44 protein-coding genes, 5 tRNA genes and 1 other RNA gene (1 of these 50 cut by a window edge) are annotated in these 52377 nt (G+C 39.5%); 16 read left to right on the plus strand and 34 right to left on the minus strand.

Translation table 11 applies throughout. From position 1 onward, the window contains the following. Window positions 1–187: the 5' end (the start) of an SRPBCC family protein gene (locus AAEZ22_RS03190; protein ID WP_089368931.1), read on the minus strand. Its footprint begins 257 nt before the window's first position; the window shows 187 of its 444 coding nt (coding positions 1–187); the start codon lies at window positions 185–187; its stop codon lies beyond the left edge, outside the window. 96 nt (window positions 188–283) lie between these two features. Here AAEZ22_RS03190 and AAEZ22_RS03195 point away from each other — a divergent pair, with 96 nt between their 5' ends. Then, window positions 284–1282 (plus strand): AraC family transcriptional regulator, encoded by a 999-nt coding sequence (locus AAEZ22_RS03195; protein ID WP_352296137.1) that lies wholly within the window; start codon window positions 284–286, stop codon window positions 1280–1282. A 106-nt stretch (window positions 1283–1388) separates the two neighbouring features. Here AAEZ22_RS03195 and AAEZ22_RS03200 read toward each other — a convergent pair whose 3' ends face one another. The 4 genes from AAEZ22_RS03200 to AAEZ22_RS03215 are packed head-to-tail and all read right to left on the minus strand — an operon-like array spanning window position 1389 to window position 5672. Then, the gene (locus AAEZ22_RS03200; RefSeq protein ID WP_058372620.1) at window positions 1389–2555 is read right to left on the minus strand and encodes an FAD-dependent oxidoreductase; all 1167 of its coding nucleotides are present in this window, start codon (window positions 2553–2555) and stop codon (window positions 1389–1391) included. Then, entirely contained in the window at window positions 2552–3742 is a 1191-nt protein-coding gene (gene ubiH / locus AAEZ22_RS03205) for a 2-octaprenyl-6-methoxyphenyl hydroxylase (RefSeq protein ID WP_352296140.1), read from the minus strand. Before ubiH ends, AAEZ22_RS03200 begins: the two co-directional genes overlap by 4 nt. 15 nt (window positions 3743–3757) lie before the next feature. Beyond that, a complete protein-coding gene (gene pepP / locus AAEZ22_RS03210) occupies window positions 3758–5080 on the minus strand; it encodes a Xaa-Pro aminopeptidase (protein ID WP_352296143.1) in 1323 nt (440 codons plus the stop codon). Between the two features lie 28 nt (window positions 5081–5108). Continuing rightward, window positions 5109–5672: a UPF0149 family protein gene (locus AAEZ22_RS03215; RefSeq protein WP_182683824.1), complete on the minus strand. Its 564-nt coding sequence runs from the start codon at window positions 5670–5672 to the stop codon at window positions 5109–5111. A gap of 289 nt (window positions 5673–5961) precedes the next feature. On the opposite strand from AAEZ22_RS03215, the gene ssrS reads away from it, so the two are divergent. Beyond that, window positions 5962–6143: non-coding RNA, 6S RNA (gene ssrS / locus AAEZ22_RS03220), on the plus strand. 138 nt (window positions 6144–6281) lie between these two features. On the opposite strand, the gene AAEZ22_RS03225 is transcribed toward ssrS, so the two are convergent. The 8 genes from AAEZ22_RS03225 to AAEZ22_RS03260 all read right to left on the minus strand — a co-directional run bounded on the left by AAEZ22_RS03225 (window position 6282) and on the right by AAEZ22_RS03260 (window position 13423). After that, window positions 6282–9365, minus strand: coding sequence for an efflux RND transporter permease subunit (locus AAEZ22_RS03225; protein WP_011327260.1), 3084 nt, complete (start codon window positions 9363–9365; stop codon window positions 6282–6284). Continuing rightward, window positions 9362–10663: an efflux RND transporter periplasmic adaptor subunit gene (locus tag AAEZ22_RS03230; RefSeq protein ID WP_352296146.1), complete on the minus strand. Its 1302-nt coding sequence runs from the start codon at window positions 10661–10663 to the stop codon at window positions 9362–9364. Before AAEZ22_RS03230 ends, AAEZ22_RS03225 begins: the two co-directional genes overlap by 4 nt. Then, window positions 10653–12071, minus strand: a complete 1419-nt coding sequence (locus AAEZ22_RS03235; protein ID WP_179807624.1) for an efflux transporter outer membrane subunit — start codon at window positions 12069–12071, stop codon at window positions 10653–10655. The genes AAEZ22_RS03230 and AAEZ22_RS03235 overlap by 11 nt, the downstream gene beginning before the upstream one ends. 320 nt (window positions 12072–12391) lie before the next feature. Beyond that, window positions 12392–12467: transfer RNA gene (locus AAEZ22_RS03240), tRNA-Phe, on the minus strand. A 297-nt stretch (window positions 12468–12764) separates the two neighbouring features. After that, a tRNA-Thr gene (locus AAEZ22_RS03245) sits at window positions 12765–12840 on the minus strand. 59 nt (window positions 12841–12899) lie between these two features. Then, a tRNA-Phe gene (locus tag AAEZ22_RS03250) sits at window positions 12900–12975 on the minus strand. 224 nt (window positions 12976–13199) lie between these two features. After that, window positions 13200–13275, minus strand: a tRNA-Thr gene (locus tag AAEZ22_RS03255). A gap of 72 nt (window positions 13276–13347) precedes the next feature. Then, window positions 13348–13423, minus strand: a tRNA-Phe gene (locus tag AAEZ22_RS03260). A 251-nt stretch (window positions 13424–13674) separates the two neighbouring features. Here AAEZ22_RS03260 and AAEZ22_RS03265 point away from each other — a divergent pair. Beyond that, a complete protein-coding gene (locus AAEZ22_RS03265) occupies window positions 13675–16449 on the plus strand; it encodes a hybrid sensor histidine kinase/response regulator (RefSeq protein ID WP_182677163.1) in 2775 nt (924 codons plus the stop codon). Between the two features lie 55 nt (window positions 16450–16504). Here AAEZ22_RS03265 and AAEZ22_RS03270 read toward each other — a convergent pair whose 3' ends face one another. Together AAEZ22_RS03270 and mutY are read right to left on the minus strand one after the other, a co-directional pair. Further along, the gene (locus tag AAEZ22_RS03270; RefSeq protein WP_011327256.1) at window positions 16505–16777 is read right to left on the minus strand and encodes an oxidative damage protection protein; all 273 of its coding nucleotides are present in this window, start codon (window positions 16775–16777) and stop codon (window positions 16505–16507) included. Window positions 16778–16811: 34 nt separating this feature from the next. After that, window positions 16812–17873 (minus strand): A/G-specific adenine glycosylase, encoded by a 1062-nt coding sequence (mutY, locus tag AAEZ22_RS03275; protein WP_182677203.1) that lies wholly within the window; start codon window positions 17871–17873, stop codon window positions 16812–16814. Between the two features lie 174 nt (window positions 17874–18047). Between mutY and trmB the strand changes: the two genes are divergently transcribed. The 3 genes from trmB (at window position 18048) to arcA (ending at window position 21365) form a co-directional block, all read left to right on the plus strand. Beyond that, window positions 18048–18773: a tRNA (guanosine(46)-N7)-methyltransferase TrmB gene (trmB, locus tag AAEZ22_RS03280; RefSeq protein ID WP_089367781.1), complete on the plus strand. Its 726-nt coding sequence runs from the start codon at window positions 18048–18050 to the stop codon at window positions 18771–18773. A gap of 89 nt (window positions 18774–18862) precedes the next feature. Beyond that, window positions 18863–19888 carry a methyltransferase gene (locus AAEZ22_RS03285; protein WP_179807626.1) on the plus strand — a complete coding sequence of 342 codons (1026 nt, stop codon included), beginning with the start codon at window positions 18863–18865 and terminating at the stop codon, window positions 19886–19888. Window positions 19889–20648: 760 nt separating this feature from the next. Continuing rightward, entirely contained in the window at window positions 20649–21365 is a 717-nt protein-coding gene (gene arcA / locus AAEZ22_RS03290; RefSeq protein WP_011327252.1) for a two-component system response regulator ArcA, read from the plus strand. 4 nt (window positions 21366–21369) lie between these two features. Here the strand turns inward: arcA and arcB are convergent, their stop codons facing one another. Next, the gene (gene arcB / locus AAEZ22_RS03295) at window positions 21370–23688 is read right to left on the minus strand and encodes an aerobic respiration two-component sensor histidine kinase ArcB (RefSeq protein ID WP_352296151.1); all 2319 of its coding nucleotides are present in this window, start codon (window positions 23686–23688) and stop codon (window positions 21370–21372) included. Between the two features lie 213 nt (window positions 23689–23901). Here arcB and folE2 point away from each other — a divergent pair, with 213 nt between their 5' ends. The 4 genes from folE2 (at window position 23902) to AAEZ22_RS03315 (ending at window position 27294) form a co-directional block, all read left to right on the plus strand. After that, window positions 23902–24822 carry a GTP cyclohydrolase FolE2 gene (folE2, locus tag AAEZ22_RS03300; RefSeq protein ID WP_182677157.1) on the plus strand — a complete coding sequence of 307 codons (921 nt, stop codon included), beginning with the start codon at window positions 23902–23904 and terminating at the stop codon, window positions 24820–24822. Between the two features lie 115 nt (window positions 24823–24937). After that, window positions 24938–25534, plus strand: coding sequence for a DUF2726 domain-containing protein (locus AAEZ22_RS03305; protein WP_011327249.1), 597 nt, complete (start codon window positions 24938–24940; stop codon window positions 25532–25534). Window positions 25535–25641: 107 nt separating this feature from the next. Then, window positions 25642–26349 carry a 5'-methylthioadenosine/S-adenosylhomocysteine nucleosidase gene (mtnN, locus tag AAEZ22_RS03310; RefSeq protein WP_011327248.1) on the plus strand — a complete coding sequence of 236 codons (708 nt, stop codon included), beginning with the start codon at window positions 25642–25644 and terminating at the stop codon, window positions 26347–26349. Continuing rightward, window positions 26350–27294 carry a cobalamin biosynthesis protein CobD/CbiB gene (locus tag AAEZ22_RS03315; RefSeq protein WP_352296154.1) on the plus strand — a complete coding sequence of 315 codons (945 nt, stop codon included), beginning with the start codon at window positions 26350–26352 and terminating at the stop codon, window positions 27292–27294. A gap of 94 nt (window positions 27295–27388) precedes the next feature. Here the strand turns inward: AAEZ22_RS03315 and tyrS are convergent, their stop codons facing one another. After that, on the minus strand, window positions 27389–28588 hold the full coding sequence (tyrS, locus tag AAEZ22_RS03320; RefSeq protein ID WP_011327246.1) for a tyrosine--tRNA ligase: 1200 nt from the start codon (window positions 28586–28588) through the stop codon (window positions 27389–27391). A 502-nt stretch (window positions 28589–29090) separates the two neighbouring features. Between tyrS and AAEZ22_RS03325 the strand changes: the two genes are divergently transcribed. Continuing rightward, the gene (locus tag AAEZ22_RS03325) at window positions 29091–30404 is read left to right on the plus strand and encodes a peptidoglycan DD-metalloendopeptidase family protein (protein WP_011327245.1); all 1314 of its coding nucleotides are present in this window, start codon (window positions 29091–29093) and stop codon (window positions 30402–30404) included. 94 nt (window positions 30405–30498) lie between these two features. On the opposite strand, the gene AAEZ22_RS03330 is transcribed toward AAEZ22_RS03325, so the two are convergent. The 5 genes from AAEZ22_RS03330 to AAEZ22_RS03350 all read right to left on the minus strand — a co-directional run bounded on the left by AAEZ22_RS03330 (window position 30499) and on the right by AAEZ22_RS03350 (window position 34986). Beyond that, window positions 30499–30675: a hypothetical protein gene (locus AAEZ22_RS03330; protein ID WP_011327244.1), complete on the minus strand. Its 177-nt coding sequence runs from the start codon at window positions 30673–30675 to the stop codon at window positions 30499–30501. Between the two features lie 26 nt (window positions 30676–30701). Beyond that, on the minus strand, window positions 30702–31673 hold the full coding sequence (locus AAEZ22_RS03335; RefSeq protein ID WP_352296157.1) for an aldo/keto reductase: 972 nt from the start codon (window positions 31671–31673) through the stop codon (window positions 30702–30704). Between the two features lie 129 nt (window positions 31674–31802). Then, window positions 31803–32933 carry a sodium ion-translocating decarboxylase subunit beta gene (locus AAEZ22_RS03340; protein WP_011327242.1) on the minus strand — a complete coding sequence of 377 codons (1131 nt, stop codon included), beginning with the start codon at window positions 32931–32933 and terminating at the stop codon, window positions 31803–31805. Between the two features lie 13 nt (window positions 32934–32946). Continuing rightward, window positions 32947–34728, minus strand: coding sequence for a sodium-extruding oxaloacetate decarboxylase subunit alpha (gene oadA, locus AAEZ22_RS03345; RefSeq protein WP_011327241.1), 1782 nt, complete (start codon window positions 34726–34728; stop codon window positions 32947–32949). A 12-nt stretch (window positions 34729–34740) separates the two neighbouring features. Beyond that, window positions 34741–34986: an OadG family protein gene (locus tag AAEZ22_RS03350; protein ID WP_339685857.1), complete on the minus strand. Its 246-nt coding sequence runs from the start codon at window positions 34984–34986 to the stop codon at window positions 34741–34743. A gap of 643 nt (window positions 34987–35629) precedes the next feature. On the opposite strand from AAEZ22_RS03350, the gene AAEZ22_RS03355 reads away from it, so the two are divergent. The 3 genes from AAEZ22_RS03355 (at window position 35630) to AAEZ22_RS03365 (ending at window position 36726) form a co-directional block, all read left to right on the plus strand. Then, a complete protein-coding gene (locus AAEZ22_RS03355) occupies window positions 35630–35800 on the plus strand; it encodes a DUF1328 family protein (protein WP_011327239.1) in 171 nt (56 codons plus the stop codon). A gap of 65 nt (window positions 35801–35865) precedes the next feature. Beyond that, window positions 35866–36057 carry a hypothetical protein gene (locus AAEZ22_RS03360; RefSeq protein WP_011327238.1) on the plus strand — a complete coding sequence of 64 codons (192 nt, stop codon included), beginning with the start codon at window positions 35866–35868 and terminating at the stop codon, window positions 36055–36057. Between the two features lie 201 nt (window positions 36058–36258). Beyond that, entirely contained in the window at window positions 36259–36726 is a 468-nt protein-coding gene (locus tag AAEZ22_RS03365) for a YcxB family protein (protein ID WP_011327237.1), read from the plus strand. 50 nt (window positions 36727–36776) lie between these two features. Here the strand turns inward: AAEZ22_RS03365 and csrA are convergent, their stop codons facing one another. The 6 genes from csrA to AAEZ22_RS03395 form a co-directional block, all read right to left on the minus strand. Then, a complete protein-coding gene (gene csrA / locus AAEZ22_RS03370; RefSeq protein WP_011327236.1) occupies window positions 36777–36968 on the minus strand; it encodes a carbon storage regulator CsrA in 192 nt (63 codons plus the stop codon). Window positions 36969–37058: 90 nt separating this feature from the next. Further along, window positions 37059–38276, minus strand: coding sequence for an aspartate kinase (locus AAEZ22_RS03375; RefSeq protein WP_089367776.1), 1218 nt, complete (start codon window positions 38274–38276; stop codon window positions 37059–37061). Next, on the minus strand, window positions 38277–40883 hold the full coding sequence (gene alaS / locus AAEZ22_RS03380) for an alanine--tRNA ligase (protein WP_011327234.1): 2607 nt from the start codon (window positions 40881–40883) through the stop codon (window positions 38277–38279). It lies immediately after the preceding gene. Between the two features lie 19 nt (window positions 40884–40902). Further along, window positions 40903–41355 (minus strand): regulatory protein RecX, encoded by a 453-nt coding sequence (locus tag AAEZ22_RS03385; protein ID WP_011327233.1) that lies wholly within the window; start codon window positions 41353–41355, stop codon window positions 40903–40905. Next, window positions 41355–42143 (minus strand): BPSS1780 family membrane protein, encoded by a 789-nt coding sequence (locus AAEZ22_RS03390; protein ID WP_197182840.1) that lies wholly within the window; start codon window positions 42141–42143, stop codon window positions 41355–41357. Before AAEZ22_RS03390 ends, AAEZ22_RS03385 begins: the two co-directional genes overlap by 1 nt. A gap of 13 nt (window positions 42144–42156) precedes the next feature. Continuing rightward, window positions 42157–42780 (minus strand): GTP cyclohydrolase II, encoded by a 624-nt coding sequence (locus AAEZ22_RS03395; RefSeq protein ID WP_011327231.1) that lies wholly within the window; start codon window positions 42778–42780, stop codon window positions 42157–42159. Window positions 42781–43034: 254 nt separating this feature from the next. Here AAEZ22_RS03395 and AAEZ22_RS03400 point away from each other — a divergent pair, with 254 nt between their 5' ends. Continuing rightward, complete coding sequence (locus AAEZ22_RS03400; RefSeq protein WP_011327230.1) at window positions 43035–44132, plus strand: energy transducer TonB; 1098 nt, start codon at window positions 43035–43037, stop codon at window positions 44130–44132. A gap of 122 nt (window positions 44133–44254) precedes the next feature. Here AAEZ22_RS03400 and AAEZ22_RS03405 read toward each other — a convergent pair whose 3' ends face one another. The 3 genes from AAEZ22_RS03405 to AAEZ22_RS03415 all read right to left on the minus strand — a co-directional run bounded on the left by AAEZ22_RS03405 (window position 44255) and on the right by AAEZ22_RS03415 (window position 46016). Then, the gene (locus tag AAEZ22_RS03405; protein WP_089367774.1) at window positions 44255–44716 is read right to left on the minus strand and encodes a low molecular weight protein-tyrosine-phosphatase; all 462 of its coding nucleotides are present in this window, start codon (window positions 44714–44716) and stop codon (window positions 44255–44257) included. A 55-nt stretch (window positions 44717–44771) separates the two neighbouring features. Continuing rightward, a complete protein-coding gene (locus AAEZ22_RS03410) occupies window positions 44772–45425 on the minus strand; it encodes a glutathione S-transferase family protein (protein ID WP_089367773.1) in 654 nt (217 codons plus the stop codon). An 84-nt stretch (window positions 45426–45509) separates the two neighbouring features. Next, window positions 45510–46016, minus strand: a complete 507-nt coding sequence (locus AAEZ22_RS03415) for a DUF3087 domain-containing protein (RefSeq protein ID WP_086993283.1) — start codon at window positions 46014–46016, stop codon at window positions 45510–45512. A 229-nt stretch (window positions 46017–46245) separates the two neighbouring features. Here AAEZ22_RS03415 and AAEZ22_RS03420 point away from each other — a divergent pair, with 229 nt between their 5' ends. After that, complete coding sequence (locus AAEZ22_RS03420; RefSeq protein WP_182677147.1) at window positions 46246–47394, plus strand: PA0049 C-terminal domain-containing protein; 1149 nt, start codon at window positions 46246–46248, stop codon at window positions 47392–47394. Window positions 47395–47507: 113 nt separating this feature from the next. Here the strand turns inward: AAEZ22_RS03420 and AAEZ22_RS03425 are convergent, their stop codons facing one another. The 3 genes from AAEZ22_RS03425 to AAEZ22_RS03435 form a co-directional block, all read right to left on the minus strand. Further along, complete coding sequence (locus AAEZ22_RS03425) at window positions 47508–48884, minus strand: Na+/H+ antiporter NhaC family protein (protein WP_352296164.1); 1377 nt, start codon at window positions 48882–48884, stop codon at window positions 47508–47510. Window positions 48885–49019: 135 nt separating this feature from the next. After that, the gene (gene pbp4b / locus AAEZ22_RS03430) at window positions 49020–50681 is read right to left on the minus strand and encodes a penicillin binding protein PBP4B (protein ID WP_011327224.1); all 1662 of its coding nucleotides are present in this window, start codon (window positions 50679–50681) and stop codon (window positions 49020–49022) included. 10 nt (window positions 50682–50691) lie between these two features. Beyond that, complete coding sequence (locus tag AAEZ22_RS03435) at window positions 50692–51867, minus strand: exo-beta-N-acetylmuramidase NamZ family protein (protein WP_182677143.1); 1176 nt, start codon at window positions 51865–51867, stop codon at window positions 50692–50694. Window positions 51868–52377: the final 510 nt, after the last annotated feature.

A 52377-nucleotide genomic window follows, 5' to 3' on the forward strand; every position in this document is an offset into this window, starting at 1 on the left:
AGCGAACTCCTGCCATTATAACTTGCCTAATAGCACCTTTACCGCCAATAATTTCGCCTTCATTTTGCTTTTTTAACAGGACAAATTTAGCATTAAAAAAACGTTCTAATTGCGCATGATCAAGCAAAGCGTCTCTGACTTGTAGAGGCGTTGCTGCAATCTTTTGTTTTAAGGTTATTTGTATCATTTTTATATAATAAGTATTTTCATAATGCCCTACCATATAAAATTTTTTCGTGGCAAACTTGCTGTTACACGACCATTTTTTAGCTTTAGGCGACAAATGAGCACACTTGCCGATCATTATTTTTCAAGCTGTATTGATTACCTTGAAACACTTGGACTTAATAGCCAAGCTGTTTTGTCGGCTATTAACTTTAATGAATACAGTAATAAGCAAGCTCAGCAACTCGCGCCACGCATTAGCTTAAACAGTTACAACGCACTGCTAAATTATGCTCAGCAAACTCTAAACGAGCCTTTGTTTGGCTTTAAGCTTGGTCAGCAAATTCGAACTGCCGACTTTGGCATATTGGGTTACTTAATTGAATCGAGTAATAACTTAGCCAGCGCTATTACCGCACTGCTTAACTACGACAGTTTAGTTGCAGATATTGGAAGAGCAGAGTTTGAACAGCAAGGTGAGTTGGCAATTATTCGTTGGCTACCTAATGCTAACTGTAGCCCACAGGTTATTTTACGTAATATGACCGCTTGGGTAAGTGTTATTCGACAACTATTAAACCCACAGCTATCGCCCAGTACTATTTATTTTACCCAAGCTTTTACCAGCAATGAAAAAACAGTACTCACACACTGGTTTAACTGCCCCGTTAAAACTAACGCACAGTATAACCAAGTGGTATTTCCGAGCAGTTATTTAGCACTGCCATTTAAAACCGACAATACGCAAATTAATTTAGTGCTTAAACAGGTTTCTGAGCAGCAACTTTCACGCTTTAAAAGCCAGCAGCTACTAACCGAAAAAATTAGCCAGTTATTTATAGCTAAAAATGACTTAATCGACTGCAGTTTAATACGCACAGCAGGCGCACTAAACATGACCCCGCGCACCTTGCAACGCCATTTAAAGCGCGAACAAATATCGTTTGCCGACTTACTTGAGCAAGAGCGTAAAAGGCGCGTAATACTGTGCATTGGCAAAGAGCTATTAAGTAACATAGCAATTAAACTTGGCTTTAACGACCAAAGTTCATTTAATCGTGCTTTTAAACGCTGGTATAACTGCACCCCACTGCAATATATAAAAAACACTACCTAAAAACATTACCTAAAAAATTAAACGTTACTTAACTCTTTAATTCAACATAGGTAATAAAAAGCCGCGGTTAAAATAACCACGGCTTTTTATTCGCTTACTAATACGCTTACTTTCCTATCGCTTCTTTAGCAAACAAATGCTTTATTGGGCCTAAGTTATCAACCATTGAAAGCCCAACTCCACGAATTAGTTTTTTAATTGGGTTAGCACCGGCAAATAACTCTTTTAAAGAGTACATCATGGCAATGTGTTTTTGCGCATCGAGTTTACGGGTGCGCTCGTAATCACGTAAAGTACGCGTGCTGGCAAATTCTTTATTATCACTTGTTAGTAACTCAATTAAATAAGCGGCATCTTTTAGGCCTAGGTTCATCCCCAAGCCTGCAAGCGGATGAATCGTATGTGCAGCATCGCCAATTAATACGACTTTACCTGCAACCCATTGCTGGGCATAACGCATTTTAAGTGGAAATGCAGCGCGTACACTTTGCACTTCACACAAACCACATTGGCCGTCTATTGCCGCCATAATGGCTTTGTTAAACTGGTTGTCGTCCATTGCTAATAGCTCTTCACAATGCGTTGGGTTTGTAGACCACACAATTGAATGGGTGTTGGCATCGCTCAACGGTAAAAATGCTAATGGCCCGCTTGGTAAAAACACTTGGCGTGCGGTATTGGCGTGTGGCTCTTGGGTTTTAACTGTAGCCACCAATGCATGGTGGTCGTAGTCTTTAAAGCTCAGCGCCATATTAAACTGCTTTCGAATTGCCGAATTTGCACCATCGGCGGCCACCAGCAGCTTTGCAATGATTGGCTCACCACTTTTTAAAGTAACAAATACATCCGATTCGCTTTGGTGTATTTGCTGATAACAAGTGTCGAACATCAGCGTAGCATTTGCCTGCTGCTCCAACTCCTTTATAAGCGCGTAGCAAATAATATCGTTTTCAACTATATGACCTAAATGATCAAGCTCTAGTTGCTCACTATTAAAAGCTATTTTGCCAAAGCTGTCTGCATCGCGCACATCCATATGGGTATAGGCACTAGCACGCAAAGCAACTATGTGTGGCCATACGTTTAATTGTTCAAGCAAGGTTTGACTCGCAATACTCAGCGCACTTACGCGCATGCCGTACTCGTCAGTTGGCGGTGTTTGCTTTGGCGCAGCGTCAAGTACGACTACGCTTATACCCGCTTTTGCCAACCCAAGCGCTAAGGTAAGCCCTACGCTGCCACCACCTACAATACATACCTGTGCTTGTTTCATAAACCTTGACCTTGTTTAACTTGCCCCATTAACTGCTTAGCTAATGGCGCTTTTAAAGAGGGGAATAAATCCATCGAAAACAACCCAATACTACGGCCAAGTGCCAGTATGCGTGATGAATTTGAAAAAAGCCTTACTAAACCATCTGTTAGGGTCATCACGTTATTTATATCAGCGCTGCGCTGCTGTGCATACTCGCGAGTAAATGCATAACTGCCTAAGTCATTTGGGCTCTGGGCAATTAAGTTACTAAGTACTTGTACATCTCGCAGGCCTAGATTAAACCCTTGCCCTGCAATGGGATGAATTGCATGCGCAGCATTACCTATTACTACCGTGCGGTGCGCAATAAGCGATTCTACTTGCCCATACACTAAGGGGTAATTAGCACGCATACCCACTTTAGTAAATTGACCACCGCGATAACCAAAGGCACTTTGTAGTGCGCTTATAAAGTCGCCTTCACTTTGTGCCATGTGCTGCTCAACGTGCTGTTGCTGCATACACCACACCAGTGAATAGCGGTTGTTGCTCATAGGTAATAGCGCCATGGGGCCATGTTGCGTAAATCGCTCAAAAGCATGGTTATTATGCCCACCAGCTACTTCTATATTGGCAATAATAGCCCCTTGCTCATAAGCTTGAGTGTTAAACTTAAGTCCAAATAAGCTACGAGTTGGCGACTGTGCACCGTCGGCAATAACTAACAGCTTGGCGGCTATTTGCTCGCCACTTTGCAAAGTAACTATATTATTATGTAATTGCTGCTCAATGGCACTTACGCTATCAGGGCAATATAAACTGATATTTATTTGAGCGTTTAATAATTGATGTAACGAGCGACCAAACGGGTTTACTTCAACCACATAACCAAGGGCATCTTTAGCAAACTCTTCACAGTTAATATCTGCTTTACCAAAATGGTGACGATCAGACACACTTACTTTTTTAATTGCTGTAGCGTACGGTGAATTTAACGCAAATAAATTTAAGCCTTGTAAGTACTCTACCGACTGCTGAGCAAGTGCTATGCTTCTATCATCAAAGCTCGGGTGATAGTCATTACTTACTTCATTCGCCTCAACAACAGCAATACTAAGCGCGGGATTTATTTTAGCCACGCTTAACGCACAGCTAGCACCGGCTAAACCGCCACCAATAACAACAACATCAAACTGCTTAGGCACTTTTTTCTCCTAGTCTTATGCGCTTTTATTGCTTTGCATAAGTGCTTCTATATCGCTTATGGTTTTTGGCGCACTTAGGGTGAGATTTTCATAACCACTTGGGGTTACTAATAAGTTATCTTCAATGCGAATACCAATACCTCGGTATTTTTGCGGTGCATTTGAATCTTCGCTGATATAAAGCCCAGGCTCAATGGTTAAAACCATGCCCGCAGCAAATGCGCGTTCGCTATTATTTTGTTTGTAGTCGCCTACATCATGTACGTCTAGGCCTAACCAATGTCCAAGCCCGTGCATGTAATATTCTTTACAGGCTTGCTTTGCTATTAACTCATTAAAGTTGCCAGTTAAAATACCCAAATCTAGTAGACCTTGGGTCATTACTGCCATTGCTAAAGCATTAGCATGCGACATATAACCGCCGGGTTTAATTTCTGCAAACGCTACTTCTTGCGCTTTAAGAACAATATTATATAACGCGGCTTGCTCGGGGCTAAATTTACCATTCACTGGAAATGTACGTGTAATATCAGCAGCGTAGCCTTGTAGCTCACAACCTGAGTCAATTAATACTAGGTCGCCACTTTTAAGGGCGTCGCTGTTTTGGGTGTAATGTAAAATATTGGCGTTGTCGCCACTACCAACAATAGTGCCATACGCTGGGTGCCGCGCACCATGCATTGCATAATGATGATGTAGCTCTGCTTCTAATTGATACTCGGTTGCACCGCTATGGGCAAAACACATTGCTCTAACATGGCCTTGCGCGCTAATTTCGCAGCCTGCGCGCATAATGTTTATTTCACTTGGTGATTTAAATAAACGCATTTCGTGAATTAACAAACGAATATCTTTAATGGTACTTGGCGCTGTGTCACCTTTTTTAGGGGCGCTGCGCAGAGTATTAAGTAAAGAGAAAACACGCCCATCAAAAGCCGAATATGCACCTTGCGCATAATATAAAACCGCTTTGCCATTGAGCAAATTAAATAACTGTTCACTCAACTCACTTAATCCATGGGTTGCATCAAACAAATATTCGTTTTTTGCTTTTTCAAAGCCTATTCTACGGCCATGCCATACTTCGGCTAGTTTATCTTTATTAAGGCAAAATAATGTACTGGGGGTATCGCTATTTGGAGCAAGTACAAGTACGGCATCGGGCTCATTAAAACCAGTTAAGTAAAAAAAGTCACTGTCTTGCCTAAATGCATAGTGAGTGTCGCGGCTGCGCGTAACTTCGCTCGCCGCAGGTATAATTGCTACACTGTTACTATCCATTTTTGCAAGCAGACGCTCACGACGTGCTTTAAACTCTGACTTTTGTATTTCAACCATGTGCAACAAACCCGTTTAACTTAAACTATTAATGAAGTGTTTTTTTAGTGCTAGCAGCACTTTGATCTTTACCTAACTCTGCAAAGCAAAGTAATGCCGACACACGTACATATTCAATCACTTCATGTAGTGCTTGGCTGTCTTCTTCAGTTTCTTCAAAGGTAGTATCAAGGCGAGTAATTTCGCTAAAATCGGTAATAACTTCTTTTACATCGGCTGATAATTTACCGTAATCTTTTTGCTTTAAGCCAAAGCCAAGCATAAAACCTGCAACCCAAGAAACCAAGCCATTAGCCTGATCTATAAGTGTTTCATCGTCGCTGGGTAAAAACAAATCAAACGCAAACTCCTCATCATTAAAACTAGCAACGACCTGCTTATAAATGCTGCCAAAAAACTGTTTTAAATTATTACTAAACGAATCACCATCGTTAAACACATCGCTTAACAGCCCTAGGTATTCTTTGTCGTCAATCGTTAACCCACAAGCTAATAAACCACTAATTACACCGTGCGCTTCGGCCGGTGATACAAATATTTCGTTTTTTTCTAATAATAATTGGGCTTCTTCGTAATCTGGTAAATCGCTCATTGTCATATCTTCATTTTGCTAGTTAAGGCAATGCTACCACTCGATAAAAAGCAACTCCAATAAATTCTATAATCAAAGCGCTTAAGGTGCACTATTAAACGCTTTAATAGCGGCAGCTATTTACTGCTGCGGTATGACTTTATTAAGCTCAGTATATAAAAAACATATTTATGGCTAAAAAGCACACTCATAAGTAAATAACTAATGATAAGTGCACAATAACCACGCAAACAAAATAATATTTTGCTTTTGGGGTTTAAGCTTTCGATTATGTCTTATATACTGGATTTGTTCCCTGGGGTGCTGGAGCTTGGTTAAGTCCCTGAGCCGATAAATTTTATACCAGGGTTTCTGTTCGTATACTATTGTGCAAGCTCGGCATGTACCGAGAAGCCTACGGTAAACCGCAGATTCCCGCCCTGAAACCTCAAGGTTTCAGGACTGACACCAACACCACACTTTGGGGAACACCTTCTTATTTTTATAATCCCTCTTATTATTTATTTGTCTTTTTTGTTATAACTTTCTAAATTATTTTTATAATCTTTGGCAAAAAAAAGCTGCAAGTAATTCCTTACTTACAGCTAAACTCTAAATGCTTACACTTATTTACTTAAACCAACCCTGAAAACGCTCCATGAGCATATAATTTACCGGTACTAGCAATAAAGTAATGAAGGTGGCGAATATAATTCCAAAGCCTAAGCTCACAGCCATAGGAATTAAAAATTGCGCTTGAGTCGCTTTTTCAAATAATAACGGCATTAATCCTATAAAAGTGGTTAAGCTAGTTAGCATAACTGGGCGAAAACGTGACGCGCCGGCAAGTTTAACTACCTCAATTAATTCAATCCCTTCTGTGCGTTTTTTATTAATATAGTCAACTAATACCAGCGAGTCATTAACCACTACGCCAATTAATGCTAGCATGCCAAGCAAGCTCATAATGGTTAATTCCATTCCCATGATCCAATGCCCTACTACAGCGCCTATCATGCCAAAGGGTATAACACTCATTACTATTAATGGCTGTAAATACGATTTAAACGGTATCGCTAATAGCGCATAAATAATAAAAAATACAAATACTAACGCCCAAGCAAGTGAACCAAACGACTCTCTTTGCTCTTTTGCTTCTCCTTCTAATGCATAATCAACTCCTGGGTATTGCTGCATTAGCTCATCCAAATACTGGGATAAATCAGCTTGGAGTATGGTCATGTTAGTGTTGCTTTTTTCTATATCGGCGGTCACATTTAAAGTACGGTAACGATCGATTCGATTGATAGTAGACGGGCTTTGCCCTGTAATTAAAATAGCCACATGCGATAAAGGCACTGAGCCACCGGCAGGTGTGTTTATGAGTATATTTTGTAAGTCGGCTACCGAGCGTCTTTCATCAATAGGCAAACGTACCATTACGCGCACATCGTCTCGCCCACGTTGGATCCTTTGTACTTGCGAGCCAAAAAACGAGTTACGCACTTGCCCTGCTACATTTACTCTATTTAAACCCAGCGCTAAGCCTTGCTCTGTAAGCTCTATTTGTAACTCTTCTTTACCATCAGACATACTATCGGCAATATCGAATACAGTTGGGTAGGTCGATAAACGCGTTTTAATATGATCTGCCACGTCTTGTAAAACCTTTAACGATGTACCGCTAAGCTGCACATCTATTGGATCTGAACTACGACCTATTTCGGCTCTAAAGGTGAGACTTTCAGCGCCGGGAATAACGCCAATTAATTCGCGCCATTCACTGGCAAGCTCGCGTGAGCCTATATCTGAATCACGTTTTTCAGCTGGGGTAATTTCAAAGCGTACTGCGCCTGAGTTAGATACTCCGCCGCGCCCGCCCGTTGTTGCTAAAATATTTAAAATAACGCTCTCCCCCGTATCAGGGTCACGGTATTTTTCTTGTAATTGCTGCGCCTTTTGCGACATATCAATCACGTACTTATTAGTTACTTCAAACGGCGTGCCAGCAGGCAGGGTTAAGTTTACCCGTACGGTTTCGCTGGGAATACGTGGAAAAAATACAAACTTAGTCCAACCACTGGTGATCATAGTTAAAATAATTAAAAACACGCCAACAAATAAGCTCACCGTTGCCAGTTTATGGCGCAGAGCTAAATTAAGAATAGGTTGATAATATTTTAAAATCGCACTTTCAAAGCCATCAGCAAAACGTTGCTGTAGCAGATCAAACTTTGATTGCTTACCTTTTTGGTGACGTAGCTTTATATATTTTAAATGTGCAGGTAAAACAAATTTAGATTCAATTAAAGAAAACAATAATACCGGAATAACCACCACCGGAATTTGTGCAAATAAAGCCCCGCGTGCACCTTCAATAAAGGCTAATGGCAAAAAGGCCGCTACCGTGGTTAATACACCAAAAGTCACTGGCGTTGCTACTTCTTGGGTACCTAATATGGCAGCTTGTTCGCCCGATTCGGCTGTTTTTAAATGGGTGTAAACGTTCTCTCCGGTGACTATGGCATCATCAACCACAATACCGAGTACTAAAATAAAACCAAACAAGCTCATTACATTAAGCGTTACGCCAAAAATAGGCATAGCAATAAATGCCCCCATGAACGACACCGGAATACCAATAAACACCCAAAATGCGATAGCTGGGCGTAAAAATAAGGTTAGCAGTGCCAGCACTAAAATACCGCCTTGCAAGGCGTTAGTGGTGAGTGTGGCAATACGGCTTTTAACTAGCTCTGAGTCGTCATCCCAATAACTTAATGCAAAACCTTGCGGCAATGAAGGTTGCTGGGCATTTATATAAGCTTTTACTTCATCGGCAACAGTAATTGCACTTTGTGGGCCTATTCGGTATACGTCGATAAAAGCGGCTTGTTTTCCGTTAAAACGTGTACGCACTGGGGTTTCTTCAAAGCCGTCATTAATTGTGGCTATATCACCTAAGCGAATAATAGTACCGTCGCTTTGGTTTTTAACCACTATGCTGGCAAATTCATCTTTTCGGTATGCTTGTCCTTTTGAGCTAATAAGTACATCGCCACCTTGGGTTTTTAAGTTACCCGCAGAAATGTCTGAGCTTGAGTTAGCAACCGCATTAGAAATTTGCGCCAGTGTTAAGTCATATTGGCGCAATGTATCTTGGCTTACTTCAATAGCCAGTTCGTAGTCGCGCACGCCACTTAACTCAACCTGCGTTACACTGGGTAAACGTAATATTTGATCGCGTACTTGCTCTGCATACTCGCGAGTTTCTTTTTCGCCATAATCACTAGATACAGTTACCGCTATAACCTCTCGTTTTCGCTCAGCTAGAGCAACGATGGGTTTTTCAGCATCCCCAGGAAAGGTATTAATAGCATCAACACGGCTTTTTATATCAGCGAGCAACTCTCGAGGATCGTAGCCGCTTTCCACTTCAACAGTGACAGAGCCCGAACCTTCAGATGAGCGGCTAAATATTTGCTTTATACCCTCTAAATCTTGTACAGACTCCTCTATACGTATAGTGACACCTTGCTCAACATCCTCTGGCGTCGCGCCACGTAAACTAACCTGAATGCTGATCATATCGGTTTCAAACGAAGGAAATACTTCGATCGGTATTTTCGTCGATAAACTAAACAGCCCAGACAGCAACAAAGTTACTAACAATAAATTGGCAGCAACATGGTTTTTGGTAAACCAAGCAATCATGGCTTATCTCCTTGCTTTGCTGCGCGACGTTTTTTTACTAGCTCTGCAACACTAATGCCTTGCTCTTTTGCTTGTTGTGCTAATTGCTCTGCTGTTGGGCGTTGCTTCATACTTTGTGGTTTAGTCGCTTTATTATCTTCGCCTAAAATATTCACTTGTGTACCCGAACTAACTTGGCCCAGTGGCGTAATAACAAGTTTATCACCTGCTTTTAAGCCGGTTTTTATCATTGCAAAAGCGGCATTTTGCCATGCAAGCGTTATATCTTTACGCTTTAATACTCCCTGCTCAACAATATAAACGTAAGACCCCTGATAAATAGTGCTATTTGCAATAATAAGTGCATCAGAAACTGTTTTTCCGGTGATCTGCGCTTTAACGTATTGCCCTATTTTTATTGGGTATTGATTACTTTGTGTTGCTTTATAAGGGTCATTAATTTTAGCAACCACGTAGAGTTGCTGTGCACTTTCATCAATAGCACCTTCGGTACGCGCCAACTGCCCTTGCCATGTTTGCTCACCAACTAAATCAGAGCTAAATTTAATCACGGATCCGGCCTGGTTTTTAGCACCGTCGCGGTACTGCTCAGGTAAATTAATAAAAGGTAGGTCTTTGTTTCTTATTGGCAACCGAATCTCTACGCTGTCTATTGCGTAAATAGTAGCAAGCTGAGTATTGTTGCTAACAACTTGGCCTAAATCTACATTACGACTAAGTACTCGTCCTGCAAAAGGCGCTATTATTTGGGTACGTTCTAAGTTTAACTTGGCTTTTTCAAGTGTTGCTTGCGCCGATAATACTTGTGCTTGTGCTGCAGCTAATTGTGGCTCACGTAGCACCAAGCTACTTGCAGGTTTATCATTACCTAAACGCTGCCAATCTGTAATAGCCTGCTGCCCGCGGGCTTGTTCTTCTAAAAGGCCTTGCTTTGCTGTTAATAAGTTAGCCTGTGCCGATTTAACCTCTGCTTGATAGTCTCTATCGTCGAGTTGGATTAGTACCGCACCTTTTTTAAAAAAACCACCTTCTCTAAAGTCATCGCTTATATTTATAATTAAACCCGATGCTTGAGCAACTAATAAGCTTTGTGTACGTGGTTTTACTGTGCCGTAGCTGTCTACCATCACTTGATAATTTTGCGGCTGCAACATTTGAACTGCTACGTTAATTGATGCTTTTGGTGGTGCACCAAAGCGATTAGCTTCTGGCGGGTTACCTTTAATAAACATGACGATTAAAATAGTGGCAATAATAACCGCGATTGGAATAATAATTTTTGCTATTTTAGTTTTCATTGCTATTACTCTGTAGTTCGGTTGAAGTGTTTGCAAAATCGCCACCAAGGGCAAGGTGTAAATTAACTCGGTTTGCTATCAATTGATTTTTAATACTAATTAAGGAGCTTTGAGCATCGAACGAGCGCCCTTGTGCATCAAGCACTGTAGTGTAGCTAACCAAGCCACTTTGATATTGCTCAAACGATAATTGCTCGGCAGCAAGGGCATTTTCTTGTGCTTCTAGCGTGCTTGTATATTGCGCTTTAAGTGATTGCTGTAGCGTAATCGCATTTTCTACGTCGCTAAAAGCATCGTAAAGTGTTTGTAAATACTGCTGCTCTTGTTTTTGGCTATTTAAACGCGCAATTTCTTCATTCGCTTTTAACCGGCCACCATTAAAAATAGGCGCTGAAATACTGCCAAGTAATGACCATGCTAGGCTAGATGGCGAAAACAAATCGCTTACTCTATCAGTAGTATCACTTAAACTTGCCGTTAAATTTAAACTTGGAAAACGTTGCTTGTGAGCATAAGCCAAGTTTGCATCACTTGCTAAAAGCTGATACCAATTTGCACGTAATGTTGGCTTTCGGGTAATTAACTCTGAGGGTAAACCTAGTGGAATGTCGGTATTGATAACTGGTAGGTCATTATTTGCCGAGATAATTCCTTTTGGATAATCTCCCAATAAACGCTCAAGTACTCTTGCTGTAGTTAATAAGCTAGCTTGCTGAGTAGCAATACGTGAACGCTCATTATTTAGCTCGTTGCGAGCTAAATAAACATCGAGTGCTTCGTTTAATCCTTGACGATAACCTGACTCTATAATATCAAGATTTTGCAAAGCATTGGCTTCTCGGCGCTTATATAAATCAAGTAATTGCTTTGCGGTTACTACATCAAACCAGCCCTTTACTACATCGGCAACTAGCTGTTGTTTGGCTTGTTCAAAGCGCGCCTGTTGCGCTAAGTAGTTTAAATTAGCTTGGCGATTAAAATCTGACAGCTTGCCCCATAAATCAACTTCGTAACCTAAATTCAAGCTCACTGAACTTGCATTATTATAACTAATTGGGCGGTTATTCTTACTGCGGCTAGTACGCGCAGATAAGTCCAAGGTTGGCCACAATGCAGCGCCCGACACAATTAACTGCTGCTTTTGGATCGCCACATCGTAACTACTTTGTAAAAGCTGCTGGTTATTTTTAAGTGCCTGCTCCACAAATTGATTTAACTGTGGATTTTGTAATTGTGTAAGCCATTGCTGTTGTACGTGTAATACCGGCGCAGAGGTTTTTTGTTGCCATTGCTGCGGTACATTACTGGGTGCTTGTTCGCGCTGCTGTGAATTTATATTGCTCGCACAGCCGCTGAGCAGCACAATACTGAGTGCCAATAAAGTTGGCTGGTATTGTTGCCAAATCATAATTAAACCTGAATTACTGCTATTTATAATGTAATTCAAGCACTTTGAACTAAAACGCTCAACTTACTTTACATAACATTACATAATTAGCCATAAACTATCGGATAACTATTTATACTCTATTTCGGTATTAATGATCACTAAGTTCATTAACTGTAAAGTTGAAAGTAACTATAAGCAGGTTTATATAATTAAGGGGTTGGTAAGTAGTGTATGAGCTTAAAATTTTCTGGAACAATTTTAAGCTGTATAGAATGGCCTGCAGGGAAAAATAATACCGTAAAAACAAAAAACCTCACAAGAGTGAGGTTTTTAATAAATGGTGCCTCGACGCGGAATCGAACCACGGACACGAGGATTTTCAATCCTCTGCTCTACCGACTGAGCTATCGAGGCACATAAACTGTGCGAGTTAACTAAATATTCTAAGTTAACTTTATACTAAACTAATTTAGTAAATAAATAGTGCCGACTAACCGAGTCGACGGTAACTTGAACAGACTACTGATTACAGCTTTCTTTTCAAATTACATTATAAATGGTGCCGACTAACCGAGCCGACGGGTAACTTGAACAGACTACTGATTACAGCTTTCTTTCCAAATTACATTATAAATGGTGCCGACTAACCGAGCCGACAGGTAACTTGAACAGACTACTGATTACAGCTTTCTTTCCAAATTACATTATAAATGGTGCCGACTAACCGAGTCGAACGGTTGACCTACTGATTACAAGTCAGTTGCTCTACCAGCTGAGCTAAGTCGGCACACAAAACTGTGTGCTAAGGCACTTTATCAATTTTAAAGATTGATAACTTTTAATAAATGGTGCCTCGACGCGGAATCGAACCACGGACACGAGGATTTTCAATCCTCTGCTCTACCGACTGAGCTATCGAGGCACATAAACTGTGCGAGTTAACTAAATATTCTAAGCTAACTTTATACTAAACTAATTTAGTAAATAAATAGTGCCGATCAACTAAGTCGACAGGTAACTTGAACATATTACTGATTACAGCTTTTCTTTTCAAATTACATTATAAATGGTGCCGACTAACCGAATCGGCGGGTAACTTGAACAGACTACTGATTACAGCTTCCCTTATTCAAATTACATTATAAATGGTGCCGACTAACCGAGTCGAACGGTTGACCTACTGATTACAAGTCAGTTGCTCTACCAGCTGAGCTAAGTCGGCACACAAAACTGTGTGCTAAGGCACGCATAATACTGTTTAATATCTTTGATTTCAAACACTATTATTTAATAATGGTGCCCAGACGCGGAATCGAACCACGGACACGAGGATTTTCAATCCTCTGCTCTACCGACTGAGCTATCTGGGCGTGCGGCGTATTAAACGAGTTTTACCGATACAAGTCAACTTTTTTTTCATTCTTAATAACTGTTTGCACGGTTTTTATGCAACTCGGGACTTTTTTAATTAATACCGCTCATTTATACTACAAACCAGCAAAAAGTAGCATCATAACTTTAACTTAAACTATGCTAATATTATTGTGTATTTTTTACATCGTTCTATTCAAAGTACGGTAAAGGCTTACCGTGTTATTAATATACCAATTAGGAAAAATCCATGCAGAGTAAGTTCTCTTCAGTGATAAAAGGTTTGTTACCTCTTTTTTTATTAAGTAATGTAATTATAACCATACTATTTATAATTGCCTTTTCACTTTATTCTCAAAGTGAAGCAAGTACTAAAAAAAGCACACCGCTTATTGATATTACTTCACTGGCTAACAAGCTAGAAGCACCTCTTGTCGACGCTTTAACCATTTACGGACAAGGTAAAGTGCAAGAGCTGCTTGAACTTACCTCTATATTTAGTGACAATTTTGAATACACGCTCTATCGCTTTAGCGCTACAGCACAAACTGAGCTAGTGTATAGCACTAACAAACCTGCAATTGCTGCTATTAAACTTAACGAGCACTTAGTTGATCAAGGTGTACTGCATAATGTTTTAACGCTTAACGATCAACCTATTGGCGAGCTTATTTTAAAGCAAAAAAAATCCCCACCTACATTAACTAAACAAACGTCATTATTGAGCGCCTATTTTATGGCTTGTATAGCGGTTATTACATTATTTGTATTAGCGCTGCTATTAAATCAATATATTAATAACCGTTTACGTAAGAGTACGGGCTTACTCAGCGAAGAATTACAGGCTATAACTGATAGCAGTAATTTTAACAGCACTGTAAATGAACAGTTAGGCAATGGCTTGAATGTGATTGCACTAAATATTAATTTTTTATTAAAAAAAGTACAGGCAGCTTTATCTGAGAATGAAAAAACTCAAAAAGAATTACAAAAACTGCAAAACAATCTCGAAATTGAAGTGCAAACTCGAACCCTTGCACTTGAAAAAGAAACTTTAAATGCGCAAAAAGCGAGTGAAACTAAAACAACCTTTTTAGCGACTATGAGCCATGAAATTAGAACCCCTATGAATGGCGTTATAGGGACTATAGATTTACTGCGCCAAACAAATTTAGACGGCTCACAATATCGTCTTAGTACTATTATTCGTGAATCTGCATTTTCTTTACTGAGTATTTTGGACGACATTTTAGATTTTTCTAAAATTGAAGCTGGTAAACTTAATATTGACCCTATCCCATTTTCTGTCACCGATACGATTGAAGAGGTGGTGCGCGTACTTTCTTCTATAGCCAAGCACCGCGACCTCGATTTAAACCTATCAATTGCTCCTGATATCCCTATTAACCTTATTGGTGATAACACTCGAGTACGTCAGATACTATATAACCTATGCAGTAATGCGATTAAGTTTACGAGTACAACTGAGTCGCATAAGGGGCAGGTTAATATATCTGTAGAGGTAGCTCACAACACTGCAGAGCACTTCACTTTACGTTTTTGTGTAACCGATAATGGTAAAGGCATGAGCCAAGCGCAATTAAGAGAAATATTTAATCCGTTTATTCAAGCGGAAAGCTCAATAACCAGAGAATACGGTGGAACCGGCCTTGGCTTGTCAATTTGTAAAAGTTTAACCGAGTTAATGTTAGGTACTATATCGGTTAATAGTAATATTGGTATAGGCAGTGAGTTCACTGTAGAACTGCCATTTAGTACCTCAGGAAAAATTAAGTTCGCACATAAAAATAGCTTAGATGGCAGGCATATTGTTGTAGTAAGCAATAATGTTGACCGTGAAAAAGTAATCTATCGTTATTTATCATTTATGGGCGCTAAAATAACCTATGTGCATAACGAGCAAGAAATTGAGTCTCTGCACGATGCTAAAGATATCATTTGGGTTGTTGATGGTATTGATAATATGGACAGCATAAATGCATTTTTAAGGCGTTTACTTTACTCTTTAGAGGATAATAATCAGCAGGTTGTCGTTTTAAGCAAGCTAGATGATGCAGCTATTAATCATAAAAATATTTTTTATATTAACGCAACGCCATTATGTAAGTCTAACTTTATGCTATCAATACTTGTAGCTGCAGGTTTACATCAGCCTAAGCACATTAAAAAAAACATAGCATACGATAACCATTTAACTACAGAGCAAGCTTTAGCCGCTAACAAGCTTATTTTGTTAGTTGAAGATAACATTTTGAATCAGCAAGTTATAACTGATCAACTGCACATCTTAGGTTACGGTGTTGAAGTAGCTAATAACGGTGAGGAAGGGATTAATATGTGGCGAAAAGGTAACTATTCGCTCATTTTAACCGATTTACATATGCCGATAATGTCGGGCTGCGATATGGTCGAAAAAATCCGCAATGAGGCCGAAATGCTAGGTTCGGTTATTTCACAGCCTTATATAATAGCCGTGACAGCCAACTCTTTAAAAGGTGAAAAAGAACGCTGTTTAGCTGTTGGTATTAACGACTTTATTACTAAGCCGGTTGAGCTTAACGTTTTAGAAAATACACTAATACGCTGGAATGAAAAAAGTAATCACAAGAGCATAGACATACCACATCAAAAGCCAGCAATGCCAATAGATATGGATTCAGTAGCTAAATACATTAATGGCGATGACGCGAAGAAAATACGTTTTTTTAAAATGTATTTAGAGCAAAGCCAAGAGCTAATAAAGTCGATTAACTTTGGTGTTATGCAAAGCAACGTTAATGAGATTCTTGAGGGGTGTCATCAATTAAAGTCTATATCTAAAACCATTGGGGCGCATCGCGTCGCTGAACTGGCCGTCGTGTTTGAAGAGCAATGTAAAACAGATGAACTAAACAGCGATAAGTTAATTGATTTAAGAGATCAATTAGAAATTGAATATTCTAAAGCTGCTCAATTTTTAAAAGAGCAAATTAAAAGTGCCGAGCAGCAAGAACAACCGAGTTAATTAATTTAGGTATAAAAAAAGGGCTATTTAGCCCTTTTTTTATACCACATAACAATTACTTTTCTGGTGGTTTGTAGCCTTCAATTTCTACTTCTTTGTTTTCAAACAAAAAACCAACCATTTGCTGCTCTAAAAAGCTACGATGCTCTGGGTCCATCATATTTAAATGCTTTTCGTTAATCAGCATTGTTTGCTTGTGCTGCCACTGCGCCCAAGCCTCTTTAGAGATATTGTTAAAGATTTTTTCGCCTATTTCGCCAGGATATAATTGAAATCCAAGCCCTTCAGCTTCTTTTTGTAACTTTTGACAAAATACTGTACGTGCCATAATTAATTCTCTTTAGCGATAGTTATAAACAAGTCTAACCTATTGGTGCAATTTGTTTAACCAACTTTTTAGTTGGTGCTGCTAAACCCACCTCAATTGACTGATCTAGTGGGTACCAAACTAATTGTCGGTCGTTAATTACATCTGGAACTTGTACTACATTTAGCACATGTGGATTAATAGTAAGTTCAAAGTGCGAAAATATATGGGTAAAGGGTTCAAGCGCCACTAAGTCAGCTGTTAGCCCTTGCTGCGCTATAAACACCTCTAGTTCGCTCAACTCATTAAACTCAAAAAAGCCAAACAACCCGCCCCATATTCCTGAGTTAGGCCGTTTTTCCATGAGCACTTTATCATCATGTTTAATAATTAACTGATGGCAGCTTTTTTTCGGCACTGCTTTTTTAGGTTTTGAGTGTGGGAATGTTTTTACCTGCTGCGTTTTAAATGCACCACAGCGGCTACTTAACGGACATGCAGGGCAGTCAAAACGACTACGCGAACATAAGCTCGAGCCTAAATCCATCATAGCTTGATTAAACTCGGTTACGTTATTTTTAGGCGTTAGCTGCTCGCTCAAATGCCAAAGTTGGCTTTCGACTTTTTTAACACCATACCAGCCTTCAACCATAAAAAAACGGGCTAATACTCGCTTAACATTACCATCGAGTATGGGGTGATGCTGCCCAAGTGAAAGTGATAACACTGCACCGGCTGTAGAGCGCCCTATTCCGGGTAAATCAATAACCTCTTCAAGCGTTGTAGGAAACTGCCCCTGATACTTGTCACGAACTATTTTAGCTGTTTTATGTAAGTTACGTGCCCTTGCGTAATACCCTAAACCAGTCCAGTGATGCAGCACCTGATCTTCATCGGCGTTAGCTAAAGCAATAATATCGGGAAAGCTTTGCATAAACCTTTCAAAATAAGGGATAACGGTCACTACTTGAGTTTGTTGTAACATCACTTCAGACACCCATACTTTATAGGGTGTTTTTGTTAACTGCCACGGCAGCGTTTTTCTACCATGAAGGTGATACCAATCAACCACTTGGTTAGAAAACCAATCAGACTGCTGTTTATTTAAATCCAAAATAGTTTACTTTTTACGTATGCTCAATGGCGGCTCAGTTTATTGCAGTTAGTGAAAAGATCAAGCTATAGCGCCTCTATACACCTAGTAAAATCAGCTAGAGCTTGTTATCCATGGCTTGGTCAGGGATAATACGCAACCATTTTTTAAACCAGTTATTTTTGTCAGGCCAATAATATGAGTGAATCAAGTAACACTAATCTTGAGCAAGCAAAGCAAGAAGGTAAGTATATCCGCACTATTCGTAGTTTTGTAAAGCGCGAAGGTCGTTTAACCAAAGGCCAAGCTGCCGCTATCGAAAAATGCTGGCCAATAATGGGCTTAGAGCATAAAAATGGCATGCTTGATTTAAGCGAAGTTTTTGGCAATAACAATGATGTAGTGCTAGAAATTGGTTTTGGTATGGGCAAATCACTGGTTGAAATGGCAAAAAATGCCCCGCATTTAAACTTTATTGGCATAGAAGTACACCGCCCAGGCGTTGGTGCTTGTTTAATGGATGCTGATGAAGCGGGTATTACTAATCTGCGTATTTTTGAACACGATGCGGTTGAAGTTTTAGCCGATTGTATAGCAGATGAAAGTTTAACAACCTTACAATTGTTTTTCCCTGATCCTTGGCATAAAAAGCGTCACCATAAACGCCGTATTGTACAAGGCGAGTTTGTTGAAAAATTACGTTCACAGTTAAAAATGGGCGGTGTTTTTCATATGGCTACCGACTGGGAAAATTATGCTGAGCATATGCTTGAAGTAATGCAAGCTGCGCCTGGCTTTAAAAACCAGTCAGCAACAAACGACTACGTACCACGCCCTGATTTACGCCCGTTAACCAAGTTTGAGCAACGCGGCCATCGTTTAGGTCATGGTGTGTGGGACTTAATGTTTGAACGCACTAAGTAATCTGTATTTCGGATAATAAATACCTTAACCAACATTTAGGTTAAGTACATAACTCTGTAAATTATATAATCTGTAAGGTAAAGCCATTTATGAGCGTATTAACCAATCCAAGCCTACTGTTACTTCGCAATAGCGAAAAGTTAGTTGGGAAATCTATATTGGTGGTCAACTTTGTTCAAGATGGCTTTTTAGCCGAGCTTAAAAAGCGCAACCCTGAGAGTAAAATAACCGCCTTTAGCTACAATCATGCTAATGGCGAATTTGCCAAAAACACACCCGGCGTTGATGTATGTGTAAACCACTGTATTAGCGGTAACGACTTTGATTTAGTGATTCTTTACTATCCAAAATCAAAACCTGAAGTTCTTATGGCGCTTGATAATATACGCGCAGTAATTACAGCAGATGCTGAGTTACTGGTGGTTGGCGAAAATAAGAGTGGTGTTAAATCAATAGAAAAACAGCTTACTGATAAAGCTAATTTTAGTAATAAAATAGACTCAGCAAAGCACTGTGTTTTATATTCATTTGCAGAGCTTAAACAACTTAGTCAGTTTAATATTAGCGATTATCATAAGCCATTTACGGTCAGTGTGGCCGATAGCGAATTTACCGCTATCAGTATTCCTGGGGTATTTAATCACGGTAATTTAGATGTTGGCACTAAAATATTGCTTGAAAACGCTCCGTTTATTAAGCAAGGTACTGTGCTCGATTTTGGTTGTGGCGCTGGCTTAATTGCAACTTATTTAGGGCTGCAAAATCCGGCATTGAGCTTTGTTTGTAGTGATGTGAGCGCTTTGGCAATCTATGCAACAACGCAAACCCTTAAGCTTAATAACATTAAAGGCGAAGCCCTCTTAAGTGATGGACTTACTAACATTACAGGTAAGTTCGATCTTATTATTAGTAACCCACCTTTTCATACCGGTATTGCAACCGACTACACAGTGGCTGAAACCTTTTTAGCCAATGCTAAACAGCACCTAACTAAAGCAGGTAAGTTGAATATTGTTGCTAATAGCTTTTTAAAATACCCGCCAATTTTAGAAGCACAATTTGATAACTATCACACCGTGTTTAAAAATAATAAGTTTGCCGTTTACAGCAGTTAATAATGCTCATGTTTGAGCACCTCACGTGCTCAAACTTATTTATAAAATTAATTACCCTCCTGAATTTTTACCGCTTAGCAATAATAGTCAAAATATTGAGGGGAATAGTAAAATCAAGTATTTGACCTTTTTATAACAAATAAATAAGGGTAGGGTACGAGAACTATTTCAAGCCGTCTATCTGCTGGCAAACCTGTTAAGTAATATCCAAGTAAACTCTGAGCGTAAAACAGCTTTTATAGTTAAAGTAAAAACGACACTCACCAACAACACCACAGCTTAAATAACGTACTGATTAATTATAAGCATGCTCTTGAATTTTAACTTTATGACCTCATTAATAGAGCATTCGTTATTCAACTATATTATTTAGTGAATTAACTGCTTAAAGTTAAATATTTTCTGAACTTTAATGCTTTTAAGATATCACATACATTGATGAAAGGTTGGAAAGTGATATAATTTCGTTTTGAATTAGTCTGATTATTTTAAGTATCTTTACCTGATTGATGGATGTATCAATTACTAAAGGGAAATGGCTTTGACTTTAATAATTCAAAATATGCATCCAATTTTAAAGATCAATTAAACAGTAGCTTTACTCTATACCTTTTAAGTAGGCTGTGCGGATCCTGCTGTTTTTCTCTAATTGTTTTTACTTGTTAACAATTAGATATAATCCTATACTCTTTTAGTAATCGGTTTATAAAACTATACCGGTTTTTTTTATAAATAAAACACACCAAAAGGTTAATTAAAAATGCAAACGCCAGTCATTCTGATAGTAGAGGATGAAGACGTAACTAGACTAAACCTCGTTAGTTTATTTGAAGCTGAAGGTTACAAAGTTATTGAAGCCATTGATGGCGATGACATGCATGATAAGCTTACAAATAATGACGACGTCAATCTTGTAGTTATGGATATCAATCTACCGGGTAAAAACGGGCTAATTTTAGCACGTGAGTTACGCCAAAAACGCAAAGTCGGTCTTATTTTCTTAACAGGCCGTGACAATGATGTAGATCGTATTTTAGGCCTAGAAATTGGTGCTGATGACTATATTACTAAACCGTTTAATCCTCGCGAATTAACTATTCGTGCGCGTAATTTAATTACTCGTACTGCCCTAGGTGGTGAAGAGTCTGCACTTGAAACAAATGGTGTAATTACGTTTAACGGTTGGGAACTTGACGAAAACAGTCGCTGTCTTACTTCTCCAGGTGGAGACGCAAAACGTCTACCTAAAGGCGAATACAGAGCACTGCGTTTAATGCTTGACTCTCCAGGTCGTATTTTTAGCCGTGAGCAATTAATTAAACACATGACTGGCCGTGAGCTACGTGCAAACGATAGAACAGTTGATGTTACAATTCGTCGTATTCGTAAGCACTTTGAAAGCGACAACTCAACAACTGAGTTGATCAGCACCATTCATGGTGAAGGTTATCGCTTCATTGGTAAAATCGACAGCTAATTAGTTACTCTAATTGCTGTAAGAATAAATGAAGGGCATGTTGTCCTTCATTTATTTTGTCTGCTAAAACATCTAACCACTGCTTTAATACCTCGTCAGATTCATCCAGCGCACCATACTCCATTACTTTTGCATGTAATTGCACATCATTTAAGCCTACAGATCCCGCAGCACCTTTAAGCTTATGTGCAACTGATTTATATTCTTCTCTGTCGCCTGAGTTTAACGAGGTAAGTAACTCTTGCTGATACTGGGGATTGAGTTTTTCAAATAACTGACTACTGCGTTTAAACACCACCAAACCCATTGAGTTTACAAAGTCTTCTATAGTTTCAACATCAAGTAAATGTGCATTAATGTCAGCAAGCGCTGCTGCACTTACTTTTAATTGTGGCTCATTACTTTTTGTTTGTTTTATACCAAATAAATCAGCTAATATTTTATCTAGTTTTACCGTATTGATAGGCTTAGCGAGCGCTCCTTGGATTGAAATCCCCTCTAGCTCTTGCTCTGCACTGCGCACATTTGCGGTAAGCGCTACAATAGGTAATTTATCAAAATGGCTATCGGCTCTTATTTGCCTTGCTACTTCATCACCGTTTATATCGGGTAACTGCATATCAAGTAAGATCAAATCTAAATCGTCTTCAGTTTCTACAAAAGACAATGCATCTTCGCCGGTCTCAGCCCAAATAACTTCATGACCACGCTGTTCAAGTAAGTTAGTCGCAATTTCGGCATTTAACGGCACATCTTCTACTAACAGTATATTTAAGCTGCGTCCTACATAACTATTCTCAGTGGGTGCGCTACATAAAATTAACGGTATTTCTACTATAAAGCAGCTCCCCTCGCCTTCGGTACTATTAACCGAAATAATCCCCTGCATTGCATCAACTAAGGCTTTGGTTACTGCTAAGCCAATGCCAGAACCAATAGCATTGGTGCCTTTAAGATCTGGCGCTTTATAATACATATCAAAAATACGAGAGAGCTGTTCGGCTGGTATGCCTTCTCCGGTGTCTGATATTTTCATGGTAAGCCAAGGGCCATCATCTCGATTTTCACGAATACAGGTGAGGGTTACACTGCCCTTATGAGTAAATTTAACCGCATTATTTATTAAGTTCCAAACAACCTGGCGAAGTCGGGTTGGATCTAGTTGCGCATAAATATCTAGCATGCCTAAGCGTTTAATATCAAAAGAAAGATCTTTTTGTTCAGCAATTAGGCCTGCAAAGTTAACCACATCATTAATAAAGTCAGATACGTTTATAGCATTAGTTGCAATATCTAACTGCTCTCTGTCTATTTTGTCTAAATCTATAATGTCGTTAAATATATTACCTAGTGTTTCGGCACTCGAAAACACCGTATTACACCAACTACGCTGCTGTTTATTAAGCTCTGTATCTAGCAACATACGTGTTAAACCAACAATGCCATTAAGTGGTGTACGCAACTCATGGCTCAAAGTGGCAATAAACTTACCTTTATCTTTGTAGGCTGTTTCAAGTGCTTCTGCAGCCTCTTTACGACTCGTAATATCACGGCCAAATGCAAGTAAACCTATGTACTCACCTTTATCGTTAATAAATGGCAATTTACGTAATTCAAACCAACGCGTTTCGCCGCCCACATCGTATTGAACATCTATAGTTAATGCTTGATGAGTTTGCTCTACCTGTTTATCGGTTTTTAAAACTTCAGATAAAAATTGATTAGGAAATATTTGTTCAGCACTCTTACCGATTAATTCGTCACTGGTTTTACCCATTACTTCTTCAAACATTTTATTACAGCCAGCAAACACACCGTTGTTGTCGCGGTAATAAAATAAATCGGGGGAGGAGTCTACTATTGAGCGCTGTAGCATACTTTGCTGGGCAAGCTCTTGTTGTGTTTTTTTACGCTCAGCAATTTCTTTTCTTAGCTCTTCTATTGCCCGGTGCTTGGCATGAAACGCCATTTTACGCTCATCAATTTCTACATTTAAGCGATTTATATTATCTTTTAATGTTTGATTGAGTAGCTTTTCTTGTTTTGTCGCACTGTCTAAATATGCATAGGAGGCATCTAGTTGCCTGATTGAATTTATTAGCACGCTTATAACCAGAGGCGATACCACAGAGGTAAAAAATACCACTGCCAATATATCAACAAGATTAACTTCTCCAACGGCAACATAATAAAACATACTTGATAAAACAAGCGAAACTGCCAATAACAAAGCATAGCAAATGGCTGCAGTTTTAAACTCACCAAACCGAGTTATTAAACTAGAAAGAACTCGAGCCCAAGGGCTCAAAGAAGAATCGGTCATATATCAGTGTTTCTCTTAGCTTAATTACAAAAAGGTTTAAATTGCATGTTATGGTTAATTTTAGCATTTTCTATCAGCTATTTTCAGGTTGTGCGATAAAAACTCTAATATTTATTGTTTGAATCATTAGCTGGCTACAACTCATCATTCCAGCAATAAATTATTTAGTGTAAAATGCGGCGCTTTATTATTGCTAATAACGAGTAACACACCATGCAAACTAATATGCCCGATATAGCTAACACGGCTCCCGCCTTACAAACTGGTACATTAGACTGGGTGGGAATGGGTGAAATTGAACTGCCATTTATTTTTGAGTCGCATGGCATAACGCCAGTTACTGTTAATGCTAAAGCCCGTGCTTTTGTAAACTTACACAAAGAAGATGCAAAAGGCATTCATATGTCGCGCTTATTTTTAGCGCTCGACACGCTCTCTACTGAGCAGCAAGTTAATCCTCAAACATTGGCTCAAGCGCTCGATTTTTTTATTAGTAGCCACGAAGGCTTAAGTGATAAAGCACTTATAGAATTTAAGTTTGAATTACCACTGCGCCGTAAATCGTTATTAAGCGGCAAGGCTGGCTGGAAAAGCTACCCCGTTATATTAACCAGCACAATTGAACAAGGTGTTATTAATTACGAGCTAAGTGTTGATGTAACCTATTCATCAACTTGCCCATGTTCAGCGGCACTTGCGCGTCAGCTGATACAAAATGCATTTGCCGAAAAATTCAGTCAAGAAACCCTCTGTCAAAAAGAAGCACTAGAATGGCTAGGTACTACGCAAGGTATTGTAGCCACCCCACACTCGCAGCGCTCAATTGCTAATGTAAAAGTAAAGCTCGACAGTAATATTACTCAATTTGACGTAGTTAATTTAATTAACACGATTGAAGATGAATTAAAAACGCCAGTACAAGCGGCAGTGAAACGTGAAGATGAACAAGAGTTTGCCCGCCTAAATGGTCAAAATTTAATGTTTTGTGAAGATGCTGCTCGTAAAATTAAAGCGCTACTAGAAACACAGCAATACAGTGATTACTGGTTACAAATAAATCATTACGAATCGCTGCATGCGCACGACGCACTCGCTATTGCAGTTAAAGGCGTTGCTGGCGGTTATAGAGCTTAAGTTCTTATTTTGCAGTGTTCAATATCCATACGGAAACATACTACTTAACTAACTAATTTAGGCACGTTAATTGCTTTACTTAAGCAGTGTCAATTTGTTGTTATGGAGTTACCGTATGGAATTCGCTTTATTATCAATTTTAGTATTAGTTGTTGGGGCCTCTGTTGTTGCGTCAAAGTTTAACGATGATGGCGGAAACCCTTATCCTTTTACCCGCAAGCAAAATGTATTTACTCAAGTAGAAAGTGCTTTTTTAAATTTATTAGAACGCGCAGTGGGCGATCAGTATAAAATTGTTAGTCGTGTAAAACTAATCGACGTGATTGATTGCAAACAAGGTTTATCGGCAAAGTCTAAGCGTGCAGCAATGGCTAAAGCTAAAAATAAACAGCTTGATTTTGTGCTAGTCGATAAAGAAAAAATGACCATAGTGGCAGCCGTAGACTTAGTAAACAATGCCAATAAAGATGGCCATAAAGCACAACGCGACTGGTTTGTTAATGGCGCATTAGAGGCCGCTGGCATCCCGCATATTCGTATGAAAGTAAAATCAGGCTATCGCCCAAGTGAAGTACGCGACGCTATTATGTTTAAACTTGGCAAACCTGCGGCTACGCAAACAGCTCGCCCTATTCGTACCCGAGTTCAAAAACCAGCGGTACTATCACCTTCTCAAGCTAAAGCGCACTCTACAGCACTAGCCGAAATTTAAAGCAAATAACATAATAAAAAGCGAGCAAAGTAAAACTGCTCGCTTTTTTGTTTTTTAGCGCTAACTTCACGTATAATCAGCGCATTCAAACTCAGGAACTTAACACTATGAATGTTGGTATTATTGGCGCAATGGAGCCAGAAGTTAAAATTTTGCGCGAAGCAATGCAAAATCCACAAACTTTAACTAAAGCTGGTTTTACTTTTTATACCGGTGAATTAGCAGGTAACACAGTAACATTGGTTCAATCTGGTATTGGTAAAGTAGCATCAACTATTGCAACTACATTACTTATTGACAACTTCGCCCCTGATTGCGTAATTAACACCGGCTCTGCCGGCGGCTTTGATCCGTCATTAAATGTGGGCGATGTAGTTATTTCGTCAGAAGTTCGTCATCATGATGTTGATGTAACTGCCTTTGGTTACGAAATAGGTCAAGTACCACAAATGCCAGCAGGTTTTGCAGCACACCCTAAATTAGTGGCTGCTGCAGAGCAAACTATTGCGCAAATTAGTGACGTAAAAACCTTAGTTGGTTTAATTTGTACCGGCGACATATTTATGTGTGACCCAATACGCATTGAAAAAGCCCGTAGCGACTTTCCTACAATGCTTGCAGTAGAAATGGAAGGGGCATCAATTGCGCAAACCTGTCATACACTTAATACACCGTTTGTGGTTATTCGCTCGATGTCAGATATTGCCGGCAAAGAGTCGCCGCAGTCGTTTGAAGAATACCTAGAAACAGCATCAATCAATTCATCTAAAATGGTAGTGGCGTTACTTGAAAAGCTAACGGCAGTTTCACTGTAAATGCTCAGCAATATGGTTCAAAATCACTTGGACTTTATTGTGTTTATAATGGCGCTCCTTGCTGAGCGCTTTTTACCACTTGTTAGTTGGTATCATCCTAACACTGCTTTAACGGCTACTTTTAGCGCTATTGGTAAGCGTATTTATAAAGTAGCAGAACCCAATAGCTATCAATATTTAGCCGCAACCCTTGCCAGTACACTTATTTTAAGTGTGGTACTTATTATTATTGTATTACTACTGGAATTTGCATTTTACCCTGAATTACTCGCCGGGCTTATTTTATATTTATGCCTTGAGAGTAAAGCTATTGATAAAAAAGCACTACGCATTGCTAAGCTTACCAAACAAAACCAAAAATCTGCCGCCCGTGAGCTATTAAAGCCATTAGTAGCCCGAGACGTTACTAAACTCTCTGGTGCAGGCATAATTAAAGCCTTAATAGAGAGCCTAATATTACGTACAGCAAGATATTACTTTGTGGTGATATTTGTTTTTTTAGTACTTGGCCCTATTGCAGCGCTTGCCTATCGATTACTTACTTTAATTGAGCAGGCATGGCGCAGTAACATTAAACCCAACAGCCCTTTTTTAAAGCCGCTTAAAGTTACCTTGTTTATTATTGAATTTATTCCTATGCGCTTATTGGCACTGACTATTGCAGCCAGTAAAGCGAGCAAGCTAAGCATGCATTATATAAAGCATTATGGCAGGCACTTTTATCAAACTAATACAGGATGGCTTTTAAGCACTTGCTCTGCATCATTAGGCGTACAGCTAGGCGGGCCTGCAGTGTATTTTGGCGAACGTTTTAACAAAATGCGTATTGGCACCGAACGCCTTCCTATTGCTGAGGACGTGCCGGTTATTATTAATAGACTAAATCAAGCGCGGGTATTTTGGTTACTGGTCGTTGTTTGCATAGAAATACTAAAAAGTATTTAGCTAAGGGCGAGTGACACACCTATTATTGTGAACACTAAAATATAAGCACAAAAAAACCAGCCGTGGCTGGTTTTTAGCGTTTTACCGTTTAGCTTTACGCTACAGTAATATTTGCAAACTTACGCTTACCTACTTGGTAAATAGCCGTACTGCCTTTTGCTATTTCAAGTTTAGTGTCTGTAATTTTATCTTCGCCGTTGAGCTTAACTGCACCTTGCTTAATCATGCGCATTGCTTCTGATGTACTAGCAACTAAGTTAGCTTCTTTAAGCAAGTTAGCAATTAAAATGCTGTCTTGCTCAATGGTTACTGTTAGTTCAGGTATTTCATCCGGCAGAGCTTTTTTCTGAAAGCGCTGAATAAAGTCATCATGAGCTGCTTGTGCATCGGCTTCACTATGAAAGCGCGCAATAAGCTCTTTTGCTAACTCAATTTTAATATCACGAGGATTTGTACCTTGCTCTACACGCTCTTTTTGCGCGTTAATACCAGCAATCGACAGCCCGCTTAATAAGTCGTAGTAACGCCACATTAGCACATCACTAATCGACATTATTTTACCAAACATATCGTTAGGCGCATCGGTAATACCTATATAGTTACCCAACGATTTAGACATTTTTTGCACCCCATCGGTGCCCTCTAATAACGGCGTCATTATTACTGTTTGTGGTTTTTGGCCTTCGTCTTTTTGTAGCTCACGACCCATTAGCAGGTTAAAGCGCTGATCAGTACCACCGAGCTCTACATCAGCCTCAAGTGCAACCGAATCCCAACCTTGTACTAACGGATATAAAAACTCATGAATAGCAATAGACTGGCCACTAGCGTAACGCTTTTTAAAATCATCACGCTCTAACATACGCGCAACGGTTTGGCGTGCTGCAAGTTTGATCATTCCAGCTGCGCCTAAATTTTCCATCCAGGTAGAATTAAATGCGACCGTGGTTTTTGCCGGATCAAGAATTTTAAATACTTGCTCTTTATAAGTCTCAGCATTAGCAAGCACGTCTTCGCGAGTAAGCGGCTTACGCGTTACGTTTTTACCTGTTGGGTCGCCAATCATACCGGTAAAGTCACCAATTAAAAATACAACCTCATGACCTAAGTCCTGAAAGGTTTTCATTTTATTAATAAGTACCGTGTGACCTAAGTGTAAATCAGGCGCGGTTGGATCAAAGCCCGCTTTAATTTTTAGTTTTTTTCCAGATTTTAATTTTTCAACTAACTCATCTTCAATTAATATCTCTTCTGTACCGCGTTTTATCTCTGCAAGAGCGGTTTGTAAATCCACTGTGTGTTACTCCAAAAAATTCTGTTAACGAAGGGGTTAATTATTAATATGCTCGCGGCTTATTACTAGATAAGTAGCACTTTTAGAGTCAATAAACCTATGTAACTAAGATAGCAAATTATTACCTAATTAAAACAACTTTTTAAACGATAGCGTCACTAAATAAGGCAAAGCGGCATAAGTTGCATAAACGAGTAAAGATAACTGTTTGCAACACTTTAAAAACAGCACAAACAGCTGCAGCTTTGGTTTTTAAATTACTAACGTGATGATGCATCATTGTTTTATTATTTTGCTCAAAAATACCGCGGTTTAGCCCTAGTTCTAGATTAATAAAACACCTAGATCATAAGCTGCTTTAATACTAAGATGCCTATAAGCCCTGTGATTTTAGCTTAATTTAGCATTAGTTTAAATCTACAAAATACTAGTATTCGTACATTATTCGTTATATCCTGCAAGATAATCTATTAATTTTCTTGACAGCAGAAAAAGGCACGTTATGGTTCACGTGGTTCACACGCTCCCCAAAAAACACAAATTGCTTATTTTAGGCTTAGTTTCTGCTATTGCTGGCTTAGCTTTTCTTCCTTCTGAAAAAGCCACTGCATCCAAAGACAATAGTGAAAACACGCTAGAAATTGGCAAGCGCTATGAGTTACAAGTTAAAGTTGATGACAACGAAAAATTAACTGCGTTAAACTCAGAGCAAGCAGCAGACAAGCTGCCAGAATACGACTTTGTTGATCACCAAGTAAAAAATGGAGATAACTTAGCTATTATTTTTAAACGTGCTGGCTTTTCAGCTCAAACGTTACATAAATTAATTAACACTAACGCAGAAACTCGCAAACTTACTAAAATTCACCCGGGTGAAACACTAAGTTTTGCCACCGCAAAAGATGGCGATTTAGCACAGCTGCGTTACGTTATTTCAAAAACAGATACTTTATTTGTTACCTTAAACGATGAAGGGCAATACGACACTTCAATCGATAGTAAAGAAATAGAAACACTAACTAAAACAGTAGGCGGCGAAATTTCTAGTAGCTTTTGGACTTCAGCAATAGCTGCAGGTTTAAGCGAGCGCCAAATAATGAACTTTGCCGATATATTTGGTTGGGATGTAGATTTTGCTAACGATATTCGCAAAGGCGATGGGTTTGGTTTAATTTATGAATCTCACTATGTAGATGGTGAGTTTATTGGTACTGGTAAAATTATTGCTGCTGAATTTGTTAACCAAGGCCAGCGCTATGCTGCAATTCGCCACACTGACGGTAGTTTTTATACTCCTGAAGGGCGCAGCATGAAAAAAGCATTTTTACGTGCACCAGTTAGCTTTAAATATATAAGCTCAAGCTTTAACCCGCGACGTTTACACCCAGTAACGGGGCAAGTTAGAGCGCATCGCGGTATAGACTTTGCGGCGCGCACTGGCACGCCGGTAGTTGCCTCTGGTAATGGTAAAGTTATTAAATCGGGTTACAGTAAATATAATGGTAACTATGTATTTATTAGCCATGGCACACAGTACGTAACTAAGTACTTGCACCTTAATAAACGCCTAGTAAAAACAGGGCAAAAAATTAAGCAAGGTGAGCAACTCGGTACTGTTGGCTCTACTGGTCGTGTGACCGGTGCCCACTTACACTATGAATTTTTAGTTAATGGTGTTCATCGTAATCCTAAAACCGTTAAATTGCCTAAGTCAGAGCCGCTGCCACGTGCAGAGCTTGCCAAGTTTAAGCCTATTGCTGATAACTTTATTGCCCAGTTAGAGCGCAACCGCGAACTACAGTTAGCACTTAAGTAACATTAAATCATTATTAAAAAAGCCTTTGCTAGGTAACTTGCAAAGGCTTTTTTGTACCTATAATTTTTTTGCCTATGAATAATAGACTGACACACTAATTCATTAATACATAAATTAGCTGTACCACTAACGATACCATTACCAGTGGCCATATATACTTACTGTATTTTTTAGCGCCATCTAAGCCTATTTTACTTTGATACTTTTCTAATAACGGAATTAATATTAACAATGCGACAAACAAGCTAATTAAAATAACGAATATATTCATAGTAATACCTTAAGTGGGGGTCTAAATTAGGGTAACTCGTGCCCTTTGGCGCTGACATATAATGCATACCAATGCTCTCGGGTTAATTCTATATTTACAGCGCTGCACGATGCAGCCAGTCGCTTAGCATTAGTTGTGCCTATTACCGGTTGAATTAATGCCGGATGGCGCAGTAACCAAGCCAATACAATAGCCTCGGCAGACGTGCTATAAAGTGCTGCTAACTTATTAACTAATATAGCGGTATTAATATCTGCAGGTGATGCATTTTGCAGCTGTTTTCCTGAATATAATCCTTGGCATAAGCTACCCCAGCTTTGAATTTGTATTTCCTGCTCGGTGCAATATTCTATAAAGCCGGGAGTAAAGTTAATGTCTTTGCCATCGCGGTTACCGACATATACCCCCTCATCAACCCAGGCTGATTGCTTTAAGCTTGCTTCAATTTGGTTGGCAACTATGGGCATATCAAGGGCTGTTTGTAAAAACTGTATTTGTTGCTGCGACATATTAGACACCGCAAAATGACGTACTTTGCCACTTTCTTTTAAGCGACTAAATACCTGAGCTACTTCTTCAACTTGTATCAAAGGGTCGGGTCTGTGCAGCATAAGTACATCTAAATAATCAGTATTTAACCGCTTAAGAGAGCCCTCTACTGATTGCTCAATCCATTGCTTTGATAAGTCGTAGCGCTTTGGCCCTTGCTCATCGGCAAAACGAATTCCGCACTTTGACTGGATATAAATTTGCTCTCTCAGCTCTGGGCGCTGCTTAAGGACTTGGCCAAACACCTGCTCAGCTTTACCAAATGTATAAATATCGGCGTGATCAAAAAGATTAATGCCACCGGCTATTGCTGTATCTATACAAACATGTGCCTGCTGGGTATGAGTATTAGTTAAGGGGTCTTTATTCCAGCCTCCCCCAAGTCCCATACAACCAAATATGAGCTTGCTAACATTAGGTAAATATTTTGCCAAAGGAGTGTCATGCATGCCGGCTATCCTTAATTAATTACAAGTAGCTTACTGTAACAAAAACAGTCGATAAAAACCTATCCCTATAAATTAAGCATAAAAAAAGCGCAGTAAACTGCGCTAATCGGTTGGATTTTAAAATTGATGTTAGCCAACAAGTGCTAATAAAATACCTGCTGCAACTGCACTGCCTAGTACTCCGGCAACATTTGGCCCCATTGCATGCATAAGTAAAAAGTTATGTGGATTGCTCTCAAGGCCTACTTTATTTACTACGCGTGCCGCCATGGGTACAGCCGATACTCCCGCAGCACCTATTAATGGATTAATCGGCGTTTTAGATATTTTATTTAACCCTTTCGCCATAAATACGCCAGATGCCGTACCAATTGCAAAAGCCAGTGCGCCAAGCACTAAAATACCAATCGTCTCAACAGTTAAAAACTTATCTGCAGCAAGCTTTGAGCCTACAGCTAAACCTAAAAATATAGTTGTAACATTGATGATTTCGTTTTGAGCACTGTTACTTAATCTATCAACAACACCCGACTCTCGCATTAAGTTACCTAAACAAAACATACCAACCAGAGGTATCGCCGCAGGTAAAAACATTGCTGTTAAGCTAAGTACCATTAACGGAAAAATAATTTTCTCTTTTTTAGATACTTTACGCAGCTCTGGCATTTTTATTTGGCGCTCTTCAACCGTGGTTAATGCGCGCATAATTGGCGGCTGAATAATTGGCACTAATGCCATATACGAATAAGCAGCTACCGCAATCGCACCTAACAAGTCGGGTGCCAGTTTAGAGGCTAAAAATATAGCGGTTGGGCCATCAGCTCCACCAATTATCGCAATAGCCGACGCATCTTGCAGGCTAAATTCAAAACCAGGTACATAGTTAAGTAAAATAGCGCCAAACAGTGTAGCAAAAATACCAAACTGTGCAGCTGCACCTAATAGCAACATACGAGGGTTAGCAATTAGCGCACTAAAATCAGTTAACGCGCCTACTCCCATAAATATTAATAGTGGAAAAATACCGGTATCAATACCTACATAATACACATAATGCAGTAAGCCGCCGGGGTCGGATAAACCAGCCACCGGAATATTAGTTAATATTGCACCAAAGCCGATAGGTAATAATAATAGGGGCTCAAATTTTTTGGCTATTGCCAAAAACAATAATAAACAGCCTACCGCAATCATAATCAACGCTGGAAATGTAAAGTTAGCAATGCCTGTGGCATGCCAGAGGTTTAAAATACCATCCATCCTCTATTTACTCCTAAGCTAATGCAATCATAGCGTCGCCGGTAGTTACAGCATCGCCTTCACCAACTAACACTTCAGCAATTGTTCCGGTGTGCGTAGCGCGTATTTCAGTTTCCATTTTCATGGCTTCCATAATAATCACTACATCACCTTCATTCACAACTTGCCCTGCTTTTACCTTTATCTTAAAAATATTACCGGCTAAAGGGGCGTTAAGTGTTTCGCCTGATGCAACCGAAGCAGACTGAGGAATATGTTCTGAGTCTTTTAATGTAACTTCTTTAAGCTCGCCGCCTTGAGCTACAACAACGTCGTAAACCTTACCGTCTACTTTTACGCTGTATTGCTCAGCTTTAACGCTGTTGTTATTTGAAGCTGATTTAGAGGGAGCTTTATTACTTTTATCTTCAACACAAGGAACTGGCTCAAATGCATCTGGGTTGTTACGGTTTTTAATAAACTTCAAACCAACCTGTGGGAATAACGCATACGTTAGTACGTCATCAATTTGCTCATCAGCAAGAGTTAAACCTTGCTCTTGTACTTCTTTTAATAATTCAGCCTCAAGCGTTGCAAGCTCAGGTGCAATATTATCTGCAGGACGACAAGTAATTACCTCTGCTCCATCAAGCACACGCTCTTGTAGCTCTTTATTCATAGGTGCTGGTGTTAGGCCATATTCACCTTTTAATACGCCAGCTGTTTCTTTAGTAATTGTTTTATAGCGCTCACCCGTTAGTACATTAAGTACCGCTTGAGTGCCTACAATTTGCGACGTTGGTGTTACTAAAGGTAAAAAGCCAAGATCTTCACGTACACGTGGGATCTCAAGTAAAACTTCATTAAGCTTATCTGCTGCGCCTTGCTCTTTAAGCTGGTTTTCCATGTTAGTTAACATGCCACCAGGTACTTGCGCGAGTAAAATACGGCCATCAACCCCTTTTAAGCTACCTTCAAATGCCGCGTATTTTTTACGTACATCTCTAAAGTAAGCAGCAATTTCTTCTAGGTGATTTAAATCAAGCTCAGTATCACGCTCAGTCCCTTCAACTATCGATACAATAGTTTCAGTTGCGGTGTGTCCGTAAGTCATACTCATAGATGAAATTGCGGTATCAAGCATATCAATGCCTGCATCAATCGCTTTTTGATAAGTCGCAGTACTTAAACCTGTTGTGGCGTGGCACTGCATTGCAATTGGAATAGATACAGTTTCTTTTAGTGCTTTAATTAGTTTTTCAGCATCGTACGGCTTTAATAAACCCGCCATATCTTTAATACAAATTGAATGACAGCCTAAATCTTCCAACTGCTTAGCTAGCGTTAACCACATATCAAGCGTATGAACAGGGCTTACTGTATAAGAAATAGTCCCTTGGGCATGTGCGCCTACTTTTATAGCCGCTTTAATTGCCGTTTCAAGATTACGTACATCGTTCATTGCATCAAATATACGAAATACATCAACGCCATTTTTATGGGCACGCTCTACAAATTTTTCTACTACATCGTCAGCATAATGGCGGTAACCTAATAAATTTTGACCGCGTAATAGCATTTGCTGTTTAGTATTTGGCATCGCTTTTTTTAGTGCGCGAATACGCTCCCAAGGATCTTCACCTAAATAACGAATACACGAATCAAACGTAGCTCCACCCCACGACTCAATAGACCAATAACCTGCATCATCAAGCTTTTTTGCAATCGGTAGCATATCGTCAAGGCGCATACGAGTTGCTAACAATGATTGATGCGCATCACGTAGTACCAGTTCTGTTAATTTTAATTTAGCCATTTAAGTGCTCCTTTAATTATTGTTTGTTTTGTACTGAGCAATGGCAGCACTAATTGCGGCGATGTGCTCATTAGGCACACCTTGTGATTTAAAAGACGGTGTTCTGGCAGGCATTGCAAGCTCAGGCTCTGCAAAGCGAGATACCAGCTTAGACATAACCGTAACGCAGGTAATTAATAATGACAGAAACACAAACACCCCCACCATACCGGTTAGCATTAAGTTGCTTGCTGTTGTAAGTAAAGCAGTGATATCCATTTTCCTCTCCTATAAAACTTATACCGAAATAAAAATAAAAAATCATTTTACGTAAATAATTATTCACCGAATAATAACAAAAAACAGTGTTTTGTCTATAGCCTGTAAATTGGTAAAACCAATTTAAACAAAACTAACATGCTATTAATTAACTTAACACTACAAAAAGGACTAGATACGCGCTATTACATAGATAATAAAAATAGTGAATATAAATAAAAGTTATATAGGCGACCTAAAAACCGTTAATAATGCACTTAAAGTAAAGCGTTAACAGTTCTATTAGCATAAAGTAATTTCACCACTGGCAATTGGTCTTACCAAATATATTTGTTAATTATTCAACCATTTAAATAGCCGCTGTTATTAAGCCCGCTATGCTCGCAAGTCTCGAACTGCAATTTAATAGCTCTTAAACTCCATTCTAAAAATCAATATGCGCTAACTTCTCTTATAAAAAACTAACATCCATAATCACTTGTATCAGTATGAATAAATTACATAGCAAAGCGTAAAACTTACCATTGAGTGCACGCTGAAATAACACAAACAAAAGCAAACCATTGATTTAAAAGCAAAAAAACAATGGCACGTAACTCGCATCATATCCATTGAGCAAATTTGATAAACCAAGGAGAATACAATGTTACGCTGGACAATCACTTTTTTAGTAATTGCTTTAATTGCTGCAGTGTTAGGTTTTGGTGGTATAGCAGGCGCCGCAGCGGGTATTGCAAAAATTATATTTTTTATATTTTTAATACTTTTAGTTATATCTTTAGTATCGGGTGCCCTACGTGGCAAAAAGCCCTAGGTAACAAACTAAAGTTTTAAACTAATTAAAAATCATTTAAATCAAAATTTACAAGGAATTACATTATGAATTCGACAACTTTAAGAGCAGCACTAATTGGCCTATTCGCAAGTTTATTTATTATGGGCTGTGAAGATAACCACGCAGAAGATGCTGGTGAACGTATTGACGAAGCAGTAACTGACGTGCAAAACAAAGTTGAAGATGCATGTGAAGAAGTAAAAGAAGGTGTAAATGCAGAAGAAACTAACTGTTAATTCTTCTAATTTATTAAAAAAACGGCTCTAAAATGAGCCGTTTTTTTATGTGTGTAATAAAATAATATCTAAATTAAAGGTTGGATCTGATAAATAATAAACGCCAATATCTTTATCTATTATGCAGTTATTTATTATATAACTGCGCATTTACTGGTTAGCTTGTTAAAATGCATATAACTATGTTTTAAGAACTTCTATATGACACTTACAACAACCTACACGCTTGATAAGCCTTATTTTTATGAGTGCTTTGACGAATCAGTTGCGCATAGCAAGCGCGCGCAACCAAAATACTTTTTATTGGCGCTATTAGTAGCACTCGGTTTATTTGGAATTTATGGTTTAGACGATCATTACCTAGGATCTTTTCTGATCATGGTTGCGGTACTCGAATGTATTGCCTTTTATTATCGCCGTCCTTGGTGGGTTACTAGACAAATGCTAAGCAAAGCCTCGGGGTCTGAGGTCACCCTTACCTTTGACGAAGAAGGGATTAAATCGAGTAACTTTTATAAAAACACCCAACTTCTGTGGTCAGATATTAACGAAGTTATAACCACAGAGCGCGGCATACTATTAAAAAACAAAAAAGGTATGCAGTATATATCCAAGCACATATTAACTGCCGAAACACTTAATTTTATACACAAAAAAGCCACTCAGTGAGTGGCTTTTGGCAATAACTCAGTATGTAACTAAGTTATATACATTGCTGATTAAGCATTGCCAGGTTCAGGGTTAGACTTTTCAGCTTGAATACGCATGTAAATTTCTTCACGATGCACTGAAACGTCTTTTGGTGCGTTAACACCGATTCGAACTTGATTCCCTTTAACACCTAGAACAGTAACGGTTACTTCGTCACCGATCATTAGGGTTTCACCTACTCTACGAGTTAGTATTAGCATTCTTTTGCTCCCTTGTTCCAATAAAATTATAAGATTCCGCTAAAACATTTTAATGAAAATTAGACTAAAAAGTAAGTAAAACCTATCAATCTATTCATTTTCTGTTAAAAATATCTTATGTAATGCACGAACAGCCAACTCTAGGTATTTTTCATCTATTAAAACCGATATTTTAATTTCTGATGTAGACACTAAAATAACATTAATATTTTCTGCAGCTAATGCATCAAAAAATAAACTAGCAACACCCGAATGTGACTTCATACCCATACCAACAGCAGACACTTTAGCGACTGTTGTTAACCCAAAAATATTTTGTGCTGTTAACTGAGCTTGCTGCTCTGTTAAAACGTCTAATGCGTGTAAATAATCATTTGTGTGTACAGTAAAAGCATAGTCTACTTTGTCAACATTATGATTAACTTGATTAATCATATCTATTTCGATGCCATTATCTGCAAAAAGTTTCAAAATCTTTGCAAGATATCGTGTACCACTAAGTACACCCTCTACATTTATTAAACATTCATCACGATTAAACGCAATACCCGAAACGACATTACCAGGCATATCGCTCTCCTCAAAACTAATCAATGTACCAGCATCAGGGTAAAAACTTGATAGCACCCTAAGTGGCACATTGTGCTTTCCTGCCGCTTCAACTGAACGAATATGCAATACTTTAGCCCCTAAACTTGCTAACTCTAGCATTTCAGCAAAGGTAACTTGGCTCATTCGTCGTGCATTAGGTTCAACACGAGGGTCTGTAGTATATACGCCGTTAACGTCGGTATAGATCTGACATTCGTCAGCTTTTATTGCTCCAGCAATTTCAACCGCCGAAGTATCGGTACCGCCACGCCCTAATGTAGTTACATTTCCTTCAATATCACGGCCCTGAAAACCCGCAATAATTGCAATACGGTTATGCTCAAGCTCATGTTTTAAACGCGTTGCAGCTACATCTGTAATACGGGCTTTGCCAAACATATTATCGGTTAAAATATTAACCTGATCGGCTAATAAACTCACAGCAGAATGACCGCGTTTAATAATAGCCATAGCTAATAAAGCCACCGAAACCTGCTCGCCGGTGCTAATTAATACGTCAAGTTCACGGCTACTTGGCCGAGTATCTATTTGTTTGGCGAGATTAATTAAGCGGTTGGTTTCTCCCGACATAGCCGAGAGCACTACAACCACTTGATGGCCTTGTTGTTTAGTTTTAACAACAAGGTCGGCAACCGCTTCAATTCGCTCTATTGAACCAACTGAAGTGCCACCGAACTTTTGAACAATAAGTGCCACTTAAGCTTGTGTTTTCTCAGTAAACCAAGCTGTTACACTGTCTAATGCTGCAGTTAGGTTTTCTGGCTCAGAGCCACCCGCTTGTGCCATATCTGGACGGCCGCCACCTTTACCACCTACTTGGCTGGCCATATGGTTAACTAGCTCACCGGCTTTAACTCTACCGGTTAAATCTTTAGTTACACCTGCAATTAAGCTCACTTTATCATCGCTTGCAACACCTAGTGCAATAACACCCGAGCCAATTTTGTTTTTAAGATCATCAACCATACCACGTAACGCTTTTGACTCAGTGCCCTTAACGTTGGCTATTAATAGCTTAATACCGTTAATTTCTACTACTGAATCAAGTAATGAGGCACCCGCAGCACTTGCTAGCTTATCGTTAAGTTGCGCAATTTGTTTTTCTAGCTGTTTTGATTTATCAAGCAGCGCAGTTACTTTTTCAAGTACTGACGCGCTGTCGGCTTTAACTACAGCAGCTACATCATTTAGCTTTTGCTCTTGCTCACTCACGTAGGCAATCGCGTCAGCGCCGGTTACCGCTTCAATACGACGAACACCCGCAGCAATACCGCTTTCAGATACTATTTTGAATAAACCAATATCACCTGCGCGTTCAACATGTGTACCACCACAAAGCTCAATAGAGTAGTCCCCAATAGTAACTACACGTACTTCGTCATCGTATTTTTCGCCAAATAGCGCCATTGCACCTTTTGCTTTAGCGTCATCTATTGCCATAAGCTCGGTACTTAACGCAAAGTTACAACGAATTTCATCGTTTACTACACGTTCAATTTCGCGTAATTCTTCTTTGGTAACAGCTTCAAAATGTGAAAAGTCAAAACGCAAACGCTCTGCTTGAACTAGCGAGCCTTTTTGACCTACATGTTCGCCTAATAATTGGCGCAGTGTTTCGTGTAATATATGCGTCGCAGTATGGTTTTTCTTGATGCGTTCGCGGCGTGCGTCATCAATTGTTGCTTCTACTTTATCGTTAAGACCAATACGGCCTTGTACTATACCGTGGTGTGCAAATGCATTACCTAATTTAGTCGTGTTAGTTACTGTAAACTCGCCACCAGCAACGCTAATTACACCTGTATCACCAACTTGGCCGCCCGACTCTGCATAAAATGGCGTACGGTCTAGTATTACAATGCCTTTTTGGCCATCTTCTAGTAATGAAACCGACTCACTGCCAGCAAACACTTCAACCACAGTCGCACTATGGCTAGTGGTGGTGTAACCTTTGTAAGTTGTTTGTTTGTCTGACTTTAATTGATCGTTATAATCGGCACCAAATTTACCGGCCTGCTGCGCTGTTTTACGCTGCACCGCCATGCACTCTTCAAAGCCTTTATTATCAATCGTCATTTGACGCTCACGCGCCACATCTGCAGTTAAATCCGCAGGAAAGCCATAAGTATCGTAAAGTTTAAATACTAAGTCGCCAGGAATTACATCACCTTTAAGGTCGCTTAAGCTTTCTTCTAAAATAGCTAAACCACGCTCTAGCGTTTTACCAAACTGCTCTTCTTCAATGCGTAATACTTTTTCAATAATTTCTTGCTGCTTTGCAAGCTCTGGGTACGCTTGGCCCATTTGCTCAATAAGTGCAGCTACTAATTTATAGAAAAAGGCACCTTGTGCACCTAACTTATTACCATGGCGAACAGCACGGCGAATAATACGACGTAGTACATAACCACGGCCTTCGTTAGATGGCATAACCCCGTCAGAGATTAAAAATGCACACGAACGAATATGATCCGCCACTACGCGTAGTGATTTATCGTCCATGTCTTGTGCGTTAGTAACACTTGCAGCAGCGGCAATTAAGCCTTTAAATAAGTCAATTTCATAGTTTGAATGAACGCCTTGTAAAATAGCAGCAATACGCTCAAGCCCCATACCTGTATCAACCGATTGCTTAGGTAGTGGCAGCATAGTTCCGTCGTTTTGACGGTTGTACTGCATAAATACTAGGTTCCAAATTTCGATAAAGCGATCGCCATCTTCCTCAGGTGATCCTGGAGGGCCGCCCCAAATATGCTCGCCATGGTCGTAAAATATTTCAGAACACGGGCCACACGGACCGGTATCACCCATTGACCAAAAGTTATCTGCAGTGGCAATTCTAATAATGCGATCTGCAGGTAAGCCTATATCGTTAGACCAGTAGTTAAACGCTTCTTCATCGTCATGGTAAATAGTAACTAACAGTTTTTCTTTAGGTAGCTTTACTTCCTCTGTTAAAAACTGCCACGCAAATTTAATCGCGTCTTGCTTGAAGTAATCACCAAAACTAAAGTTACCTAACATTTCAAAAAATGTATGGTGACGCGCAGTATAACCAACGTTTTCTAAATCGTTATGCTTACCGCCAGCACGTACACAGCGCTGCGAGCTAGTCGCACGCGTATAAGGGCGGCTTTCTGCGCCTAAAAATACATCTTTAAATTGCACCATACCGGCATTGTTAAATAACAAAGTGGCATCGTTACCCGGTATAAGCGAGCTTGAAGGAACAACTTGATGTTGTTTGCTGGCAAAAAAGTCTAAAAACTGTTGTCTAATTTGTGCGGTAGTCATGTGCTGCATGTGAAGGTCTCACCCGTATTTACTGTGCTTGCATTGCAAAATCGATTTCATCGTAGCTAAAGCCTCTATACATTAGGTAGCGCACGCGCTTGGCCTTGTCTTTGTACTCGAGGTCTGCCGGTGTATTTGAATATTTTTTATTGTACGCATCCTGCGCCAGCTCAAACCAATCTACTTCAAGCTCTTCAATTACTTTTTCAAGTAATGAACGGTCAATCCCTTTGCCCATAGCTTCGCTTTGAATGCGCCTTAAGCCATGGCATTTAAATATGTGTTTTCTAACAAAGCCTTCACAGTAACGTTGCTCGTTTACAAAATTGTGCTTTTCGCACCAATCAAGCAAGGTTTCGATAAACTCATCTGTGGCTTCTTTTTTTTGTAATTTAAACGTTAATTCTCGGCGTGAATATTCTTGCCTTGATAACAACCAAAGTACATAGTTTTTTAATTTCTGCTTTAACTTATCATCCATTAAGCGTCAAAACGCCCACTAGACTCACTACTTAATGGCGTAATATTGCTATCGTCACTTGGTGGTACAACCGGCATAAAAATAGCTTGATAAGATACAAAAAAGCTAATGTAGCAAATAGGCATTAAAACCAACAAGGGTAAGAACGATAAAAACATCGAAAGCACTATAAATAACCCGCAAATAATAGCATAAACGCTTAGCGGTAAAATATTATAATAAAACACCATAAAGGAGTTTTTAAGAGCGCTAAAAATACGCTGTTCTTTATTAAAGTAAACTAATGGAACCGCGTAAGCGAATGCAGTTAAATAAACAGACAACGCTAATAAAAATAGCACCACGCTTGCCATAGAAATACTCTCTAACATTTGGCTAATTGCTATATTAGGATCTAAATCTGGCTGCGCCATAACCGCAATTGCATCGGCAAATAAACCGTTTGCTAATAATGCCATTAAAATACCCGCACCCATTTGGTACAAAGCCAAACGCAGTAAACCTAAACGATTACCTTTAGTGGTAATGGGTTTGAGAATATCAGCGAGCATAATTTTACCGCCTTGCTGCTTAGTAAGCACAGCCTGATAAAATCCTGCGGTTAAAAATGGCGTAGCTAAAGCCGCTACCACTTGTAATAGCGGTAAAAATAACGACAACAGGCCAACAATACCAATAAATAAATGCATAAAAATAAAAGTAAGCGGCTGGGTTTTAAAAATAAGCCAGCCCGCTTTAAACCACTTTAGGGCAGCATCGGCCTTAAAAACTCGTAATTGTGTAGACATAGTTACTCTTAATTTAAGGTTTTTTAATTTTTTTGATATCTAACATGTGCGCGCCATGTTTAATTTTGGTTTCTAAATACGCTTTATTACCCGCAACACCGGCTTTAATGTGTGCGTGCGTACCCACAACCGAATCAACCGTAATACCAGCATCTCTTAGTGCATTTAGCTTTTTAGGGTTATTGGTCATTAATTTAACGTGGGGTAAATTAAGCGCATTTAGCATTAGCACCGCATCCGAAAAATCACGTAAATCATCGGCAAAACCTAAATGATTATTTGCCTCATAAGTGTTCATACCTTGCGACTGCAACACGTAAGCATCTATTTTATTATACAAACCAATACCACGACCTTCTTGGCGTAAATACAATAAAATACCGCCTTGCTCGTGCATCATTTCAATACACTCATTTAACTGCTCACCGCAATCACAACGCGACGAGTAAAATACATCACCCGTTAAACACTCTGAATGCATACGAATAAGCGGTACATCTTGCTCTGTATCAGCGTTGTTAAACACCATAGCAATATGTTCTTTGCCATCTTTTAAATCAGTAAACGAGATAATTTCAGCGGGAATATCACTGTTCTTGCCAACATTAAGCTGAACTCTTGCTCTTACTTGCGCCACGACAAATCCAAATATTTAAATAACTACGACACGATAATGAAGTGATATTATCACAAAAGAATACAAAAAGATCGAAATCCAAGGGTATTTATTGCAATTATATGGCGACGAGAAGCTTAATTATCAATGCATAATTACAATATATAATTCTCACTAAAGCCCTTACTGTTTACCTTTATTTACATCAATTCATGACTAATTATAAGTAAATTGTTAATGTGTTAAAAAGTATAATAATTATAATATGGAACATTATGAAACCACATAAACTCGCCTTACTGCTTAGCCTTAACCTTTCAGTTATTACTGCATCGGCTTTTGCAAGCGAAGCTACAAATGCAAACACTGCATTTTCTCAAGCGTACCAAAATTACTTAAGCGCCGTAGATACCAACGAAAACATACAACAAGCTGCCAAACTCGCTTACTCTTTAGGTGCTAAAGTATATGGCGATAACGCAGATAACACCGCAAATTTAGCCATTAATTACGCTAAAGCTATCAGCGGATTTAACCAGGAAGACGAAGCTAAACGCTACGAACTGTATAAACAGGCGTACAATATTTTAGCTAACAATCATGGTGAAAGCTCAGTCGAGACAATAGACGCCTTACTAGGTATGGCAAGCAATACTAAATCAGCGCGTCAGGCCGATAGCCAATTGGAACGTATAGTTGATATAGCAAAGGAGCTTAAAAAACCAAGATTTGTAGCCGACATGCAATTTGCTGCAGCCTCTTTGTTAGTTAAAAAGTTTGTGCCAGAAAAATACCGTTCTGCTAAACACTACGCCGAAGAAGCTGACGAGTATTACCAAGCAAACTTACCTGAAAACGCTGTAGAGCGTATCAAATCAGATTTTTTAATGGCCTCGTTTGATGAAGGTCGTAAAAAATATGATTCAGCAATTACAAGGTTAAACCGCATAGTCACCGTATTTGATAATAACTTAAGCTACGATCACAGCGCCGAGCTAAGCGCTCACTCTAAGCTTATAGCACTATACGAAAAGCAAGGCGAAAGTGAGCAAGCAACTAAGCACTGCTTAGCTATTGCTAAAATGGTGCCTTGGGAAGAAAGCCAAGAACAAACCCCGCTTTATCGTGTTAATCCTGACTACCCTATGGGCAAAGCACGCCAAGGTAAAGATGGCAGTGTAGTTATGGAGTTTGAAGTAGACACCGCAGGCTTTGTTAAAAACGTGAGTGTGCTTGATTCAAATGGCGGCGTAACTTTTGAGCACTCGGCAAAAAAAGCGGTAGAGCAATGGCGCTATGCTCCTAAATTTGAAGATGGCATACCTGTAACAGCAAAAACCCAAGTACGGCTCGACTTCAAAATTAACCGATAACTTAGTGAACTACCCAGCGACTAAAGATCACAGGGTTTTCTCGCTAAGTAATCATAAATTTTCTAATAAAAAAGGCGCAATTTAGCGCCTTTTTTATTCACTGTAACGCACAAGGCCATTACTTAAATATTGGGGGTTAATTTAGCTAATATTTTATCACTTGCTGCTTCAATTAAATCTAGCACCTTTTCAAAACCATCGTCCCCACCATAATAAGGATCGGGAATAGCACTTACAGCCTGCTCACCAAACTCTAAAAACAGTGCAAGCTTATACTGTAAATGTGCTGGGCAACGCTGAGTTAAATCGGCTAAATTTTGTTTGTCGGCGGCTAAAATCAAATCGAATTCAGTAAAATCACTACTGCGCACTTTACGCGAATAAATCCCTTTGAAGCTGTAACCTCGTTTTTCGCCCGCCTGCATAGATCGGCTGTCTGGTGAATTGCCTTCGTGATGACCTATAGTACCGGCCGAATCAACTTTAACGGCAATACCTAACTGCTCAGCACGTTTTTTTAATACCGCTTCAGCTGTAGGCGATCGACAAATATTACCTAAACACACAACCAGTATTTTTTTCATAGAGCCTCCCTCTAAACTAAACGCTATTAATTACTGAACTAAATAACCTTAAACACTATTGCATTGACGCAAGCATAGCCTGCTCATTTTGTAATAAAGTTTGCATTGCTGGTAATGCTTTTACACGCTCAAAAAGTGCAGCTAAATTTGGCCAGCGCTGTGCATTAATCTGCTCGCCCGCATGCTGCATATTGATTATTTGCGACGCAAACGCTATATCAGCAAGGGTTAACGCGTTACCTACAAAGTAATCATTATGACCTAGCACGCCTTCAAGGTAGTCAAAGTGCGGTGGTAACTGCTCATTCATAGCCAACTTTACTAAACTTTCATCACATACTTTTTGCATACCTAAATTAATTACTCGCTGTTGAAACACAGTAAAAGTAGTTAATGGGGCTAGTTCATAATCAGCGTATTTTTCTAACCAGCGTACCTGAGCAGTCTGCTCGACAGTGTCGCCAAGTAATGCTGTATTCCCTGTGTATTTATCATCAAGGTATTGGCAAATAACACTCGAATCAGCCAGCACTAAATCACCATCTTTAAGCGCTGGTATACGCCCTAATGGATTTAACTCAAAAAACCAAGCCGGTTGATTAAACGGCGACACTATTTCTAACTTATAATCTAACTGCTTTGCAGCCAAACACAGACACACCTTGCGTACATAAGGAGAAAGAGGTACGCCATAAACAATTAAACTCATGTTAAACCCTTATCAGAAGAAAAAAGCGCAACTAATACGCTAGTTAAAAAGCTATTTAATACTTAAAATCGTTTTAAAATTGCTTTAAAAGTTTTTTAAAATACTTGCATCATAGTCATTGGCATCAAGTGTTAAATTATACTTAGCCGCCACACTATCCAGCTCAGCTTGCTTAATTGCTAAGTCATCCATAGTGATTGTATTGTCATCGAGCTGCCATAACAATTTAGAGCCCGCGTAACTGTAATGAATAGCCAATAGCGCATCACTATTACCTTCACGCCCTGCTGCCTTTAATTTCGCCATTTTACGCGTTATTTTATTAAGCGCTTGTTTAAGCTCCCACACATACACCACTTCAATCATAAACGGATGCGTGCGGTATTTATTAAGTAACCACGCAAGCCCTAATGCGCTAATAACAACGCCCGTTACGTTCCAATGAAAGTGAGTGCCGCTCTCATCAGGAAACAAAGCAATCAGCGTTTGCGATATAGCTAAGCTCCCAACAGCTAAACCCACAGCACAACCGGCAATAACACGGTTTAAATGCTTACGATAACGCGCTTTATTTATTTCAATGAGTTGCATAACAGCCTAAAATTAAGTGAACAAAATATAACTGCCGCCATTGTAACTAAACAATCCACTTATCGAAAAATCTATTTGCGTTCTTTTTGATTTAACAACAGCATTAGTGCTATTAGCCCTCTGCAACGTTAGGAGCTGTTAATCAATGGTTAGCCAACGAATTAATTTGCACTGCGTCTAGATGCGTAGGATAGTAACCAAATAATCGCTGTAACTGTATAGGACTACCATGCTTAAACTACTATTTGCTTCAAGTTTAATTTTTTCTTCTTGCTCGGTTTTGAGTAAAAATTTAACAACCGAAGAGCAACGAATTGAAGCCGCTACCCACGCCATGCCTCAGGTGCTAATGGCCTTTGCTGATGAGGTGAATCAATTTGAACAGCAATGGAAAAGCCTTAACAACTTTCGGCATGCAACTGACTTAATCGCTGATTATTCAAGTCAATTATGGTTAAACGCCAAACAACGCATTGTTACAACTAAAAACTACGATGATCGCGAGCTTTACTGGGCACGATTACTTTCAAGTAAAATAATTCGCTCTGTTAAGCCAAAATTTACCCTCTCAGTCGCTGAGCAAAATAACCTTTTAACTCAGTTAGAAAAAGGCAGTCGCGGTCATAACGACCTCAGCTTTACTAAAGGCAGCACTAAAAAAATTATCCTTACCGGCTTTGACCCCTTTTTATTAGATAAAAACATAAATCAAAGTAATCCATCTGGAGTTGCAGCCCTCTTACTAGATGGTCAAGTAATTAACTACCAAGGCATTAGCGCTGAAATTAACACCGTTATGGTGCCCGTTCGTTATGCCGACTTTGATCAAGGTATAATCGAAGCACTCCTCGCGCCCTATTACGCCCTGAATAATGTCGATATGATTGTTACTGTAAGCATGGGTCGCAAAGATTTTGATTTAGAAAGATTTCCCGGTAAGCGCCGCAGCGTAACTGCCCCAGACAATGCCAATATTATATTTGGTGGGACACAAACAGCTCCCTTGCTCCCAAGTTTAAATAACCAGCCACTGCCAGGTAACGAATTTGTACAATTTAGCCTTCCCGTGGCAAATATGCAGCAAGCACAAGGGCCGTATAAGGTTATTGATAATCATAAAATCACTACCTTAGAAAAAACTTACGAGCCTGCAACACTTGCCGAGCTGCAAAATAGCATTGCCGTAAATGGCTCTGGCGGTGGATACCTGTCTAACGAAATTTCGTATCGCAGTATACGCCTTCGTAATCAACTTAATTCAACCATTCCAACAGGCCATATTCACACACCCAGAATTCAACAGTTTGAGCCGAAAACGGAAGCAAAAATAGTAAAGCAAATTACCGCAATGCTAGAGCACAGCTTAAATGCGTTGTAAGTAGCTGACTTGTCGGATGGCGCGGCTGCGCCGCTTATCCGACCTACGTATAAACAAAAAGCCTGCAAATTTGCAGGCTTTTTGTCATTCAAAATGAGTAATCATAAACGCGCTTATAAAACAATTATGCTCGTTACTAAGTAGGCTATAAGTGTCAGGCCACCAGCGAACAAGGCATAGGGTAGCTGGGTTTTAACGTGAGTGAGTAAGTCACAGCCTGAGGCGATAGCCGATACTGCGCTGGTGTCGGATATGGGCGAGCAGTGATCGCCAAATATACCGCCACCTAAAATAGCGCCTAATACCAACGACGGCGGCAAACCCAATGCTTGAATAAGCGGCACGCCAATAGGGATTAAAATTGCAAAGGTGCCCCACGATGTACCCGTAGTAAACGACATAACCGCACCGGTTAAAAACAGTGCCGGTACCACCAAGTAAATAGGGAGGTAATCGCCCACTAAAGATGCCACAAACACACCAGTGCCCAACTCTTTTAAGCTTGTTCCTAAAGTTAACGATAACAATACAATGCCTACTAGTGGCAGTAATTCGCCCATGCCTTTAAAGCCTGTTTCAACTAACTTATGGTGGCTAAATTGGCGTGATGCTAGCATTAAAAAGTAAGCTACAACTATGGCTAAAACGGTTGCATACAATACCGACTTTGAGCCACTACCTTCTGCCAATACACCGTTACCTGTGTAAAACATAAAGCCCACCATGCTAACAATCAGCGTAATAAGGGGCACTAACATAAAGCGTGCTTTAGAGCCTTTTACTTCTTCTTTTAAGTCAGTTGTTTGTAGCTCTAGTTTTTGCTCAGCTTGTTTCATTGGGCCATGTACTTTATCAAACGCAATGGTGTAAAAAACAATAACAAGCGTAATTATGGCGTAAAAGTTATAGCCTACGCTGCCCCAAAGTACCGATACAGCTGATTCACCTAACTCGTAGTTACTTAATAACCCCAGTACAAATGCGCCCCAGCCATTTAGTAATATTAAAATACATACCGGCGCACTGGTGCTATCGATAATATAAGCTAAGCGGGCGCGGCTCATTTTAAATTTATCGAATAATCCGCGCGATAAAATACCCGCAGTAAGTACACTCAGGTTTGACTCTATAAACACCGCAATGCCAGTAAACATAGTTAAAAAGCCAACTTGACGCTTACTTTTCGCTATACCTTTGTTCATTAACATATTAACGGTAGCGGCTACTCCACCCGACTCGCGAATGTAGGCAAGCAAAGCACCAATCAAAATACTAAAAATTAAAATACGGGTATTGCCGGGCGAGCTTGCTACGCTAACAATACGTTCAATAGTGTTTAAAAAGGTATTAAATACACTACTGCCCTCCCCCTGTAATGCGAGTAAAAACTCTGACGAAGCCACTGCAAGCAACAGCGCCATAATAACCTCTTTGCGCCAAAATACGACAGCAATGGCGATTAACGGCGGTAAAATAGAATACCAAGACATAAATTAACCTTTATTTTAGTGTGCTTATTTACGGGGTAAATATTTTACACTTTGTTATCTAGCTTAAGTTTTACAGTCAAAACCCATTTAAGTAAACCACTAAGCACATTGATATATGCTATTTATACTGTCAGTTTATTGATTTAATAACGCTTCGTATATTAATGAAACAACCGAGCCATATTGTGCAGTTTCATAATTTTTACCACTAAATTGATAACTTTTTTGCGAGCCTGTAATTGGCGTATGCCGCGCATTAGTTAATAAAATAATCGCTAAGTCGTAAACGGGATCAATTACCGTTACTGTGCCTGTCCAACCTGTATGCCCATAAGCCTGTGCGCTTGCGTAAGGGCCAAAGTGCCAACGCCTTGCTTGGTTATTACCAGCAAGCCTAAAGCCCAGCCCGTAGGTTTCATCGCTACTTTGTGGGGTTAAAAACTGCGCTAAAGCACTTGCACTAAAAAGCTGCTTATCGCCGTAACCACCATTATTTAATAGTAGCTGACAAAGTATGGCTAAATCTGGCGCATTACTAAATAACCCCGCGTGCCCTGCTACGCCACCTAGAGAATAGTACGCACGCTCGTCATGTACTTGGCCTTGTAAAACATGGGTGCGAATATTATCAAATTTGATTCGTCCGTCTCGCGTGTTACCACCCAGCTCTGTGGCGGCAAATTGCTGAGCATTAAAGCCTTTTTTAAGGGGGTTAAACACAGTGTTATGCAATTTTAATGGCGCATATACTTGTTGCTCTAGGTAATCGTCAAGTGAAAGACCGGTTATACGCTCAACCAATACTCCTAAAATCATGTAATCAATGTCTGAATAAACATGCTGCCCGAGCGATTTTTCGCTAAGTGGCACACTGGTAAGTAAGAGCTTTTTTGTAGTATGGCTATTTTGTGAGTAAAACACATCGCCATTGCTACTGTCTTTACGATGAAAATCAAACACCGGCGGATAGCCTGCGCTATGCGTGAGTAAATCTTTTACGCGTCGCTGCTCTCGACCATCGCCTTGATACTCTGGTAAATATAATTGCACTGGCTTATTAATATTTAATAGGCCTTCGCTTACTAACTTCATTAATGCAAAGTTGGTAGCAAATATTTTAGTATTAGAGGCTAAGTCAAATAAGGTATCGGTTTGCATTGGCTCTGGGCGTAATAGCATTAAATCATTTTGTTGATACTGTTTTGCATCGCCATAAGCAGTTAATTTAATTAACTCACCATTTTTTACTACCGCTAAAACAGCACCAGGAAAACCCGCTTTAATATCTCGCTCTATTAATGCATCTACCTCACTAAAATTAGCCTGCTGATGCGACGCTTTATTTAAAGTAGGAAACGCAAAGCGCAGCGTTAAACTTGCTCCCGCTGGTTGAATGTTTGCAACTTTAAAGGTGTTAACCCCGTTATGCGTTAGCTTAGCTAAACTATATTGGTACACAGTATTAGCGCCGAGCAATTGCTTAATATTAAGCAGTTGATTATTTATATAAATGTCGGCACTTTTAGCACTATGATTTTGAATTAACAGCTGCCCATGGCCTTTATAGGCTTTAAACGTGCCGCGATTATTTACATACTCACGGCTACTAGGGTTTGGCTCAGGAAAGGTAACAATTACTTGCGCATTAGGCAGCTCAACAAGTTTACTTTGCGTTAATAGCGCCTTGGGCTCGAGCGGCTCTACAGAGGAGCTACATGCCCCCAGCATAAAACTTAAAGCCACTATTAATAACTTTTTTATACTGTAATAATTTTTATTTTTTAAATATAAGTACATAAGCTGCCTTTTACTCATATAACAAATAAGGTGCTCTTTGCTGTTTAAATTGCATCAGGGCCGCCTGCCAAGTTTGCTTTATTTGTTGTGCCGATTGCCCCGCCTCAATAGCTAAGCGCAGCTTATCGGTACCTGCTAACTTATCCATAAAATCAGCGCGCTCAAAAAACGTAATATCATTATTATTAAGCTGCTTATAAGCACTTATTAAGTAGCTTAAATCTAACCCTTTAGTGGTGGCTTGGCGTAAGTCGAGCCCCTGCACAGCTTGGTTTTTAAATTTAGGGTTTAGGGCCGCGCCTTTAATAGCGCGCGGGGTAAAACTAAACTCTCCTAAAGCAATCGGTGAATACCCTATAACCTGAAACGCAAAATCGGTGCCTCTGCCAATACTAATTGGCGTGGCTTCAAAAAAGCACAAGGACGGATAAAGCGAAATAGCAGTATCATTTGGTAAATTAGGGCTTGGCTTTATCGGTAAACTATAGCTAGTTGCGCGTGTATAACCACTAACTGGGATCACATTAAGCTCTAAAACAGCTGCTTGATTTATCCAGCCTTCACCTTTGATCATGTTTGCAAGCTCGCCCACAGTCATACCATGAACTATAGGAATGGGGTGCATACCTACAAATGACTTAAATTGTGGCTCTAATATGGGCCCATCAACATAAGCAATATTTGGGTTTGGTCTGTCAAGTACAATAAACTCCACACCTTGTTCGGCAGCTGCTTCCATCATGTAATGCATAGAGCTTATATAAGTATAAAAGCGCACACCCACATCTTGAATATCAAAAATTATTATATCAACATCAGCTAAAACTTCAGCGCTCGGTTTTTTATTGTTGCCGTAAATGGAAATAAGTGGAATACCGGTTTTACTATCAACGGCATTTTTTACGTGCGCCCCCGCATCGTGATCGCCACGAAAGCCATGCTCAGGTGCAAATATTTTAGTTATGTTTACGTTTTTTTCCCGCAGGCTATCTACTAAATGGATTTGTTCTACTGTTGATGTTTGATTAACCACCAGCCCTACGCGCTTATTTTTTAACTGCGGTAAATACTTTGTGTATTGCTGCGCCCCCACAACAATTGAACCTTTAGCTTCATCAGCTTGTACGCTGAGTATTAAAGTAGCGCTAAAAATAAAAAACAACGTAATAAATAGGGTTTTAAACATACTGCAATATCCTTTTAAACAAGGCGTTTAAAGTAACATAGGTAATAAAAAAGAGCAGCTTTAGAAAGGTGTTAAGTAATTAGAACCTGCCGTTTCTCTCGCGAACAAATTCTCCGTTAACAGGGGTGGCAATCTACAATTTTCACTTTATTTTAGGCATAAAAAACCGACTCAAATGTCGGTTAATTATGAAAGTGGTGGGCACAGGACGTATCTTGTAAGAGTGAACCTGTGACCGCACGGTTCTCGGCCACACAATAATTTCACTTTATTTCAGGCATAAAAAAACCGACTCAAGTGTCGGTTAATGTATGAAAATGGTGGGCACAGGACGTATCTTGTAAGAGTGAACCTCCGAGTGCTCGGTTCTCGGCCACACAATAATTTCACTTTATTTCAGGCATAAAAAAACCGACTCAAATGTCGGTTAATGTATGAAAGTGGTGGGCGCAGGAGGATTCGAACCTCCGACCGCTCGGTTCGTAGCCGAGTACTCTATCCAGCTGAGCT

The sequence above is a fragment of the Pseudoalteromonas sp. 20-MNA-CIBAN-0454 genome, from assembly GCF_040308685.1.
In the GTDB taxonomy this organism is placed as follows: Bacteria; Pseudomonadota; Gammaproteobacteria; order Enterobacterales; family Alteromonadaceae; genus Pseudoalteromonas; species Pseudoalteromonas nigrifaciens.

Excerpts from the sequence above, each read along its gene's own strand:
- AAEZ22_RS03195 (WP_352296137.1), top strand. The coding sequence starts at position 284 with ATGAGCACACTTGCCGATCATTATTTTTCAAGCTGTATTGATTACCTT.
- AAEZ22_RS03200 (WP_058372620.1), bottom strand. The coding sequence starts at position 2,555 with ATGAAACAAGCACAGGTATGTATTGTAGGTGGTGGCAGCGTAGGGCTT.
- pepP (WP_352296143.1), bottom strand. The coding sequence starts at position 5,080 with ATGGTTGAAATACAAAAGTCAGAGTTTAAAGCACGTCGTGAGCGTCTG.
- AAEZ22_RS03215 (WP_182683824.1), bottom strand. The coding sequence starts at position 5,672 with ATGAGCGATTTACCAGATTACGAAGAAGCCCAATTATTATTAGAAAAA.
- AAEZ22_RS03225 (WP_011327260.1), bottom strand. The coding sequence starts at position 9,365 with ATGATTGCTTGGTTTACCAAAAACCATGTTGCTGCCAATTTATTGTTA.
- AAEZ22_RS03230 (WP_352296146.1), bottom strand. The coding sequence starts at position 10,663 with ATGAAAACTAAAATAGCAAAAATTATTATTCCAATCGCGGTTATTATT.
- AAEZ22_RS03235 (WP_179807624.1), bottom strand. The coding sequence starts at position 12,071 with ATGATTTGGCAACAATACCAGCCAACTTTATTGGCACTCAGTATTGTG.
- AAEZ22_RS03265 (WP_182677163.1), top strand. The coding sequence starts at position 13,675 with ATGCAGAGTAAGTTCTCTTCAGTGATAAAAGGTTTGTTACCTCTTTTT.
- AAEZ22_RS03270 (WP_011327256.1), bottom strand. The coding sequence starts at position 16,777 with ATGGCACGTACAGTATTTTGTCAAAAGTTACAAAAAGAAGCTGAAGGG.
- trmB (WP_089367781.1), top strand. The coding sequence starts at position 18,048 with ATGAGTGAATCAAGTAACACTAATCTTGAGCAAGCAAAGCAAGAAGGT.
- AAEZ22_RS03285 (WP_179807626.1), top strand. The coding sequence starts at position 18,863 with ATGAGCGTATTAACCAATCCAAGCCTACTGTTACTTCGCAATAGCGAA.
- arcA (WP_011327252.1), top strand. The coding sequence starts at position 20,649 with ATGCAAACGCCAGTCATTCTGATAGTAGAGGATGAAGACGTAACTAGA.
- arcB (WP_352296151.1), bottom strand. The coding sequence starts at position 23,688 with ATGACCGATTCTTCTTTGAGCCCTTGGGCTCGAGTTCTTTCTAGTTTA.
- folE2 (WP_182677157.1), top strand. The coding sequence starts at position 23,902 with ATGCAAACTAATATGCCCGATATAGCTAACACGGCTCCCGCCTTACAA.
- AAEZ22_RS03305 (WP_011327249.1), top strand. The coding sequence starts at position 24,938 with ATGGAATTCGCTTTATTATCAATTTTAGTATTAGTTGTTGGGGCCTCT.
- mtnN (WP_011327248.1), top strand. The coding sequence starts at position 25,642 with ATGAATGTTGGTATTATTGGCGCAATGGAGCCAGAAGTTAAAATTTTG.
- AAEZ22_RS03315 (WP_352296154.1), top strand. The coding sequence starts at position 26,350 with ATGCTCAGCAATATGGTTCAAAATCACTTGGACTTTATTGTGTTTATA.
- AAEZ22_RS03325 (WP_011327245.1), top strand. The coding sequence starts at position 29,091 with ATGGTTCACGTGGTTCACACGCTCCCCAAAAAACACAAATTGCTTATT.
- AAEZ22_RS03330 (WP_011327244.1), bottom strand. The coding sequence starts at position 30,675 with ATGAATATATTCGTTATTTTAATTAGCTTGTTTGTCGCATTGTTAATA.
- AAEZ22_RS03335 (WP_352296157.1), bottom strand. The coding sequence starts at position 31,673 with ATGCATGACACTCCTTTGGCAAAATATTTACCTAATGTTAGCAAGCTC.
- AAEZ22_RS03340 (WP_011327242.1), bottom strand. The coding sequence starts at position 32,933 with ATGGATGGTATTTTAAACCTCTGGCATGCCACAGGCATTGCTAACTTT.
- oadA (WP_011327241.1), bottom strand. The coding sequence starts at position 34,728 with ATGGCTAAATTAAAATTAACAGAACTGGTACTACGTGATGCGCATCAA.
- AAEZ22_RS03350 (WP_339685857.1), bottom strand. The coding sequence starts at position 34,986 with ATGGATATCACTGCTTTACTTACAACAGCAAGCAACTTAATGCTAACC.
- AAEZ22_RS03355 (WP_011327239.1), top strand. The coding sequence starts at position 35,630 with ATGTTACGCTGGACAATCACTTTTTTAGTAATTGCTTTAATTGCTGCA.
- AAEZ22_RS03360 (WP_011327238.1), top strand. The coding sequence starts at position 35,866 with ATGAATTCGACAACTTTAAGAGCAGCACTAATTGGCCTATTCGCAAGT.
- AAEZ22_RS03365 (WP_011327237.1), top strand. The coding sequence starts at position 36,259 with ATGACACTTACAACAACCTACACGCTTGATAAGCCTTATTTTTATGAG.
- csrA (WP_011327236.1), bottom strand. The coding sequence starts at position 36,968 with ATGCTAATACTAACTCGTAGAGTAGGTGAAACCCTAATGATCGGTGAC.
- alaS (WP_011327234.1), bottom strand. The coding sequence starts at position 40,883 with ATGCAGCACATGACTACCGCACAAATTAGACAACAGTTTTTAGACTTT.
- AAEZ22_RS03385 (WP_011327233.1), bottom strand. The coding sequence starts at position 41,355 with ATGGATGATAAGTTAAAGCAGAAATTAAAAAACTATGTACTTTGGTTG.
- AAEZ22_RS03390 (WP_197182840.1), bottom strand. The coding sequence starts at position 42,143 with ATGTCTACACAATTACGAGTTTTTAAGGCCGATGCTGCCCTAAAGTGG.
- AAEZ22_RS03400 (WP_011327230.1), top strand. The coding sequence starts at position 43,035 with ATGAAACCACATAAACTCGCCTTACTGCTTAGCCTTAACCTTTCAGTT.
- AAEZ22_RS03405 (WP_089367774.1), bottom strand. The coding sequence starts at position 44,716 with ATGAAAAAAATACTGGTTGTGTGTTTAGGTAATATTTGTCGATCGCCT.
- AAEZ22_RS03410 (WP_089367773.1), bottom strand. The coding sequence starts at position 45,425 with ATGAGTTTAATTGTTTATGGCGTACCTCTTTCTCCTTATGTACGCAAG.
- AAEZ22_RS03415 (WP_086993283.1), bottom strand. The coding sequence starts at position 46,016 with ATGCAACTCATTGAAATAAATAAAGCGCGTTATCGTAAGCATTTAAAC.
- AAEZ22_RS03420 (WP_182677147.1), top strand. The coding sequence starts at position 46,246 with ATGCTTAAACTACTATTTGCTTCAAGTTTAATTTTTTCTTCTTGCTCG.
- AAEZ22_RS03425 (WP_352296164.1), bottom strand. The coding sequence starts at position 48,884 with ATGTCTTGGTATTCTATTTTACCGCCGTTAATCGCCATTGCTGTCGTA.
- pbp4b (WP_011327224.1), bottom strand. The coding sequence starts at position 50,681 with ATGTACTTATATTTAAAAAATAAAAATTATTACAGTATAAAAAAGTTA.
- AAEZ22_RS03435 (WP_182677143.1), bottom strand. The coding sequence starts at position 51,867 with ATGTTTAAAACCCTATTTATTACGTTGTTTTTTATTTTTAGCGCTACT.